This is a genomic window from Cupriavidus sp. 05N38, assembly GCF_056397345.1.
Map to the genome: position 1 here is coordinate 112,727 of NZ_JBFTNF010000004.1, position 44,509 is coordinate 157,235.

Annotated in this window: 45 protein-coding genes and 1 pseudogene; 26 read left to right on the plus strand and 20 right to left on the minus strand. The window is 67.7% G+C overall.

The window, feature by feature from the left end:
* Window positions 1–193: 193 nt before the first annotated feature.
* Window positions 194–436: a hypothetical protein gene (locus AC1DK4_RS05305; protein ID WP_441612674.1), complete on the plus strand. Its 243-nt coding sequence runs from the start codon at window positions 194–196 to the stop codon at window positions 434–436.
* A gap of 48 nt (window positions 437–484) precedes the next feature.
* Here the strand turns inward: AC1DK4_RS05305 and AC1DK4_RS05310 are convergent, their stop codons facing one another.
* From AC1DK4_RS05310 to AC1DK4_RS05330, 5 genes are all read right to left on the minus strand, one after another.
* On the minus strand, window positions 485–862 hold the full coding sequence (locus AC1DK4_RS05310; protein ID WP_441612675.1) for a hypothetical protein: 378 nt from the start codon (window positions 860–862) through the stop codon (window positions 485–487).
* A gap of 137 nt (window positions 863–999) precedes the next feature.
* Entirely contained in the window at window positions 1,000–1,284 is a 285-nt protein-coding gene (locus AC1DK4_RS05315; RefSeq protein WP_441612676.1) for a hypothetical protein, read from the minus strand.
* Between the two features lie 139 nt (window positions 1,285–1,423).
* Window positions 1,424–1,627: a cold-shock protein gene (locus AC1DK4_RS05320; RefSeq protein WP_020202065.1), complete on the minus strand. Its 204-nt coding sequence runs from the start codon at window positions 1,625–1,627 to the stop codon at window positions 1,424–1,426.
* Window positions 1,628–1,871: 244 nt separating this feature from the next.
* Complete coding sequence (locus AC1DK4_RS05325) at window positions 1,872–2,066, minus strand: hypothetical protein (protein WP_441612677.1); 195 nt, start codon at window positions 2,064–2,066, stop codon at window positions 1,872–1,874.
* A gap of 171 nt (window positions 2,067–2,237) precedes the next feature.
* A complete protein-coding gene (locus AC1DK4_RS05330; protein WP_441612678.1) occupies window positions 2,238–2,612 on the minus strand; it encodes a hypothetical protein in 375 nt (124 codons plus the stop codon).
* 325 nt (window positions 2,613–2,937) lie between these two features.
* Between AC1DK4_RS05330 and ligD the strand changes: the two genes are divergently transcribed.
* A complete protein-coding gene (ligD, locus tag AC1DK4_RS05335; RefSeq protein ID WP_441612679.1) occupies window positions 2,938–5,637 on the plus strand; it encodes a DNA ligase D in 2,700 nt (899 codons plus the stop codon).
* Between the two features lie 73 nt (window positions 5,638–5,710).
* On the opposite strand, the gene AC1DK4_RS05340 is transcribed toward ligD, so the two are convergent.
* The 4 genes from AC1DK4_RS05340 to AC1DK4_RS05355 form a co-directional block, all read right to left on the minus strand.
* Window positions 5,711–6,742, minus strand: a complete 1,032-nt coding sequence (locus tag AC1DK4_RS05340; protein ID WP_441612680.1) for an alpha/beta fold hydrolase — start codon at window positions 6,740–6,742, stop codon at window positions 5,711–5,713.
* A gap of 115 nt (window positions 6,743–6,857) precedes the next feature.
* Window positions 6,858–6,989, minus strand: coding sequence for a hypothetical protein (locus AC1DK4_RS05345; protein WP_441612681.1), 132 nt, complete (start codon window positions 6,987–6,989; stop codon window positions 6,858–6,860).
* 97 nt (window positions 6,990–7,086) lie between these two features.
* Window positions 7,087–8,058 (minus strand): glutathione S-transferase family protein, encoded by a 972-nt coding sequence (locus AC1DK4_RS05350; protein WP_441612682.1) that lies wholly within the window; start codon window positions 8,056–8,058, stop codon window positions 7,087–7,089.
* Between the two features lie 59 nt (window positions 8,059–8,117).
* Window positions 8,118–9,110: an alpha/beta fold hydrolase gene (locus AC1DK4_RS05355; RefSeq protein ID WP_477131430.1), complete on the minus strand. Its 993-nt coding sequence runs from the start codon at window positions 9,108–9,110 to the stop codon at window positions 8,118–8,120.
* Window positions 9,111–9,279: 169 nt separating this feature from the next.
* On the opposite strand from AC1DK4_RS05355, the gene AC1DK4_RS05360 reads away from it, so the two are divergent.
* Both AC1DK4_RS05360 and AC1DK4_RS05365 read left to right on the plus strand, forming a co-directional pair.
* Window positions 9,280–10,197 (plus strand): LysR family transcriptional regulator, encoded by a 918-nt coding sequence (locus tag AC1DK4_RS05360; RefSeq protein ID WP_441612685.1) that lies wholly within the window; start codon window positions 9,280–9,282, stop codon window positions 10,195–10,197.
* 107 nt (window positions 10,198–10,304) lie between these two features.
* The gene (locus AC1DK4_RS05365) at window positions 10,305–10,835 is read left to right on the plus strand and encodes an isochorismatase family protein (RefSeq protein ID WP_441612686.1); all 531 of its coding nucleotides are present in this window, start codon (window positions 10,305–10,307) and stop codon (window positions 10,833–10,835) included.
* A gap of 140 nt (window positions 10,836–10,975) precedes the next feature.
* Here AC1DK4_RS05365 and AC1DK4_RS05370 read toward each other — a convergent pair whose 3' ends face one another.
* Window positions 10,976–11,899: a LysR family transcriptional regulator gene (locus AC1DK4_RS05370; protein WP_441612687.1), complete on the minus strand. Its 924-nt coding sequence runs from the start codon at window positions 11,897–11,899 to the stop codon at window positions 10,976–10,978.
* Window positions 11,900–12,041: 142 nt separating this feature from the next.
* Here AC1DK4_RS05370 and AC1DK4_RS05375 point away from each other — a divergent pair, with 142 nt between their 5' ends.
* The 6 genes from AC1DK4_RS05375 (at window position 12,042) to eno (ending at window position 19,872) form a co-directional block, all read left to right on the plus strand.
* On the plus strand, window positions 12,042–13,118 hold the full coding sequence (locus AC1DK4_RS05375; protein ID WP_441612688.1) for a tartrate dehydrogenase: 1,077 nt from the start codon (window positions 12,042–12,044) through the stop codon (window positions 13,116–13,118).
* 134 nt (window positions 13,119–13,252) lie between these two features.
* Window positions 13,253–14,221, plus strand: a complete 969-nt coding sequence (locus tag AC1DK4_RS05380) for a tripartite tricarboxylate transporter substrate binding protein (RefSeq protein WP_441612689.1) — start codon at window positions 13,253–13,255, stop codon at window positions 14,219–14,221.
* A gap of 94 nt (window positions 14,222–14,315) precedes the next feature.
* Window positions 14,316–15,674: a dicarboxylate/amino acid:cation symporter gene (locus tag AC1DK4_RS05385; RefSeq protein WP_441612690.1), complete on the plus strand. Its 1,359-nt coding sequence runs from the start codon at window positions 14,316–14,318 to the stop codon at window positions 15,672–15,674.
* A gap of 87 nt (window positions 15,675–15,761) precedes the next feature.
* Window positions 15,762–17,057 carry a glycerate kinase type-2 family protein gene (locus AC1DK4_RS05390; RefSeq protein WP_441612691.1) on the plus strand — a complete coding sequence of 432 codons (1,296 nt, stop codon included), beginning with the start codon at window positions 15,762–15,764 and terminating at the stop codon, window positions 17,055–17,057.
* Window positions 17,058–17,060: 3 nt separating this feature from the next.
* Window positions 17,061–18,491: a pyruvate kinase gene (pyk, locus tag AC1DK4_RS05395; RefSeq protein WP_477131431.1), complete on the plus strand. Its 1,431-nt coding sequence runs from the start codon at window positions 17,061–17,063 to the stop codon at window positions 18,489–18,491.
* A gap of 40 nt (window positions 18,492–18,531) precedes the next feature.
* The gene (gene eno / locus AC1DK4_RS05400; RefSeq protein WP_441612693.1) at window positions 18,532–19,872 is read left to right on the plus strand and encodes a phosphopyruvate hydratase; all 1,341 of its coding nucleotides are present in this window, start codon (window positions 18,532–18,534) and stop codon (window positions 19,870–19,872) included.
* Between the two features lie 174 nt (window positions 19,873–20,046).
* On the opposite strand, the gene sodB is transcribed toward eno, so the two are convergent.
* Together sodB and xseA are read right to left on the minus strand one after the other, a co-directional pair.
* Window positions 20,047–20,628 carry a superoxide dismutase [Fe] gene (gene sodB / locus AC1DK4_RS05405; RefSeq protein ID WP_441612694.1) on the minus strand — a complete coding sequence of 194 codons (582 nt, stop codon included), beginning with the start codon at window positions 20,626–20,628 and terminating at the stop codon, window positions 20,047–20,049.
* 161 nt (window positions 20,629–20,789) lie between these two features.
* Window positions 20,790–22,175, minus strand: a complete 1,386-nt coding sequence (gene xseA, locus AC1DK4_RS05410) for an exodeoxyribonuclease VII large subunit (protein WP_441612695.1) — start codon at window positions 22,173–22,175, stop codon at window positions 20,790–20,792.
* Window positions 22,176–23,221: 1,046 nt separating this feature from the next.
* On the opposite strand from xseA, the gene AC1DK4_RS05415 reads away from it, so the two are divergent.
* The 7 genes from AC1DK4_RS05415 (at window position 23,222) to AC1DK4_RS05445 (ending at window position 28,622) form a co-directional block, all read left to right on the plus strand.
* Window positions 23,222–23,842 (plus strand): MotA/TolQ/ExbB proton channel family protein, encoded by a 621-nt coding sequence (locus tag AC1DK4_RS05415; protein WP_441612696.1) that lies wholly within the window; start codon window positions 23,222–23,224, stop codon window positions 23,840–23,842.
* Window positions 23,843–23,858: 16 nt separating this feature from the next.
* Window positions 23,859–24,287, plus strand: coding sequence for an ExbD/TolR family protein (locus tag AC1DK4_RS05420; RefSeq protein ID WP_441643356.1), 429 nt, complete (start codon window positions 23,859–23,861; stop codon window positions 24,285–24,287).
* A gap of 195 nt (window positions 24,288–24,482) precedes the next feature.
* Complete coding sequence (gene lpxK, locus AC1DK4_RS05425) at window positions 24,483–25,592, plus strand: tetraacyldisaccharide 4'-kinase (protein ID WP_441612698.1); 1,110 nt, start codon at window positions 24,483–24,485, stop codon at window positions 25,590–25,592.
* Window positions 25,573–25,761, plus strand: coding sequence for a Trm112 family protein (locus AC1DK4_RS05430; protein WP_441612699.1), 189 nt, complete (start codon window positions 25,573–25,575; stop codon window positions 25,759–25,761). The genes lpxK and AC1DK4_RS05430 overlap by 20 nt, the downstream gene beginning before the upstream one ends.
* Window positions 25,762–25,808: 47 nt before the next feature.
* A complete protein-coding gene (kdsB, locus tag AC1DK4_RS05435; protein ID WP_441612700.1) occupies window positions 25,809–26,618 on the plus strand; it encodes a 3-deoxy-manno-octulosonate cytidylyltransferase in 810 nt (269 codons plus the stop codon).
* 366 nt (window positions 26,619–26,984) lie between these two features.
* Window positions 26,985–27,650, plus strand: coding sequence for an adenylate kinase (gene adk / locus AC1DK4_RS05440; RefSeq protein ID WP_441612701.1), 666 nt, complete (start codon window positions 26,985–26,987; stop codon window positions 27,648–27,650).
* Between the two features lie 213 nt (window positions 27,651–27,863).
* Window positions 27,864–28,622 (plus strand): 3-hydroxyacyl-CoA dehydrogenase, encoded by a 759-nt coding sequence (locus tag AC1DK4_RS05445; protein WP_441612702.1) that lies wholly within the window; start codon window positions 27,864–27,866, stop codon window positions 28,620–28,622.
* A 2-nt stretch (window positions 28,623–28,624) separates the two neighbouring features.
* Here the strand turns inward: AC1DK4_RS05445 and AC1DK4_RS05450 are convergent, their stop codons facing one another.
* Window positions 28,625–29,467, minus strand: coding sequence for a helix-turn-helix transcriptional regulator (locus tag AC1DK4_RS05450; protein ID WP_441612703.1), 843 nt, complete (start codon window positions 29,465–29,467; stop codon window positions 28,625–28,627).
* Between the two features lie 203 nt (window positions 29,468–29,670).
* Between AC1DK4_RS05450 and AC1DK4_RS05455 the strand changes: the two genes are divergently transcribed.
* A complete protein-coding gene (locus AC1DK4_RS05455) occupies window positions 29,671–30,429 on the plus strand; it encodes a class I SAM-dependent methyltransferase (protein ID WP_441612704.1) in 759 nt (252 codons plus the stop codon).
* 22 nt (window positions 30,430–30,451) lie between these two features.
* Here the strand turns inward: AC1DK4_RS05455 and AC1DK4_RS05460 are convergent, their stop codons facing one another.
* A complete protein-coding gene (locus tag AC1DK4_RS05460; RefSeq protein ID WP_441612705.1) occupies window positions 30,452–31,357 on the minus strand; it encodes a LysR family transcriptional regulator in 906 nt (301 codons plus the stop codon).
* 95 nt (window positions 31,358–31,452) lie between these two features.
* Here AC1DK4_RS05460 and AC1DK4_RS05465 point away from each other — a divergent pair, with 95 nt between their 5' ends.
* Entirely contained in the window at window positions 31,453–32,475 is a 1,023-nt protein-coding gene (locus AC1DK4_RS05465; protein WP_441612706.1) for a bile acid:sodium symporter family protein, read from the plus strand.
* A gap of 141 nt (window positions 32,476–32,616) precedes the next feature.
* Here AC1DK4_RS05465 and AC1DK4_RS05470 read toward each other — a convergent pair whose 3' ends face one another.
* Both AC1DK4_RS05470 and tsaE read right to left on the minus strand, forming a co-directional pair.
* Entirely contained in the window at window positions 32,617–34,131 is a 1,515-nt protein-coding gene (locus AC1DK4_RS05470; RefSeq protein WP_441612707.1) for an N-acetylmuramoyl-L-alanine amidase, read from the minus strand.
* The gene (tsaE, locus tag AC1DK4_RS05475) at window positions 34,125–34,637 is read right to left on the minus strand and encodes a tRNA (adenosine(37)-N6)-threonylcarbamoyltransferase complex ATPase subunit type 1 TsaE (RefSeq protein WP_441612733.1); all 513 of its coding nucleotides are present in this window, start codon (window positions 34,635–34,637) and stop codon (window positions 34,125–34,127) included. Before tsaE ends, AC1DK4_RS05470 begins: the two co-directional genes overlap by 7 nt.
* Before the next feature lie 16 nt (window positions 34,638–34,653).
* On the opposite strand from tsaE, the gene queG reads away from it, so the two are divergent.
* Window positions 34,654–35,847: a tRNA epoxyqueuosine(34) reductase QueG gene (gene queG, locus AC1DK4_RS05480; RefSeq protein ID WP_441612708.1), complete on the plus strand. Its 1,194-nt coding sequence runs from the start codon at window positions 34,654–34,656 to the stop codon at window positions 35,845–35,847.
* Between the two features lie 5 nt (window positions 35,848–35,852).
* Here the strand turns inward: queG and AC1DK4_RS05485 are convergent, their stop codons facing one another.
* Entirely contained in the window at window positions 35,853–36,746 is an 894-nt protein-coding gene (locus AC1DK4_RS05485; RefSeq protein ID WP_441612709.1) for an AEC family transporter, read from the minus strand.
* A 168-nt stretch (window positions 36,747–36,914) separates the two neighbouring features.
* Between AC1DK4_RS05485 and AC1DK4_RS05490 the strand changes: the two genes are divergently transcribed.
* From AC1DK4_RS05490 to plsY, 6 genes are all read left to right on the plus strand, one after another.
* Complete coding sequence (locus AC1DK4_RS05490; protein WP_441612710.1) at window positions 36,915–37,541, plus strand: chalcone isomerase family protein; 627 nt, start codon at window positions 36,915–36,917, stop codon at window positions 37,539–37,541.
* 144 nt (window positions 37,542–37,685) lie between these two features.
* The gene (locus AC1DK4_RS05495) at window positions 37,686–38,654 is read left to right on the plus strand and encodes a tripartite tricarboxylate transporter substrate binding protein BugE (protein WP_441612711.1); all 969 of its coding nucleotides are present in this window, start codon (window positions 37,686–37,688) and stop codon (window positions 38,652–38,654) included.
* Between the two features lie 214 nt (window positions 38,655–38,868).
* Complete coding sequence (locus tag AC1DK4_RS05500) at window positions 38,869–39,348, plus strand: methylated-DNA--[protein]-cysteine S-methyltransferase (RefSeq protein WP_441612712.1); 480 nt, start codon at window positions 38,869–38,871, stop codon at window positions 39,346–39,348.
* The gene (gene xerD, locus AC1DK4_RS05505) at window positions 39,345–40,349 is read left to right on the plus strand and encodes a site-specific tyrosine recombinase XerD (RefSeq protein ID WP_441612713.1); all 1,005 of its coding nucleotides are present in this window, start codon (window positions 39,345–39,347) and stop codon (window positions 40,347–40,349) included. The genes AC1DK4_RS05500 and xerD overlap by 4 nt, the downstream gene beginning before the upstream one ends.
* Window positions 40,350–40,376: 27 nt before the next feature.
* Window positions 40,377–40,868: an aminoacyl-tRNA deacylase gene (locus tag AC1DK4_RS05510; protein ID WP_441612714.1), complete on the plus strand. Its 492-nt coding sequence runs from the start codon at window positions 40,377–40,379 to the stop codon at window positions 40,866–40,868.
* A 115-nt stretch (window positions 40,869–40,983) separates the two neighbouring features.
* On the plus strand, window positions 40,984–41,595 hold the full coding sequence (plsY, locus tag AC1DK4_RS05515; protein WP_441612715.1) for a glycerol-3-phosphate 1-O-acyltransferase PlsY: 612 nt from the start codon (window positions 40,984–40,986) through the stop codon (window positions 41,593–41,595).
* Window positions 41,596–41,682: 87 nt separating this feature from the next.
* Here plsY and AC1DK4_RS05520 read toward each other — a convergent pair.
* The 3 genes and pseudogenes from AC1DK4_RS05520 to AC1DK4_RS05530 form a co-directional block, all read right to left on the minus strand.
* A pseudogene (locus AC1DK4_RS05520) lies at window positions 41,683–41,847 on the minus strand (GYD domain-containing protein); the annotation flags it as partial.
* A gap of 204 nt (window positions 41,848–42,051) precedes the next feature.
* Window positions 42,052–43,329, minus strand: coding sequence for an ATP-binding protein (locus AC1DK4_RS05525; RefSeq protein ID WP_441612717.1), 1,278 nt, complete (start codon window positions 43,327–43,329; stop codon window positions 42,052–42,054).
* Complete coding sequence (locus AC1DK4_RS05530; protein ID WP_441612719.1) at window positions 43,326–44,057, minus strand: response regulator; 732 nt, start codon at window positions 44,055–44,057, stop codon at window positions 43,326–43,328. Before AC1DK4_RS05530 ends, AC1DK4_RS05525 begins: the two co-directional genes overlap by 4 nt.
* Between the last annotated feature and the right edge of the window lie 452 nt (window positions 44,058–44,509).

The following is a 44,509-nucleotide window of genomic DNA, read 5'->3' on the forward strand; positions in this document are numbered from 1 at the left end:
CGTCCCCCCGCAGTATCGCAGCGCAGCGCCGGTGCGCCGGCACTTTCCCCCTGCTGCCAGCATAGGCGCTAACGCGCACCCATAGTGATATTTCGCGCGGCGCGCCATGGGTGTGCCGTCGCGCAAAACAAATCGCACATTCGAGAACAAACGGCGTATGCTGCCCAGGAAAACGCCGGCACGGGAGACGACGATGTCCAGACAGATCAAGCACAAGGCGGAACTGCGCGCGATGATTCGCGCGGAGCAACTGAAGTACCCGGAATGCGCCGGCACCTGTTTCGGCGACGTGGCATGGCACGCTCCCGACACGAACGGCTGCAACTGGACCGTGTCCACCATGGAAGGCGCGAACAGCAAGGCCTGCCTGGAGAAGATCCAGGCCTTCACGAATTCCCTGCAGCAGAACTACAACGTGCCGGACGAAGGCAAGTAGCGCGGCAATGCACCGCGGGGCGACCGCCCCGCGGCCAGTCCGTACCAGCTATCCGGGGAAGCGCATGCGCGGCACGCCGGCGGCGACACGGGAGCCTACCGGGCGCAACTCGCCTTCCCATGGCTGCGCCTGCAGGTCCAGCACGTAGTCGCCTTCGCCGGCCTTGTCGTAGAGGTTGTCGCGGATTACCTGCCCGATCGCCAGGCGGCAGAGGGCTTCGGAGTTGTCGGCAACAGTGCCGGCCAGCGCGGTCTCCTCGCTGGCCTGTACGCCGAACGAGCGCCTGCCCTCGCCGACGAAACTGGTGAAGCGCACGCCGTTCGGACGGCTGGCGTCGACGAAGCTCACGGCAACGTGGTAGGCGATTCCCTTGCCCTGGCCAGGCAGAGTGCACAGGAAGTTGGACGGTAAGGCAACCTTGTTCATGGTGTATGCGCTTGCGAGGCCGCGGCACACGCGGCCGGATTGACAGGCAGACAGACCAGCGGCACGAACCACATCACCTACCGGTCCACCATGTTACCGGGGATGGCTGCGGCCCATGCGGCAGCCCTGGCCAGGTGTCAGAGCGATACCACGGATTGCCCGGGAACCGCGCCGTTGATGATGTCTTCGGCGTAGCGCAGTACCCCGCGCCGCGCCGCGCCCACGTTGTCCCACTGCGTGCTGTCGAGGCGGAACGTGAGCGCATGCCCGCCGCTGGGCTCGCCGCCCTCGCGGCAGATCACCACGGCGGCGTCAAAAGTCCGGTCTGGCCTGCGTTCTGGCCAGTTGCGCACCACCGCATGCTTATATACGAGCGGGTACAGGTCGTATCCCTTATAGCTGGCAATCGGGTTGGTATCCATGATCCGCTCCGCATTTTGATGTTTCTCACTGTACTCCTATCACCCGGGCCGCTCGCCATTTATTTGCTGCCGCGCGAGCGGCCTGCAGACGTAAAAAAACCCCGCAATGCGGGGTTTTTTCACGAAGCGACTCGGGCGATCAGATCGGCTCGATCTTGGTCGCTGCCGGGCCCTTTTGGCCAACGCCGGCTACGTAACGGACCTTCTGGCCTTCTTGCAGGGACTTGAAGCCGCTGCCTTGAATTTCCGAGAAGTGAGCGAACAGGTCGTTGCCGCCTGCGTCCGGGGTGATGAAGCCGAAGCCCTTGGAATCATTGAACCACTTGACGGTACCGGTTTCCATGCTGGATATCCTTTAAACCTTAAAAGTTCTGAATGAGCCTGATGCTCACCAGGCACGACGATCAAGGAAGGAACATGGAGCAATTGAATCGCCGCTTGGAGGGGACGATCCATAACATCGGAGTAACCGCTTGAAAGACCTGCATCAGCGTTTATACAGGGACGCACCCACGATGTCAACGATGCGATAGAAAAAGTATGCCGGGGACCGCGCTCTGGTCACCCCGGCCGCGGTCCGGATGCGCTCAGTCGTCGTAGCCGTCCAGCCCGACGCGGTATAGGGTGGCCCCGACTTTCTCGAGCAATGCGCGCGCGGCATCGGAAAACGGTTCGCTGGCCAGCAGCGCGGCCAGCCCTGCCACGGCGTCGTCGACCGACAACTCGACCGTTTCATCAGTGGCAATGCGTTCGAAAGTGCTGATTACTACGGTCGGGTCCATCCGGATTCTCCTGCAAGAAATGCGTTTCGCCGCCCCGGCGGCATGCCGGGGCCAGCAATCAGCGCGAATGGTAGCACCACCACGGCGCGCCCCGGCAGGCACGCAAGCGGATTGCGCGCGGCTGCCTGCCCCGCCCCACATGCTCCCCGCGGCAGCGGGCCTCACCGGGCCTCACCGGGTCTCGCCACGCTCCTGCTTCGGCGGCAGCGCGCGCAGGCGCCGGTTGACCTCCAGCAACGTGTCGCAATCGTCACCGCCGTCTGCGGCGCGCTTGCGGATATAGGCGGTGATGCCCAGCAGCGGACGCTTGCGCTCGCCGCAGGCGGCCCTGGCGTGCGCACAAGCCACTTCGGTTTCCTTGTCGAGACTGTCTCGCACGATGCTCAGCAGGTCGCCGCAGTTCGCCGGCTGGACCGGCTGGACCGGCTGGACCGGCTGGACCGGCTGAGCCGGCAGGGCCGCGGGAGGCGCCGGGGCTGCGCCAGGCTGGCTTGCGTCTTCGGCGTCCGCCGCACGCACGCCGGTGGCAAGTACGGCAACCGCCACGCACAGCAGGTGACCGACATATCGGCCCCGCCTCGACAAGGCATCTGGCGCGAATCGTTTGAAATTTCTACAAAACTTATCCGGCATGGGGCTGGAAAAAAATACAAGGAAAACGAGACCGGCGTGCGGTGCCAGCGCCGCGGCGGGACGCCGGCGTGCCATACACGGCGGCCGGCGGCGGCGTACGATGCCAATGCAGGAATCGTTCCCTGCGCCTGTCGTTCCCTCCGCCTCGCCCGCCGGCGGCGGGCACGCTTCCTGCCGGCGCATACCGATAGCCGCTCCTATCCCTGGTCCGTCCTCCTTTTGCAGCGGGGTGCGCAAGATGCCGAGCCAACTGGACAAGTACCGCCAGAAGCGCGATTTCACCGTCACCAGCGAGCCCAGGGGGCGCGCCTCGCGCAAGCACGCCGCCGGGCTGTCCTTCGTGATCCAGAAGCACGCCGCCAGGCGCCTGCACTACGACTTGCGCCTGGAACTGGACGGCACCCTCAAGAGCTGGGCGGTGCCGAAGGGGCCGAGYCTCGATCCCGCCGACAAGCGCATGGCGGTACAGGTGGAGGACCACCCGCTCGACTACGGTTCGTTCGAGGGCGTCATCGCGCCGGGGCAATATGGCGCAGGTACCGTCATCGTGTGGGACCGCGGCACCTGGGAGCCGGTTGGCGATCCGCTGGCGGGATATCGCGATGGCAAGCTCAAGTTCGCGCTGCAGGGCGAGAAGCTGCACGGGCACTGGACCCTGGTACGCATGCACGGCCGGGACCAGGACACCGCCAGGCCGGCCTGGCTGCTTATTAAGGAGCGCGACGAAGAAGCACGCGCGGCGTCGGCCTTCGACGTCGTGGCGGCGATGCCCGACAGCGTCTTGTCCGGCAAGAAGGCGGCGGCGAAGCCCGCGGCAAGAGCCGCGGCGAAAGGCACGCGGAAAACCGCTCAGGCGCCCGCCGCCGACGATATGCCTGCCGGCGCGAAGGCCGCCGGCCTGCCGCTCATGCTGGCGCCGCAGCTTGCCTCGCTGGTCGAACAGGCGCCGCCGGCGCACCAGGACTGGCTGTACGAGGTCAAGTTCGACGGCTACCGCCTGCTTGCGCGCGTCGACGGCAAGGACGTGCGCCTGTTCACGCGCAATGGCAACGACTGGACCTCGCGCCTGCGCAGCCTGGCCCGCGCCGTGGCCGCGCTCGGCCTGCACTCGGGCTGGCTCGACGGCGAGATCGTGATCGCCGACAAGCAAGGCAGGACGGATTTCCAGGCCTTGCAGAACGCCTTCGAAAGCGCGCAGGTGGAAGATGTCCAGTACTACGTCTTCGACCTGCCGTACTGCAACGGCTTCGACCTGCGCAAGGTGCCGCTGGCCGCTCGCCGCGACATGCTGCGGCACGCGCTCGCGGCAGGCACGTCGAGCCGCCTGCGCTTCAGCGAAAGCTTCGACGCCGGGCCCGCCGAGCTGCTGCGTGCGGTCTGCAAGCTCCGCTTCGAGGGCGTGATCGGCAAGCGCGCAGACGCGCCCTACGTATCCGCGCGCTCGCCCACGTGGATCAAGCTCAAATGCACCCGCCGCCAGGAGTTCGTGGTGGTCGGCTATACCGACCCTGCCGGCTCGCGCCAGGGTATCGGCGCCCTGCTGCTTGGCGTGCATGACGAGCGCGGCCGCCTGCGCTACGCCGGCAAGGTCGGCACCGGCTTCGACACACAGACGCTGGCTTCGCTGCAGCGCAAGCTCGAACCACTGCGCCAGGATGCCTCGCCGATGGACAGCATGCAGGACACGCCGCCGGGCAGGATGCAGGCGCACTGGGTCAAGCCCAGGCTGGTGGCCGAGATCGCGTTCGGCAACTGGACCCGGGAGGGGCGCGTGCGGCATGCGGTTTTCCACGGCCTGCGCTCCGACAAGCCGGCCTCGGCCATCTCGGTGGAACGTGCAACGGACACCAGAGAGGACCACGCGATGGCTGCCACGCCGGCGCGCAAGCCCGGAACGACGCGCAGCAGCAAGGACGCCGGCAAGGCCAGGAACATGGAGATGGAGACAGATTCGAAGACGGACTCGGAGACGGACTCGGAGACGCACGCCGGGAGGACCCCGAAGAAAAGCGCGACGAAGGCTGCAGCCAGGACCGCCAGCGCTGCCACCGCAGGCGCCGGTGCCGGCGTGCGGGTGAGCCATGCCGATCGCGTCATCGACCCCGCCACCGGCCTGACCAAGGGCCACCTCGTGGCGTACTACGAAGCCATCGCGCCGCTTCTGCTGCCGCACCTGCGCGGCCGGCCGGTGGCGCTGGTGCGCGGGCCCGCGGGCATCGGCGGCGAGCTCTTTTTCCAGAAGCACGGCGACAGCTTGCGCATGCCGGGCATCAACACGCTCGATCCCGCGCTCTGGCCCACCCACCCGCCGCTGCTCGAGATCGCGTCAGAAGCCGGCATCGTGGCCGCGGCGCAGTTCAACGTGATCGAGCTCCATACGTGGAACGCGAACAAGCGCGCGATCGGCAAGCCGGACCGCGTGATCTTCGACCTGGACCCCGGCGAAGGCGTGCCGTTCGGCCATGTACGCGAGGGCGCCGCCATGATGAAAGCGGTGCTCGACGAACTGGGCCTGTCCGCGTTTCTCAAGACCAGCGGCGGCAAGGGCCTGCACGTGGTGCTGCCGATCGCCGCGCGGCTCGACTGGGAGACCGTGAAGGACTTCTCGCATCAGCTCGTGCTGCACATGACGGCGACCGTGCCGCAGCGCTTCGTCGCCAGGAGCGGGCCGCGCAACCGCGTCGGCAAGATCTTCATCGATTACCTGCGCAACGGCTTCGGCGCCACCACGGTCGCAGCCTACTCGGCGCGGGCGCGGCCGGGACTCGGCGTTTCGGTTCCGTTGGCGTGGGACGAGCTCGACGAAATCACCTCGGGCGCGCAATGGAATATCGCCAGTCTCCACGAGCGGATCGGCGCGCAGCGCGCCGACCCGTGGGCCGCCTATGCCAGATCACGGCAGACGCTGACCAGGGCCATCAGGCTGCTGGCGGCGTGAGCGGCCCGCGCGCTCACTGTCAGGCAGCAGCATCGCGCAGCGCGGCAAGGCACCGAGGCACCAAAGACGGCGATCAGCGGCTCGCCGGCAGCGCCGCCAGCCCGTCTAGCAGCGCCTTGTGGAAGGCTTGCGGGTCCTGCATCTGCGGCGCATGCCCCAGCTCGGGGAACTCCACCAGCCTGGCGTTGGGCAGCGTGGCGGCAGTCAGCTTGCCCAGCTCGGCATAGTTGCCCACCTTGGCGCGGACCTCGGGCGCCGCCGCATCCTTGGCGATCGCAGTGGTGTCCTTGTCGCCGATCAGCAGCAGGGTCGGCGTCTTCAGCGCGCCCAGCTCATAGACCACCGGCTGCGTGAAGATCATGTCGTAGATCAGCGCGGAATTCCATGCCACCTGCTGCTTGCCCGGGCCGCGGTTCATGCCGGCCAGCATCTGCACCCAGGGCTCGTAGTCCTGGCGCCAGGTGCCCACGTAGTAGGTCGCCTGCTCATAGCTGCGGATCTTGTCGGCATTGGTGGCCAGTTCGCGCGCATACCACTGGTCGACCGACAGCGAAGGCACGCCCTTGGCCTTCCAGTCTTCCAGGCCGATCGGATTGACCAGCGCGAGTTGCGTGGTCTGCTGCGGATACATCAGCGCGTAGCGCATCGCCAGCATGCCGCCGGTGGAATGGCCGATCACCACCGCCTGGTCGACCCCGATCGACTCGAGCAAGGCGTGCGTGTTGCGCGCCAGTTGCTGGAACGTGTACTGGTAGCGCGCCGGCTTGCTGGACTTGCAGAAGCCGATCTGGTCCGGCGCCACCACGCGGTATCCCGCCGCGCTCAGCGCCTTGATGCTGCCCTCCCAGGTCGCGGCGCAGAAGTTCTTGCCGTGCAGCAGCACCGCGGTGCGTCCGTTGGGCCGGGCCGGCTTGATGTCCATGTAGGCCATGTGCATGGCCTCCCCCTGCGAGGTGAAGCTGAACTGCTGGACCGGGGCGGGATAGTCGAAGCCCTGCAGCTCGGGGCCGTAGGCCGGGCCGTCGTCGGCGGCCAGCACGGCCGCCGGAGCGGCAACGCACGCAGCGGCGAGCAGGGTAAGGCGGAAGTGGCGGTGCAAACGCATGACAGGGGATCCCGACGAAAGAAGATGAATCGAACAAGCGCGGACGCCCACGCGGGCGGGCCAGTTCCGGACCCGGGCATCGTAGCGGAAAGCCGCGGCATCTGCCGCGCGCCGCTCAGCCCTTCGTCGCGCCCGGGCCGAAGATATGGACGAGGTTGCCCTCGGGATCGCGCAGCATGGTCGAGCGCAACTGCGCCGAGATCTGCTGGTCCGCCCAGACGAACTCCACGTCGTAGAACTTGAGCATGATGTTTTCCTGGAGGATGGGCGAGACGATCCACGGCCAAGGCGGAATTGCCTGGCCGGCTCGCGTCCGGGCCGGGCGGACGCGGGTTTTCCTGCGGTCAGGCGCGTGCTGGCGGCGAAGTGAAGTCCAGCACCGGGCCGGCGGGCACCACGCCGCTCGGATTGATCGAGAGATGACTCTCGTAGTAGTGCCGCTTGATGTGCTCGATATTCACGGTCGGCGCGACGCCGGGCAGCTGGTAGATATCGCGCGTGTAGGCCGACAGGTTCGGGTAGTCCGCGATACGGCGCAGGTTGCACTTGAAGTGCCCCACATAGACCGCGTCGAAGCGCACCAGCGTGGTGAACAGGCGGATGTCGGCCTCGGTGAGCTGGTCGCCCATGAGGAAGCGGCGGTCCGCGAGGCGGGCTTCGAGCCAGTCGAGCGTGTCGAACAACGGCGCCACGGCCTCTTCGTATGCTTGCTGCGTGGTGGCGAAGCCGGACTTGTAGACGCCGTTGTTGACGGTGTCGTAGACCCGGGCGTTGACTTCGTCGATGCCGGCGCGCAGCGCCGCCGGGTAGTAGTCGCCGGCACGTGCGCCGATGCCGTCGAACGCCGTGTTGAACATGCGGATGATCTCGGAGGACTCATTGCTGACAATGGTTCCCTGCCGCTTGTCCCACAGCACCGGCACGGTGACGCGGCCCGTGTGGCCCGGGTCGGCGGCGGTATAGACCTCATGCAGCAGGCGCGCGTCGTTGACGCTGTCCGGCACCACGCCCGGGCCCGGCGCGAAGGTCCAGCCCTCGTTGCGCATCAGCCAGTGCACCGTGGAGACGCTGACCATGTCTTCCAGCCCCTTGAGCGCACGCAGGATCAGCGTGCGGTGCGCCCACGGGCAGGCCAGGCTCACGTACAGATGATAGCGGCCGGCTTCCGCCTTGAAGCCGCCGCGGCCGCTGGGGCCCGCGGCGCCGTCGGCCGTCACCCAGTTGCGGAAGGCGGCGTCCTTGCGGACGAAGCGGCCGCCCGTGGATTTGGTGTCGTACCAGCGGTCTTCCCACTTGCCGTTGACGAGCAGTCCCATGTCTTACTCCTTCGGTGCGGCGCCGCGCACAGGCATCGCCGCGTTGTTGCCTTGTTGCATTATTGCGCTGACGAGGCTTGATTCCCTGCCTGTGCGTTGATGAAGTCGACGATGGCCGGAATGGTCTGGCCGGGCGCCTCTTCCATCAGCCAGTGGCCAGAGCCCTTGACGATCACGCCCTGCACATTGGTGGCCACCAGCCGCGCCTGGTCGATCAGGAAATTGCCCGAGGCCTTCTCGCCGGCCAGCACCAGCATGGGCATTGGCAGCGGTCGCCGGGCGAGTTCGGCGAAGTCCTTCGCATCCTGCGGGAAGGCACGGAAGAACTCGAAGCCGGCGYGCATCCGGCCAGGACGCGCGAAGGCGGCGGCATAGCGCTGGCGGTCGGCTTCCGACATCGCACGCGCCGGATCGGCCGCGAAATCGTTCCAGAAATGTTCGAAGTAGATACGCTCGCGGCCTTGCACCAGCTTCTCGGGCGTGTCGCCGTAGAAGTTGAAGTGCCATTTGTCGCGCAGCAGCCAGACCTTCTGCCAGTCGCCCACGCCGGGCAGGAAGGCATCCATCAGCGTCACGCTCTCGACTTCGCCGGGGTATTGCGCAGCATAGGCGTAGGCCACCATCAGGCCGATATCGTGGCCGATGACATTGACCTTGCGGTAGCCGAGCGCCTGCACCAGGGCATGGATATCCTGCGCCAGCGCCTTCTTCTCATAGCCCGCCGGCGTGATGCCGGACGCGCCCGCGCCGCGCAGGTCGGGCGCGATGACGACGCGCTTGCCGGCCAGCCGCGACATCAGCGGCAGCCACATATGACTGGTCTCCGCGTAGCCGTGCAGCAGTATCACCGGCGTGCCGTCGCCGCTGCCGGCCTGCATGTAGTGCAGCGAAACGCCGTTGGCGGTGACGTCATGCTGCCGGATGGCGGCGGAGGCGGCGGAGGTGTCGCCGGCGCCCTGGGCGGCGTGCGCCTGGGTGGCGAGCGGCGCCAGCGTGGCGAGGGCAAACGCGGCGGCGCCGGCATATCGCGCCAGGCGGTGGAACAGGGCCATGATTTTTCTCCGCGGTACGGTGCCTTGGCCGGAACTCGTTTCCTGGCCGACGGCGCACTAGACAAAGGGTTTCAGGGAAAGACAGTGCATCAATGTGAGGGSAATATTGCACCCCCGCCGCGCTTTTGCCGTACGATTTCCCCGATGAACTCGTTCGACGGAGTTGAACATGTTGTCGGAAGATGAACTGGCCCTGCTCGAGGCCATCCGCGCCAGCGGCAGCCTCTCGCGCGCGGCCGCGCGCCTGGGCAAGGCACCCTCCACGGTCTCGCATGCCGCGCGGCAGCTGGAGGGCCGCTTCGACGCGCTGCTGTTCGACCGCCGGCGCTACCGCCTGCAGCTGACCCCCGCTGGACATTTGCTGGCCGACGAGGCGGCGCGGCTGATGCAGGATGTGTCGCGCATGACGCAGCGCGTGCGGCAGGTCGCCAGCGGCTGGGAAGACCGCCTGTGGATCGTCACCGACGAGGTCATGGAGTTCGAATCGCTGATGCCGGTGATCCGCGGCTTCGACGCCCTCAAGTCGGGCGTGGCGATCCGCCTGACGCACGAAGTGCTGAGCGGCACCTGGGAAGCCCTGCGCGATGGCCGCGCCGATGTGATCGTGGGCGCAACCAACGAGCCGCCCGCCATTCCCGGCCTGCGCTGGTTCGAGCTGGGCGTGGTGGAATGGGTGTTCGCCGTCGCGCCGCGCCACCCGCTGGCCAGCGTGGCAGGCCCGCTCACGCGCGATCTGGTTTCCGCGCACCGCGCGGTGGTGGTGGCGGATTCATCGCGCGCCTCGGCCGGGCGCGCCTACGGGCTGGTTGGCGGACAGGCTTCGCTGGCCGTGCCGAGCATGCGCGCCAAGATCCTGGCGCAGCGCGAGGGGCTTGGCGTGGGCTGGCTGCCGCGCCACCGGGTGGCGTCGCTGCTCAAGCGCGGTGAACTGGTCGAGAAGCGCACCGCCGATCCGCGCGAGCCGAATACGCTCTATGTGGCCTGGCGCGGCGACCACGAAGGCCGCGCGCTGCAATGGTGGCTCGACCAGTTCCGCCAGCCGCGGCTGGCCAGGCGCCTGGTGCAAGGCATCGACATGTTCGCCTGATGGCCGCGCGGCTGCCGTCGCCTGCTTGAAACTGGCCTGGACAGCGCTTAAATTGGGAGGCGGGCGTGCCACCCGCGCCCCCGGGAGGCTTACCGATGGAGACCGATGTGCTATTGAATGCGGAAGGTTCCGTACTGGTCCTGGTGGACCTGCAGGCGCGGCTGATGCCGGCGATCCACCAGGCCGAGCGCGTGGTCAGGGAAAGCGTGCGGCTCGCCAGCATCGCGCGCATCCTTGGCGTGCCCGTGATCGGCACCGAGCAAAGTCCGGCGAGCCTCGGCGAGAATCTCCCCGAGATCCGGCAGCTATGCGACCGGACCATCGCCAAGGACCATTTCGATGCCTGCGAAGGCGGCCTGGTCGAGGCCCTGCCCGCCGGGCGCAAGACGCTGGTAGTGGCAGGCTGCGAAGCCCATGTGTGCGTGCTGCAGACTGCCATGGGCCTGCTGCGGCACGGCTACGACGTCAACCTTGTGATCGACGCAAGCGGCTCGCGCCAGCAAGCCAGCCACCGTGCCGCCGTCGAACGCCTGCGCGAGGCAGGCGCGAGTGCCGTGACGGTGGAGATGGTGGGCTTCGAATGGTTGCGCACCAGCCGGCATCCGCGCTTCCGCGACGTGCTGGCGCTGATCAAGTAGGGCCCGATCGTCACCCGGGCGGCCCGGCTGGCTGCACAACCCTGGCGGCCCCGCCGGCACCGCTGAGCGGCCGCGGTCGCGGGTGTGCGGCCGCGCCGGCTCAAGGCGATATTCTTCTGTCCCATGCCCCTGGTCTTCCCTTACCAGGGCGACCCCGCCCCGCGCGCCTTCAGCAGTTTTCCCTCGAAGTGGGCGACCAGGAAATCCAGGAACGCCCGCACCTTGGCGGACAGGTTCAGCCGCTCGGGAAAGACCGCGAAGATATCCGCCGGCGGCAGTGCGTAGTCTTCGAGCAGCAAGACCAGGCGTCCGCTGCGCAGGTATTTGGCAAGGTCCCATTCGGCGCGCTGCAGGATGCCCTGGCCGTCCAGGCCCCAGGTGAGCGTCACTTCGCCGTCATTGCTGCTCAGCGCGCCTCGCACCTTGACGCTTTCGGTCTTCTTGCCCCTGGTGAAGCGCCAGATGCCATAGGCCGATTCGTTCTGCCGCAGCACGATGCACTGGTGCTGCGACAGATCCTGCGGCGTGGCAGGAATGCCGTGCGCCTTCAGGTACGAGGGCGCGGCACAGACGAGCCGGCGGTTGTCGGCAATCTTGCGCGCCATCAGGCGGGTATCCGGGATCTCGCCGAAGCGGATCCCCACGTCGAAACCTTCGTCCCCCAGGTTCATGGGCCTGTCCGTGAGATGAAGCTGGACTTCCATCTGCCGGTGCTGCTTGACGAAGGCCGAGATGGCGGGAGCGATATAGGTCCGTCCGAAGCCCAGCGGTGCATTGACGCGCAATGTCCCGCGCGGCGATACATGGCTGCTGGAGATCAGCTGGTCGAGGTCTTCGATCTCGGCCAGCAGCCGGCGCGCGTGCTCGAGATAAACCTCGCCTTCCGCCGTCAGGCCGATGCGCCTCGTCGTGCGGTTCAAGAGGCGCACGCCAAGCCGGCTCTCCAGCTGGGCCAGCCGTTTGCTGACCGCCGCCGGCGTGACATCCTGCTCGCGAGCCGCCGCCGAGAGGCTCCCGGCCTTGACCAGGCCGGCGAAGAAGGCAAGTTCGGAAGGCTGGCCCATTTTCAACCTCAAGTTAATATTAGTTTGAATTCCAGTTCATTTTACTCCTCCAGTTTTCACCGATAGTTAGGTCACGCAAGGCAACGACACCATGCCGGTTGAAAGGCCTTCGCAGTGTGAAACCAACGAGAGGAGCATCGCCATGCGCGAATACAAGATTGCAGCCATCCCCGGTGATGGCATCGGCCCGGAAGTCATCTCTGCCGGCCTGCAGGTGCTGGATGCCCTGGCGGCCCAGGACGGCGGCTTCAAGCTGAGCGTAGAGCATTTCCCCTGGAGCTCGGACTACTACCTGGAGCAGGGCCACTACATCCCCGAGGGCGGGCTGGAGCGCCTGAAACAGTTCGACGCGATTTTCTTCGGCGCCGTCGGTGCGCTCAACGTGCCCGACCACGTATCGCTGTGGGGCCTGCGGCTACCGATCGCGCAGGGCTTCGACCAGTACGCCAACGTGCGCCCGGCGCGCGTGCTGCCGGGCGTCAAGAGCCCGCTGGCCAACGGCAAGGACATTGACTGGGTCATCATCCGCGAGAACTCGGAGGGCGAGTACGCGGGCAACGGCGGCCGTACCCACCGCGGCCTGCCGATCGAAACCGGCACGGAAACGGCCGTGTTCACCCGCGCCGGCGTCGAGCGCATCCACCGCTTTGCCTTCGAGCTGGCGCGCAAGCGTCCTCGCAAGCACCTGACCCTGGTGACCAAGTCGAACGCGCAGCGCTTCGGCATGGTGATGTGGGACGAGATCTTCTACGAAGTCGCCAAGGACTATCCGGACGTCAAGACCGACCGCGAACTGGTCGACGCCGTCACCACGCGCATGGTGCTCAAGCCCCATACGCTCGACGTGGTGGTTGCCACCAACCTGCACGCCGACATTCTCTCCGACCTGGCCGCCGCCTTGTCCGGCAGCCTGGGTATCGCCCCGACCGCCAACCTGAATCCGGAGCGCGTGTTCCCGTCGATGTTCGAACCCATCCACGGTTCGGCCTTCGACATCACCGGCAAGGGGGTGGCCAATCCCATCGCCACCTTCTGGACCGCCGCCATGATGCTGGAGCACCTCGGCGAGAAGGCCGCGGCCGACCGGCTGATGGCCGCCATCGAGCAGATCACGGCGGATGGCGTGTTCACGCCCGACCTGGGCGGCAATGCCACCACTGCGTCGGTCACCGATGCGGTCTGCAAGGTGCTGGCAAGCCAGGTCAGGCAAGCAGCCTGAGCCATACGGCAGGACGAAGGCAAGGCGCGGTTCGCCGCGCAGCCCCCGAGGCAGGCGGGACAGCACCGGTACAGGTGCCCCGCACCGGGCCGGCCCGCGATGGGCCGGCAAAGATACCAAGACAGGAGACAAGCATGCAATCCGCCATCCGGACTGCGGTGACCGCGTTCGCACTCGCGCTCGCCGCCGGCACCGCGCTCGCGCAGACCTATCCCACCAAGCCGATCCGCCTCGTGGTGCCGTTCCCGCCGGGCGGCACCACCGACGTGCTTGCCCGCGCCGTGGGCCAGCGGCTTACCCAGGCACTCGGCCAGCCCGTGGTCATCGAGAACCGCCCGGGCGCCGGCGCCACCATCGGCGCGGACGCCGTCGCCAAGTCGCCGGCGGATGGCTACACGCTGCTGATGGGCGCGGTACACCACACCATCGCGCCCAACGTCTACAAAAAGCTCTCCTACGATTTCCAGAAAGACCTGACCCCGATCTCGGTGGTGGCCATCGTGCCCAACGTGCTGGTGGTCAGCCCGGGGTTTCCCGCCAGGAACGTGCAGGAACTGGTGGCCTATGCCAAGGCAAACCCGGGCAAGCTCACCTATGCCTCGAATGGCAACGGCACGGCCCACCACCTGATCGGCGAGCAATTCAAGGCGCAGACCGGCACCAGCATCGTCCACGTTCCGTACAAGGGCAGCGCGCCGGCCATCACCGACCTGATGGGCGGGCAGGTTTCGATGATGTTCGACACGATGTCTTCGGCCTTGCCCTACATCAAGGCGGGCAAGCTCAAGCCGCTGGCCGTTGCCACGGCCAGGCGCTCATCGGCGCTGCCGGATGTGCCCACGCTGGCCGAAGCCGGCCTGCCCGGCTTCGACATCGCCTCCTGGTTCGGCATCCTGGCGCCCGCCGGCACGCCGCCCGAGATCGTCAACCGCCTCAGCGCGGAGATCATCAAGGCGCTGGCCCGTCCCGATGTCAGGCAGCAGCTCGCAGCCATCGGCGCCGAGCCGGTGGGCAACACCCCGCCCCAGATGACGGCGCAGATCAGGGAAGAAGTCACCCGCTTCGGCAAGCTCGTCAAGGACGCGCAGGTAAGCATGGATTGAGCGGCAATCACGGCCACCGCCGAGACGGTGGCCGCATCCGGTTGACAAAGGCAAAACTGGCGTCTGCAGCAAGTGCGTCGCCGCAGGAGACATCATGAAAAGGCGACTCATTGGCTCACTGTATGTCCAGGTGCTGATCGCGGTGGCGACAGGCATCCTGCTCGGCGTCTTCCTGCCGCAGGTCGGCAGCGAGCTCAAGCCGCTCGGCGACATCTTCATCCGTCTGATCAAGATGGTGTTCGCGCCGATCATCTTTGCCACCGTCGTGCTTGGCATCGCCAAGATGGAAAGCATGAAGGACCTCGGCCGCGTGGGCTGGCGTGCCATGCTGTACTTCGAGGTGCTGTCCACGTTTGCGCTGCTGCTCGGCGTCATTGTCGTCAACGTGGTGCAGCCGGGGCACGGCATGAATGTCGATCCCGCGACGCTCGATACCAAGAGCATTGCCGCCTATACCGCGCAGGTGAAGCACGAAGGCGTGATGGACTTCCTGCTCAACCTGGTGCCCCTGAGCATCGCCGACGCGCTGGCCAAGAACGACATTCTGCAGATCCTGGTGTTCTCGGTCTTCATGGGCGTGGCACTGGCGCACCTGGGCGAGCGCGGCAAGCCGTTCGTGGCAGCGCTGGATTCGTTCGCCAATGCCATGTTCGCAGTGGTTGGCATGATCATGCGCTTCGCGCCGGTTGCCGCGTTCGGCGCCATGTCGTTCACGGTGGGCAAATACGGCTTCGGCTCCATCGCGTCGCTCGGCAAGCTGGTGGCCACCATGTATGGCACCTGCGCGCTGTTCGTGCTGGTGGTGCTGGGCACCATCTGCCGCGCCTGCGGCTTCAGCCTGCTCAAGTTCCTGAAGTACATCAAGGACGAGATCCTCACCGTGCTGGGCACCAGTTCGTCGGAGTCGGTGATTCCCCAGTTGATGCGCAAGCTCGAGAACGCAGGCGTCTCGAAGCCGGTCGTCGGCCTGGTGGTGCCTGCCGGCCTTACCTTCAATCCCGACGGCCAATGCATCTACTACACCATGGCTGCCATCTTCATCGCCCAGGCAACCAATACACCGCTGACCCTGACAGACCAGTTCGTGGTGCTGGGCGTGCTGCTGCTGACCTCGAAGGGCTCTGCCGGCATCACCGGCTCGGGCTTCATCACCCTGGCGGCAACGCTCGCTTCGCTGGGCAAGATCCCGGTGGCCGGCATGGTGCTGCTGCTTGGCGTGGACCGCTTCATGTCCGAGGCACGGGCCATCACCAACACCATCGGCAACGCCGTCGCCACCATGGCAATCGCCAAGTGGGTGGGGGCGCTCGACGAGGATCGCGTCAGGCGCGTGCTCGACGGCGAGGTCGACCCCGAGAACCTCGAACAGCTCTATGAGGACGAGGTCGCGCAAGTGCTGCCCGAGCGGCCCTTGCAGCCGGGCTTTGCCGCCGGCGCACGCAAGAGCGCCTAGTCTTCGCCCTCTGCGCAACGGCAGCACAACGGCAGCACAACGGCAGCGCAAGAGCAGCACAACTACATGAGAAACAGGTAGCTCATCGTGACCTCTCCCACCATCGAAAATCCCCGCGCATTTCTCGAGTCGCTGTTTCGGGCAGCCGTGTCCGCGGCGGATCCGCGCGACTGCCTGGCGCGCGCGCTGCCCGAGCCACCGGCCGGCCGCACCCTGGTGGTCGGTGCCGGCAAGGCTGCCGCGAGCATGGCGCATGCGCTGGAGCAGGCCTGGCCGGGCCCGCTGAGCGGGCTGGTCGTGACACGCTACGGCCATGCCGTGCCCACCTCGCGCATCGAGGTCGTGGAGGCGGCGCATCCCGTGCCCGATGCCGCCGGCGAGCGCGCGGCGGCACGCATGCTGGAACTGGTCGCGGGACTGTGCGCCGACGACCTGGTCATCTGCCTGATCTCGGGCGGCGGCTCATCGCTGCTCAGCCTGCCGCCGCCCGGCATGAGCCTGGCGGACAAGCGCGCGGTCAGCCAGGCGCTGCTGGCCAGCGGCGCCACCATCTCCGAGATGAATTGCGTGCGCCGGCACCTCTCCGCCATCAAGGGCGGCCGGCTGGCGGCGGCGTGCCATCCGGCGCGCGTGGTCACGTTGCTGATCTCGGACGTGCCTGGCGACGATCCCGTGAATATCGCCTCCGGCCCCACCGTTGGCGACGCCACCACCTGCCAGGATGCGCTGGAGATCGTGCAGCGCTACCGCATTGCGTTGCCGGCGGGTGCGCAACGGCTGCTGGTGTCCGGTGCCGGAGAATCCATCAAGCCGGGCGATGCGCGCCTGGCACGCAGCGCGGTGCGCACCATCGCCACGCCCGCGAGATCCCTGGCGGCCGCCGCGCGGGCCGCGCAGGCAGCCGGCATCCAGCCCTATGTGCTGGGCGACCGCATCGAAGGCGAGGCGGCCGATGTCGGCAAGGTGATGGCCGGCATCGCCTTCCAGGCCGCGCACGGCACGCCCCCGTTCGAGCTTCCCTGCGTGCTGCTGTCTGGCGGCGAGACCACCGTCACGGTCAAGGGCAGTGGCCGCGGCGGGCGCAATGTGGAGTTCCTGCTGTCCCTGGCGATTGCGCTCGACGGTCACGCCGGCGTGCATGCGCTGGCCGCCGATACCGACGGCGTGGATGGCATCGAGGAAATCGCCGGGGCCTACGCCGATCCCACCACGCTCGCGCGGGCCTGGGCCAGCGGCATGGCGCCGCGCGCCTATCTTGCCAACAACGACGGACACACCCTCTTCGGGTCCCTGGGCGACGCCATCGTCACGGGCCCCACGCTTACCAACGTCAACGACTTCCGTGCCCTGCTGATCTGCGCAGCGGCCGGGAAAGGATGCTAGATCATGCGCCGYACYCGMAAYGCCAAGATTGTCGCCACCRTCGGCCCSGCSAGCRGCGATGCCGCMACGCTGCGCCGCCTGTTCCAGGCCGGTGCCGATGTGTTCCGGCTGAACTTCAGCCACGGCACGCACGCCGACCACAAGGCGAGGCTCGCGCTGATCCGCGACCTTGAGACGGAGCTGGGCCGGCCGATCGGCGTGCTGCTCGACCTGCAGGGCCCGAAGCTGCGCGTGGGGCAATTCGGCGATGGCCCGGTGACGCTGGTGGCGGGTCAGTCGTTCCGGCTCGACATGGACCGGGACCGTCCCGGCGACGCCACCCGCGTGGCCCTGCCGCATCCCGAGATCTTCGCCGCGCTGCAGGCCGACACCGACCTCCTGCTCGACGACGGCAAGCTGCGCCTGCGCGTCAAGGCCTTTGGCCCCGATTTCGCGCAGACCGAGGTGATCGACGGCGGCCTGCTATCCGATCGCAAGGGCGTCAACGTGCCCGGCGTGGTGCTGCCGCTGTCGGCGCTGACGGCCAAGGACAGGGAAGACCTGGACTACGGGCTGTCGCTGGGCGTGGACTGGATCGCCTTGTCCTTCGTCCAGCGCGCGGAGGATATCCGCGAGATCAAGCAGATCGTCGGGGGACGCGCCGGCATCGTCGCCAAGCTGGAGAAGCCCGCTGCCATCGCCGAGCTGCAGGCGATCGTGGCCGAGACCGATGCGGTGATGGTGGCGCGCGGCGATCTCGGCGTGGAACTGCCCGCCGAGCAGGTGCCGGCGATCCAGAAGCGCATCGTGCAGGCTTGCCGCCGCGCCGGCAAGCCCGTCATCGTGGCCACGCAGATGCTGGAGTCGATGGTGAGCTCGCCGGTGCCCACCCGCGCCGAGGCCTCCGATGTGGCAACCGCCATCTACGACGGCGCCGACGCGGTGATGCTGTCCGCCGAATCGGCCTCAGGCAGGTATCCGGTGGAAGCCGTGCAGATGATGAACAGCATCATCGTGCAGACCGAGGCCGACCCCTACTACCGGGAGTTCATGGAGGCCTCGCAGACGCCGCCGACGCCGGATATCGCCAATGCCATCGGCAGCGCCATGCGGCGCGTGGCGGGGCTCCTGCACGTGGCCACCACCGTGGCGTACACCAGTTCGGGATACTCCGCGATGCGCATGTCGCGCGAGCGGCCCGAAGCGCCCATCATCGGCATGACGCCGAGCCTGCATGCCGCGCGCGCCATGGCGCTGGTGTGGGGCGTGCATGCGGTGGTGATCCACGAGGTGGAGAGCGTCACGGAGATGACCACCTATGCGTGCGACACCGCGGAGCAGGAGGGCTTTGCAAAGCCCGGTCAGGTGATCGTGATCTCGGCCGGCATGCCGTTCGGCACGCCCGGCACCACCAACCTGCTGCGCATCGCCACGGTCGGCCAGCCCGCCGCCTGACTGGCACCGTCAACGACTTCACTGAAACAAGGGCGACACCATGACTGCTATTCGTTCGATCCGCGGCTTCGAGGTTCTCGACTCCCGCGGCAACCCCACCGTGGCCGCAGAGGTCACGCTGTCCGACGGCGCTTGCGGCTACGCCGCCTCCCCTTCCGGCGCATCCACCGGCAGCCGCGAAGCGCTGGAGCTGCGCGACAATGACCCGGCCCGCTACGGCGGCAAGGGCGTGCTGCGCGCCGTGGCGCACGTCAACCACGAACTGAGCGCCATGCTGGTCGGGTGCGACGCCGCCGACCAGTCCGCGGTGGACGGCCTGCTGCTGCAGGCCGACGACACGCCGGCCAAATCGCGGCTGGGCGCCAACGCGCTGCTCGCCGTGTCGCTGGCCACCGCGCGCGCCGCGGCGGCGTCCGAGGGCGTGCCGCAGTACCGGCGCTTCGGCAACCCGGCACGCTTTGTCCTGCCGGTGCCGATGATGAACGTCATCAACGGCGGCGCCCATGCCGACAACAACGTCGACATCCAGGAGTTCATGATCCTGCCGGTAGGTGCCGTCTCGTTCGCACAGGCCGTGCAGTGGGGGGCCGAAGTATTCCACGCGCTCAAAAGCGTGCTGCGCAAGCGCGGGCTTGCCACGGCAGTGGGCGACGAAGGCGGATTCGCGCCGGACCTGCCATCGAACGAAGCCGCGCTCGAGGCCATCCTCGCCGCCATCGATCTCGCCGGCTATCGCGCGGGAACGGATATCGTGCTCGGCCTGGATGTGGCCAGTTCGGAGCTGTACGAGAATGGCGTCTACAGCCTGGCATCCGAAGGCAAGCATTTCGACGCGGCGGGCTTTTGCGACTACCTGGGCTCGCTGGCGAAGGCCTATCCCATCGTCACCATCGAAGACGGTATGGCCGAGGACGATTGGGCCGGCTGGAAGCTGCTGACGCAGGCGCTGGGCCAGCGCCTGCAACTGGTGGGCGACGACCTGTTCGTCACCAGCACCGCTACCCTGGAGCGCGGGATCCGCGAGGGCATTGCCAACTCCATCCTGATCAAGCCCAATCAGATTGGCACGCTGACCGAAACGCTCGCGGCGATCTCGATGGCGACGGCAGCCGGATACACGGCGGTGGTATCCCACCGCTCGGGGGAAACGGAAGACACCACCATTGCCGACATTGCCGTGGGAACGTCGGCAACGCAGATCAAGACCGGCTCGCTCTGCCGGTCGGACCGGGTGGCGAAGTACAACCGGATTCTGCGCATCGAGGCGGAGCTCGGCGAGCTGGCGAGCTACGCGGGACGGAACGCATTCAGCACAGTCAGCGCGGCCTGCGCGAGCGCTGCCGCCGCCAGGCCGCAGCAGCGGGCCGCCGGGAGGCCGTAGCCGGCCATCGTCGACGGCGGGCAAAAAGAAGGCCCTCGCAATGGAGGGCCCTCTTCCTTGTACTACCTGCGCCAGGCTTCAGACTGCGGCGCGCCGTCTAGTCCGGCTTCTGGCAAACGGTCTCGCCGCTTGCCGGATTGCCTTGTCGCACCGCAGTCACGCGCAAACGCGCGCTCAGCCAGCGAAATTCTGGCCGGCGAAGTCCCAGTTCACGACGTTCCAGAATGCCTCGACGTACTTCGGACGGGCATTGCGGTAGTCGATGTAGTAAGCGTGTTCCCACACGTCGCAGGTCAGCAGCGGCTTGGCGTCGGTGGTCAGCGGCGTGGCAGCGTTGGAGGTCGAGACCAGGTCCAGCGAACCGTCGGCCTTCTTCACCAGCCAGGCCCAGCCCGAACCGAAGGTGCCGACTGCGGTCTTGGTGAACTCTTCCTTGAACTTGTCGAACGAGCCGAACTTGGCGTTGATGGCATCGGCCAGTGCGCCGGTCGGCTGGCCGCCGCCGTTGGGCTTGAGCGAGTCCCAGTAGAAGGTGTGGTTCCACACCTGCGCGGCGTTGTTGAAGATGCCGCCGGAGGACTTCTTGACGATTTCCTCGAGGGACGAGTTCTCGAACTCGGTGCCCTTGATCAGGTTGTTCAGGTTGGTGACGTAGGTCTGGTGGTGCTTGTCATGGTGGAACTCCAGGGTCTCCTTGGAGATGTGCGGAGCGAGCGCATCATGCGCGTAGGGCAGCGGGGGGAGAGTATGTTCCATTGTTCTGTCTCTGTGGGGTTGAAGATCAGTAATTCTCAGGAATTGTCGATTGTAGGGGACTTGCCAGACCCGCGCAAACGCGGAAAACAAAGCCCCCTCGATCATATTAGGTTCATCGATATGCGCTTGCTGTCGGTGCCTCGCCGACGCCCGCGGCGCGCCTACAGATCTGCCAGCCGCGGCTGCACGCTGGCGATGGCGGCGTCGGCCACGCCCTCGGCCAGGTGGACTTCGATGGTGCTGCCGGCGCGCAGCTCGGACGGTGAGCGCAGCGCGCGCCCGCGCTGGTCGATGAGCACGGCGTAGCCGCGTTCCAGCGTGCGTTGCGGCGCCAGCAGCTCCAGCGCGCCGGCGGCGCGCTGCCAGCGTTGGCCGGCGCGCTCGTGCTGGCGCTGGGTGGCGTCGCGCATGCGCAGCGCGGCACGGCGCAGCTCCGCCTGGGCCAGCGCCAGATCGGGGCGACCGGCGGCCCAGCGCATGGCCAGCACCTGCTGCCGGTGACGCTGGGCAGCCACGGTATCGCGCAGCGCACTGCGCAGGTGCCGCATGAGGTTGTCGACCTGCGAGCGGCGCTCCTGCAGTTGCGCCTGGGGGCTGCGCAGGCGGCGCGCCAGCCAGTCCAGGTTCTGGGCGCGGCGGTCGAGCTGGCGCTGCATGCACTGGGCCAGTGCGTGGCGTGCGCGCATGGCCTGCATCAGCATGTGGGCCCGGTCCGGGCTGACCAGCTCGGCGGCACCGGTGGGGGTGGGGGCGCGCACATCGGCCACGAAATCGGCAATGGTGAAATCGGTCTCATGGCCGACACCCGACACCAGCGGCACGGCGCAGCGCGCGATGGCCTGCGCCACGCTTTCCTCGTTGAACGACCACAGGTCTTCGATGCTGCCGCCGCCACGGCACAGGATCAGCACATCGCACTCATTGCGCGCGCTGGCCAGATCGATCATCGAGGCGATCTTGTCGGCGGCGCCCGCGCCTTGCACCGGCACCGGATAGACCACCACCGGCACGTGCGGCGCGCGCCGGCGCAACGTGCTGAGCACGTCGCGCAGTGCCGCCGCCTGCAGCGAAGTGACCACGCCGATGGTGCGCGGGTGGGCGGGCACGGCACGCTTGCGTTCCGGCGCGAACAGCCCGGCCTGCGAGAGCTTTTCCTTCAGGCGCAGGAACGCTTCGTACAGATTGCCGATGCCGGCGCGGCGCATGGCCTCCACGCCGAGCTGGAGTTCGCCGCGTGCCTCGTACATCGACACCAGCGCGCGCACTTCCACCGCCTCGCCTTCGCGCGGCGCAAAGTCCACATGCTGATTGCGCCCCCGGAACATCACGCAGCGGATCTGGGCGCGCGCGTCCTTGAGCGAAAAGTACCAGTGCCCGCTCGCAGCACGCGTGAAATTGGAGATTTCGCCCCTTACCCAGGTCAGCGGAAAGTTGCGCTCGAGCACCTGCGCGATGGCATGGTTGAGCTCGCCGACGGGAATGGCTTCGCGCCCRCCACCGGGTGCCATGGGCTGTGATTCACGCGAAAAGTTCAGCGGTTCGGGCATGCGGCGCGGCCGCGCAAGCGGCGTGGAATTGACATGTCCACAGCATAACCGGTCTGTCAAGCCTCTTGGTGCAAGGAGGCCCTGCGACCCGCAAAGCCGCATGACTTGACACAAGCCTTTGATTCTTATGTGGTTTCTTCCGTCTTATTTTTTAGGCAATGTAAGCAAACCCCTTATGCGTCAACGACTTACCGGCTGCACCCCCGGCTTGTTCACAAAGTTATCCACAGGAACTCTGGACAACCTGAATGTGTGGCTCCTGCCTGTGGATTACTTTGCCGCCGGGGGCCACGCGCCTGTGGGCAATCCGGAAAAGCAGTCGCGTCGCCGTGGAAAAGGCTCCCGGCATCACAAACGTCGCCCGACACGAATCTGTCACGAAACCGCAGGCTTTTCGCCCCCTGCCCAATTTTTAATCAGGAAAGTTAGTTTTATTTGTAATCAATGACTTATCCTGTTTTCCAGCCAGTTTTCCACAACCCGTCCACAAGCCTGTCCCGGCCGAATGTGGAAAATGAGAGACATGGGTGATTTTTTTGCGATTCGTGCCCGCGACGACCCTTATCCGCCCTGTCTGGCCCCCACTGCACATTATTTGAGCAGCACATAAAATAGGTTTTCCATTCAATGACTTAGGGTCGTTTCCAGGCAGCTGTCCACAACCGGTCCACAATCCTGTCCTGCTTTTATGTGGACATCCGTAAACCCCACCGCCGCCGGTTTCCATCTCGTGGAAGGAGGTCCGCATCACAACCTGGCTGCCTGTTTTTTAGGCTGCCAGGGATTTTTCCTTTTGAATCAATAACCTGACAGGCTTGTCAGGCAGCTGTCCACAATCCATCCACAGCACTGTCCCGCCTGGATGTGGACATCCCGCCGGGCGACGCCAGGCTGCGGCGATGCGCCGCCGATACACCACGGTCCAGCGTCTTGCCGCGCCACGCCGCCGCGGGTTAGAGTGGCGCCTGATTTTTTCCAACAGAGCCAGCGCGCGTACGGCTGCAGCGGCTGGCCTGCAAACAAGCCGTCGAATTTCGGGGTTCCACGTGTTTTCCATCATTCAAGCGGCCGGCTGGCCGATCTGGCCCTTGTTGATCGCCTCGGTCATCGCCCTGGCGCTGGTCGTCGAACGGTTCCTCAGCCTCAAGCGCAGCAAGGTGCTGCCGCCCAGGCTGTATGAGGAGGCGCTGACGGTGGCGCACCAGCGCCGCGCCACGCCCGAGGTGGTAAGCACGCTCGAACAGAATTCGCCACTGGGCCGCGTGCTGGCGGCGGGCCTGCGCCACGTCGTGCTGCAGCCCCATACCTCGCGCGACGCTGCCAAGGAAGTGGTGGAAGAAGCCGGCCGCGCGGTAGCGCACGAGCTGGAGCGCTACCTGAATGCGCTCGGCACCATCGCCTCGGTGGCGCCGCTGATGGGCCTGCTGGGCACCGTGATCGGCATGATCGAGATCTTTGGCAGCCAGGGCGGCTCCGGCGCCAGCCCAGAACAGCTCGCGCACGGCATCTCGGTGGCGCTCTACAACACCGCCTTCGGCCTGATCATCGCGATTCCCGCGCTGATCTTCTGGCGCTATTTCCGCCGCCGCGTGGACGACTACGTGGCCGAGCTGGAATTCCGCGCCACGGCGTTCCTGGATGCCATCCTGCCGCAGCGCCGGGCCTAATGCGCTACTGACCGCCATGCACTTCCGTTCCCGCCAGAGGCGCGAAGAACCCGAGATCAACCTGATCCCGCTGATCGACGTCCTGCTCGTGATCCTGATCTTCCTGATGATCACGACCACCTATTCGCGCTACACCGAACTCCAGGTCCAGTTGCCCACCGCGGATGCCGAGAAGGCCCAGCAGCGCCCGGGCGAGATCGTGGTGACGGTATCGGCCAAGGGCGTCTACGCCATCAACAAGCAGGTCATGGACCAGCAGGACGTGACCAGCCTCGCCGCGCGCCTGCGCGAGGTGGCAGGTACCGGCAGCGGCCAGCCGCCCGTGCTGATCGTCAATGCCGACGCGCAGGCCAGCCACCAGTCGGTGATCAATGTCATGGAAGCCGCGCGCCTGGCCGGCCTGTCGCGCCTGACCTTCGCCACGCAGAGTTCGCAGGCGCGCTGAGCCGGCGCCGGGCCGGCGCTGCGCGAAGGCCGGCAAACCCCGGCCTTGCCGTGGGCGCCTCAAGGTGCCCATAATGGTTGGATAAGCCGGGCGCGACACGCTGCGCGCCGCGGCCCGCCCGGAGTGCCGCGTTATGCCGCGCTCTCTTTCGCGCCCCCCCTTTCACCGTTACCGCCCGTCCTTTCCCGACGCCACATGCCCGCTCCCCGCCACGCCCTAGCCGACTTCGTGACCGCCCAGTGGCAGCGCCGTGGCTGGTTCGCCTGGCTGATGCTGCCCCTGTCGTGGGTGTTCGGCCTGGTCAGCGGCTGGCGCCGCCTGGCCTACCGGCGCGGCTGGTACCGCTCCACGCGACTGCCCATGCCGGTGGTGGTGGTCGGCAATGTCACGGTGGGCGGCACCGGCAAGACCCCCGCCGTGATCGCCCTGGCCCATGCGCTGGCTGAGGCCGGCCTGCGCCCGGGCGTGGTCTCGCGCGGCTACGGCGTCAAGCTCAGGCATCCGCGCCGGGTCAAGCCGACCTCGCAGGCCAAGGACGTCGGCGACGAGCCGCTGCTGATCGCGCGCGCCGCCGATGTGCCGGTATGGGTCTTCCCGGACCGCGCGCTATGCGCCCAGACCATGCTGGTGTCCCATCCCGGCGTCAATGTGCTGCTGCTCGACGACGGCCTGCAGCACTACCGGCTGCAGCGCGACTTCGAGATCGTGATGTTCGACGCGCGCATGGGCGGCAACGGCTTCCTGTTGCCGGCGGGCCCGCTGCGCGAGCCGCTGTCGCGCCGTCGCGACGCCACCCTGATCAATGACCCGGAATTCCGTGCCAGCCCGGCCCGGCCAGAGGTCTACGGCATGCGCCTGGAGCTGGACGAAGCCTGGCAGCTGGCCGACCCGACCATGGCGCGTCCGCTGTCCGCGTTCGCCGGGCAGCGCGTGCTGGCCGCGGCCGGCATCGGCAACCCGGAGCGCTTCTTCGCCAGCCTGCGCGCGGCCGGCCTGCAGCCGGACACCATGCCGCTGCCGGACCATTACGACTTCGCCGAGGACCCTTTCGCCGACGATCCCGTCGCGCGCGCGGCTGACGCCATCCTGATCACGGAGAAGGATGCCGTAAAATGCGAGCGCCTCAGCGACCCGCTCGATCCGCGGATCTGGGTCGTTCCCACCACGCCCGTGATCGACGCGGGCCTGATCGACAAAATTCGCCGCGCTGTCGCCGCGCATGCCCAGTCCGCCTCCGGCGCGGCAGGTGCAGCGGCCGCCGCAGGCCACACCAAGGAAACACGAGATGGACAACCGGCTGCTTGAAATCCTGGTCTGCCCGCTCTGCAAGAGCAAGCTGGAACACGACCGCGCCGCCCAGGAGCTGATCTGCCAGGTCGACAAGCTGGCCTACCCGATCCGCGACGGCATTCCCGTGATGCTGGCCGACGAGGCCCGCCAGACCGTGCCGGGCCGGCTGGTCTCGCCCGAATAAGCATCGAACGCCCATCGAACGCCATCCAAGCACGCCAAGCACGCGCCATGTCCCTGCCCGCCTTCACTGTCGTCATTCCGGCCCGCCTGGCCTCGACCCGGCTGCCCAACAAGCCGCTGGCCGATATCGGCGGCAGGCCCATGATCGTACGCGTGGCCGAACGCGCCCACGCGAGCTCCGCCGCGCGTACGGTGGTGGCCACCGATGCGCCTGAAGTGGCGGCCGCCTGCGCCGCGCATGGCATCGAGGCCTTGCTGACACGCTCCGACCATCCGTCCGGCACCGACCGCCTGGCCGAAGTGGCCACGCTGCTGGGCCTGGCCGATGACGCCATCGTGGTCAACGTGCAAGGCGACGAGCCGCTGATCGAGCCGGGCCTGATCGACGAAGTGGCGCTGCACCTGGCGCACCATGCCGATTGCGCCATCGCCACCGCCGCCCATCCGATCGGCGAGATTGCCGAAGTCTTCAATCCCAATGTGGTGAAGGTGGTGTGCGACGCCGCCGGACGCGCGCTGTATTTCTCGCGGGCGCCGATTCCCTGGGCGCGCGATGCCTGGGCCGGTGTCCCCGCGCAGGCCGCCGCCACGGCCCAGGTGGCGCTGCCGGGCATGCCGGTGCTGCGTCACATCGGCCTGTACGCCTACCGCGCCGGCTTCCTGCGGCGCTTCCCCACGCTGGCGGCGGCGCCGCTGGAACAGGCCGAGGCGCTCGAGCAGCTGCGCGCGATGTGGCATGGCGAGCGCATCGGCGTGCTGCAGACCGCCGCCGCGCCCGCGCCGGGTGTCGATACGCAGGCCGACCTGGAGCGCGTGCGCGCGCTGTGGGCACAGTCGATGGCGCAGGAAGGTCCCTGAAGTCACATCCGAGCGGGCCGGACCGCCCGCCGCCGATACCGGCACGGCATCACCGGCACAAGTGTCATGACAGTTCTCACCACGGCTGCAGGCCGTTTTCGCGCCGCCTCATGGCATAATGCTCGACGATACAGAGCCGTCGGGCGCCAGGCGCCCGGCCAAGGCTCGGTGGGAGATGAAAGAGCGAGCCCGTCCGGTACCCGTCCGCCGCCATCGGTAGCGGCCAACAGCGTACCGGCCGTCAACAGACCAGACTCCGATCCGAGGCGTGCCGCACTTGCGGCGCGGTAAGCCTCGCGTCAAGTTTCGGCGTTACCCTCCTTCTATCCCCCGCCTTACCAGATTCAAAACTCTGAGGACCCGTAAATGCGTTTGATCCTGTTGGGCGCGCCCGGCGCCGGCAAAGGCACGCAAGCCCAGTTCATCTGCGAGAAGTTCGGCATCCCGCAAATCTCCACCGGCGACATGCTGCGCGCGGCGGTGAAGGCAGGCACGCCGCTCGGCGTGGCAGCCAAGAAGGTGATGGACGCAGGTGGCCTGGTGTCTGACGACATCATCATCGGCCTGGTCAGGGATCGCCTGCAGGCGGCCGACTGCAAGGGTGGCTACCTGTTCGACGGTTTCCCGCGCACCATTCCCCAGGCCGAAGCCATGAAGGAAGCGGGCGTGGCGATCGACTACGTGCTGGAGATCGACGTGCCGTTCGACGCCATCATCGAGCGCATGAGCGGCCGCCGGGCACACGTAGCCTCGGGCCGTACCTATCACGTCAAGTACAACCCGCCCAAGGCCGAAGGCCTCGACGATGTCACCGGCGAGCCGCTGATCCAGCGCGACGACGACAAGGAAGAGACCGTCAAGAAACGCCTGGACGTCTACTCGCAGCAGACCCGTCCGCTGGTGGACTACTACTCCAAGTGGGCCGCCGAGGGCGATGGCACCGCCAAGGTCGCGCCGCCGCAGTATCGCAAGATCGCGGGCGTGGGCAGCGTGGACGACATCACCGCGCGCGTGTTCGACGCACTGAAGTAAGCGGCAGCAGCGGCGCCCGCGCCGCGCCACCGGGAAAAGGCAGCCTTCGGGCTGCCTTTTTCATTTGCGGCGCCGGCGTGCGGGCGATGCCGGCGATGCCGGCGGGACGACCATCGCTGACTCTCGATTGACGTTTACGTAAACGTTATGCCAACATGCCGATCCAACGGCATTGCAAATTCCGAACCCCGAGATCGAAGGAGAGAGACAGGCATGGAAATCCGCGACAACGTATTCATCGTCACCGGCGGCGCGTCGGGCCTGGGCGAAGGCAGCGCCCGCATGCTGGCCGCGGCCGGCGGCAAGGTCGTGATCGCCGACCTCAACGAAGCCGCCGGCGCGGCGCTGGCCACCGAGCTTGGCGGGCGCTTCGTGCGCTGCGACGTCACCAGCGAGGCCGATGGACAGGCCGTGGTGGCCGCCGCCACCGCGCTCGGCCGCCTGGCCGGGCTGGTCAACTGCGCCGGCATCGCCACCGCCAACAAGACGGTCGGCAAGAACGGCCCCCACCCGCTCGACGCCTTCGACAAGACCATCCGCGTCAACCTGATCGGCACCTTCAACATGATCCGGCTGGCTGCCGCGGCCATGGTGCAGAACACGCCCGACGCCGAAGGCGAGCGCGGCGTGATCGTCAATACCGCCTCGGTGGCGGCCTTCGACGGCCAGATCGGCCAGGCCGCCTACGCCGCCTCCAAGGGCGGCGTGGTGGCCATGACCCTGGCCATCGCGCGCGACCTGTCGCGCGACGGCGTGCGCTGCATGACCATCGCGCCCGGCCTCTTCGAGACGCCGATGCTGCTGGGCATGCCGCAGGAAGTGCAGGACGCGCTCGGCAAGATGGTACCGTTCCCGCCGCGCCTGGGCCGCCCGGCCGAGTACGCCAAGATGGTCGGCGCCATCCTCGGCAACACCATGCTCAACGGCGAGGTGATCCGGCTCGACGGCGCCATCCGCATGCAGCCGAAGTAAGTTCAGCCGGCGCTGTGCGCCGGCATCAGCATCACTAGCGTCAATCCCGGCGCGGCGGCCGGCACCAGCGTGAGCTGCTCGAAATGCAGCAAGCCGCGCCGCGGATGGAGGAAACCGCGGCGGCCGCCCTGCCGCTCCTCCACATCCTGCGAGACCCAGTCCGCGCGAAAGGCCGGGCTTTCGGCCAGCAGGCCCTCGACCAGCGCCCGCGTGGGTGGATCTTCGGCATGGCGGATGCTGTGGGCGCGGAATTCCGCCACCAGCCGGGCCGCCCGGTGCGGCCAGTCTTCCACCAGCGCCTGCAGCCCCGGCGACAGGAACATGCTGCGCAACAGGTTGCGCTCACTGCTGGCGTCGTCCAGCCATCCCACGAACAGGTCCGCCGCCGCGGCATTCCACACCAGTGCGTTCCACTGCCGGTCCAGCAGGTAGGCCGGGCCGCTGATCGCTTCCACGCTCGCCATCACGGTCGCCGGCACGTGCGTGTCCTGTGCCTGCATCGGGTCGCGGCGGCCGGCCAGCTCGAACAGATAGGCACGTTCGGCACGCGACAGCCGCAGCGCGCCCGCCAGGCCGTCCAGCGCACGCGCGGACAGCGCTACCGGGCGCCCCTGCTCCAGCCATGTCACCCAGGTGGCGCTCAGCCCCGCCAGTTGCGCCAGCTCTTCCCTGCGCAAGCCCGGCGTGCGCCGCCGCCGGCCCGGGGCCAGGCCGACTTCGGACGGTGCCAGCCGCTCGCGGTGCGCACGCAGGAAACGCCCGAGCACGGCTTCGCGGGTTAGCTCGCGCTCACTGGCGGCGTCATTCGGGGCAGCGGCTTCTGCAAGTGGCGTGGTGTCGTTCATCAGGTCGTCGGGGCAGGCCCTGGTCGGTATCCAGTAGAAGCTGGTGCGTTTTATACCAGGATAAATCGGTGACTTGTACCGGGAAAACAGCCTGCTACAGTACGTCGAAGCCACCTGAAGGGCAAGTCCCGCCGGGTGGCCTCCAGATTCCCGGTCCCCGGTCACCAGAACCCACCAGCGGCCAGCGCCGCCAGGAGAACCCCATGCAACAACAAGACCTTGTCGCCGCCCAGTTCGGCGCGACCGCCAGCGCCTACCTCACCAGCGCGGTCCACGCCCAGGGCGCGGACCTGCAGCAGCTGGCGCGGGCGCTGGCGGACATCCCCGCGGCGCGCGTGCTCGACCTGGGTTGTGGCGCCGGCCACGCCAGCTTTGCCGCGGCGGGCGCCGCCGCCGAAGTGACGGCTTACGATCTCTCGGCCGAGATGCTGGCGGTGGTGGAAGCCGCCGCGCGCGACAAGGGCCTGGGCAATATCGTCACGCGCCAGGGTGCGGCGGAATCGCTGCCGTTCGAGGATGCCAGCTTCGACGCCGTGATCTCGCGCATGAGCGCCCACCACTGGCGCGACGTGCCGGCGGCGCTGGCCGAGATGCACCGGGTGCTCAAGCCCGGCGGCAGGGTCGTGCTGATCGATATCGCCGGCGCCGAGGATCCCTTGCTCGACACCTGGCTGCAGTCGGTGGAACTGTTGCGCGATCCTTCCCATATCCGCGACTACACCGGCCGCGCCTGGCTGGCGATGCTGGCGACCGCCGGCTTCGCGGCCAGCGTGTCGCCGGTGTGGCGGATCGAACTGGAATTCGCCAGCTGGGTGCAGCGCATGCGCACGCCCGAGGTGGCGGTGGCGGCCATCCGGCACCTGTGGCAGCTGGCGCCGGCGGAAGTCCGCGACCACTATCTTGTGCAGGCTGACGGCAGTTTTGCGCTGGAGGCCGTGATGGTGACGGCGACGCGCGCCTGAACGCCGGCCGGGCCCAACCAGCCTACGGCATGGCGGGCTCGGCCGGCAGCGGCAGGCTCTGCACCATCTGCCAGACCGCCGCCGCGGAGGGCGACAGCGAGCGGTCCTCGCGGCACACCATGACGATGCGCCGCTCCTCGCGCGGCGTGAGCGGGCGCCACACCAGCGGCGACGCCGCCGGCAGCGGCAGCGAGAACGACGGCAGCACCGAGGCGCCGATGCCGGCCTCGACCATGCCGAACACGCTGGCCGAATGCCCCAGCTCCTGCACCACGCTCGGCGCCACGCCGTGGCTGGCGAAGATGCGGTCGATCAGCGGCCGGCTGCCCGAGGCGAAATCCAGCAGGACCAGCGGCATGCCGTCCAGCGCGCTCCAGGGCACCGACTCCGCGCTGGCCAGCGGATGGTCGCGCCGGCAGACGAAGCAGAACGGGTCGGTGGCCAGCGGCGCGATGGTCAGCCCCTCGCGCGCCAGCGGGTCGATCAGCACGCCGAAATCCACCGCGCCGGCACGGATCTGCTCGAGCCCGTCGGCCTGCACGTTATCGCGCACGCTCAGGCGGATGTCCGGGTACTGGCGCGCGCAGGCGGAGACGTAAAGCGGCATCAGGCGCGCCGAGATCGTGGGTGCGCTGGCAATCACGACCCGCCCGCGATAGCGCTCCCCCAGCTGGCGTGTTTCTTCCAGTGTGTCGTCGAGCTGGCCTAGCAGGCGCTCGATGGCCGGCGCCAGCGCCTGGCCCGCCTCGGTCACCACCACTTCGCGCGTGGTCCGGTCGAGCAAGCGCACGCCAAGTGCTTCTTCCAGCTCAGCCACGCCCCGGCTGACGGCGGGCTGGGTCAGCCCCACGGCATCAGCGGCACGGCTGAAGCTGCCGTGCCCGACCACGGCGAGGAACACCCGCAACTGGCGCAATGTGTAATTCATGCGTTTATGAGATCAATGAATGCGATAAATGAATTTGCATTCTAGGCTGCGGTGGCGTCCAATACTAGGCGAAACCCTTATCCAACACTGCTGTCATGTCCGCCATCCTCTCACCCTTCAAGAAAATCTACGACCTGATCGACGGTTTCGTCCTGATCATGCTCACCGCCATCGGCATCGCGCTGCTGGCGCCCCAGCTCGGCACCGGCGACGGTCCGCTGCACCTGGGCCTTGTCACCAATCTGGGCGTGGCGCTGGTGTTCTTCCTGCACGGCGCGGCGCTGTCGCGCGACAAGCTGGTGGCCGGCGCGCGTCACTGGCGCCTGCATGCGTTCGTGCAGACCTTCACCTATATCGTCTTCCCGGTGGTCGGGCTGGCGCTGATGTTCGGCCTGCGCCATATGCTGCCCGCCGAGCTGCTGCTGGGCGTGTTCTACCTGTGCGCGCTGCCGTCGACGGTATCGTCCTCGGTGGCGATGACATCGATGGCGCGCGGCAACGTGCCCGGCGCCATTTTCAACGCCACCATCTCCGGCCTGATCGGCATGGCCGCCACCCCGCTGCTGATGGGCCTGGTGATCAGCGCCAGCGGCGCCTCCATGCCGCTGGGCAAGGCGCTGATGGGCGTGGCGCTGCAACTGCTGCTGCCGTTCGCACTGGGCCAGGCGGCCCGCCCGCTGATCGCCAGCTGGCTGGCCAAGAAGAAGCAGGTCACCAACAAGATCGACCGCGGCGTGATCGTGCTGATCGTCTATTCCTCGTTCTGCGACGCCACCGCCGCCGGCCTGTGGCGCAAGTACAACTGGGAAACCATCGGCGCGGTGATGGTCCTGGCCGCCGTGCTGCTGCTGGTGATCCTGGCCACCACCACCTTCACCGCGCGCCGCCTGGGCTTCTCGGTGGAAGACGAGATCACCGCGGTGTTCTGCGGCTCCAAGAAGAGCCTGGCCAACGGCATCCCGATGGCCAAGATCCTGTTCGCCGGCCATCCGGCGCTGGGCCTGCTGGTGCTGCCGCTGATGGTCTACCACCAGTTGCAGCTGATCGTCTGCTCGGTGATCGCCTCGCGCTACGCCAACCGCGACGCGCTCCCCGATGGCGCCACCGCACGCGCGTAAGTCTTCGCGCACAAGAGTCTTCGCGCACAAGAGTCTTCGCGCACAAGAGTCTTCGCGCACAAGAGTCTTCGCGCACAAGGCAAAATGGCCGGCGGATGCCGGCCATTTTGCTTTCTGGCTGCCTTCCGGCGGCTCCCCGCCCTACACCGACGGATTCTTCGACAGAGGCGGATTGCGCGCGAAGTAATTGCGGATGCCGCGCAGGATGGCGTTGGCCAGCTGCTCCTGGTGGTTCTCGTCGTTGAGCTTGCGCTCCTCTTCGGGGTTGCTGATGAAGGCGGTCTCGACCAGGATCGAGGGAATGTCCGGTGCCTTCAGCACGGCAAAGCCCGCCTGCTCCACGCTGCCCTTGTGCAGCCTGTTGATGCCGCCGATTTCCGCGAGCACCGCCTTGCCCACCTGCAGGCTGTCGTTGATCTGCGCGGTGGTGGACAGGTCCAGCAGCACGCGCGCGACCTGGGCATCCTTGTTGCCCATGTTGGCGCCGCCGATCAGATCGGAGGCGTTCTCCTTGTTGGCCATCCAGCGTGCCGCGCTGCTCGACGCGCCGCGCTCGGACAGCGCGAACACGGAGGCCCCCTTGGCTTCCGGCGACAGGAAGGCATCGGCGTGGATCGACACGAACAGGTCGGCCTGCACGCGGCGCGCCTTCTGCACGCGCACGTTCAGCGGCACGAAGAAATCGGCGTCGCGCGTCATCATGGCCCGCATATTGGGCTGCGCGTCGATCTTGGCGCGCAGGCGGTGCGCGATCTGCAGCACCACGTCCTTCTCGCGCGAACCGGACGCGCCGGTGGCGCCGGGGTCTTCGCCGCCGTGGCCCGGGTCGATCGCCACCGTCAGCAGGCGGCGCATCTTGAAGGGCCGGTCGGCCGGCGCATTGTTGGCCGGCAGCGCGGGCGGCGCATTGTTCTGCGCCAGCGGCGGCACGGGCGGCGCGCCTGCCGTGGGCGGTGTGGCGGGCGCCTGCGGCCTGGGCCGGTTCGCCGCCATCGGCGGCAGGGCCGGCACCGGATTGGCGCCCTTGTCGTCGAACTTGCGCACCAGCGCGCCGATGGCATCTTCCTCGCCCGTGGCGGGCGCGCCGGACACACCATCGGCGCCCGCCGGCGGCGGCGTCGCGGCAAAGCGGCGCTGCTTGTCCTCGGTGTCGCGCACCAGCTTCCACAGCGGATCGGGCGGGTTGACCGGGTAGAGATCGAACACCAGGCGGTTGCGGTAGCTGCCGATCGGCGCCAGCGTAAACACCTGCGGCGAGACGTCTTCCTTCAGGTCGAACACCAGCCGCACCACGCGCGGGCGGTTCTGCCCGACGCGCACGGTCTGGATATAGGGGTCATTGGAGGTGACCTTGGCCACCAGTTCGCGCAGCGTAGGCGACAGGTCCAGGCCATCGATGTCCACCACCAGGCGGTCGGGGCCGTGGACCATCTGGTGCACGGCGGCCAGCGGCGCATCGGACTCGATGGTGACGCGGGTGTATTCCTCGGCGGGCCAGACGCGCACGGCCACGATGCCGGCGCCGAAGGCGATCTGAGGCCCCGCCAGCGTCAGCACCACGCTGCCGGCGCCGGCCTTGAGACACTGCGCCAGCCATTTACGGCGGGCCAGCAACAATTCATCGGGACGGTCGGTAGCGAGTCGCTTGATCAGCATGCGCAAAGCAGGGTAAGTCCAGTCTGAGTATAGGCACGAAGCGTAACCATCCGACGCTCCGCAGCATCGTCGGCGTCGCTTGTGTCCGATTGGAGCAACAAGTGAAGGTCGGGTTCCCCGAGCAGCCGGCCGGCTTTCTCCGGCCACTCGACCAGGTTGACGGCGGGTTCGGCGAAACAGTCGCGGAACCCGGCATCGGCCCATTCCTCCGGATCGGCGAAACGGTACAGGTCGAAGTGGTAGACGGTCAGCGGCGAGCCATCCGCGCGCGTGACCGCGTACGGCTCGCACAGCGTGTAGGTGGGGCTGCGGACCTTGCCCTGATGGCCGAGCGCGCGCAGGATCGCGCGCGACAGCGTGGTCTTGCCCGCGCCAAGATCGCCCGACAGCTGCAGGTGCACGGTCTGCGGCGGCAACGCGCGCGCCGCGCCGGCCAGTGCCGCGCCCAGCCGCGCGGTGGCGGCTTCGTCTGGCAGGATCAAGGTGCGTTCTTCGAGCAAGGGCATTGCGTACAATTCGGGAATGATCGACCGTGCAACCCAGGCGCCAGCCGCCACCCAACCTCCTCCCGCCAGCGGCGGCGCCCGTGCGGACGCCGCGCGGCTGGATGCGCTGGCGCGCTCGATCCGGACGTGGGGCGCGGAACTGGGCTTCGACGCGGTCAGCATCGCCGAAGTCGACCTGAGCCGGGCGGAAGCGGGGTTGATGGCGTGGCTGGCACAGGGCTACCACGGCGACATGGATTATATGGCCAACCACGGCCTGCGGCGCGCCCGCCCAGCCGAACTCGTGCCCGGCACGGTACGCGCCATCGTGGCGCGCATGCCTTACCTGCCGGCTTCCGGCGAAGCCGACTGGCGCGGCCACGAACTGGCCCGGCTGGACGATCCCGCCACCGCGGTGATCTCGCTCTATGCGCGCGGCCGGGACTACCACAAGGTGCTGCGCAACCGCCTGCAGCAGCTCGCCAGCCGCATCGAAGCCGCCATCGGCCCGTTCGGCTACCGGGTCTTTACCGACTCCGCGCCGGTCATGGAGGTGGCGCTGGCCACGCAGGGCGGACTGGGCTGGCGCGGCAAGCATACGCTGCTGCTGGACCGGGACGGCGGCTCGATGTTCTTCCTCGGCGAGATCCTGGTCGACGTGCCCTTTCCCGCCGACCAGCCGCTGGAGCCCCATTGCGGCAGTTGCCGCCGCTGCATCGACATCTGCCCGACCCAGGCCATCCTCGAACCGTACCGGCTCGACGCGCGCCGCTGCATTTCCTACCTGACGATCGAGCACAAGGGCGCCATCCCCGAGCCGCTGCGCGCCCCCATGGGCAACCGCGTGTACGGGTGCGACGATTGCCAGCTGGCCTGTCCCTGGAACAAGTTTGCCCACCGCGCGACGCTGCCTGACTTCGACGTGCGCAATGGCTTCGGGGCGCCCGACATGGTCACGCTGTTCGGCTGGACGGAAACGGAGTTCAACCAGCGACTCGAAGGCAGCCCGATCCGCCGCATCGGCCACGAGCGCTGGCTGCGCAACCTGGCGGTGGGCCTGGGCAACAGCCTTCGCGCAGCCTGCGAGACCGGCGACGCCGCCCTCGCCGCGCGCATCCGCGCCGCGCTCGGCGCGCGCCAGGCCGACGCCAGCCCGCTGGTGCGCGAGCATATCGGCTGGGCGCTGGCGCAGGATGTGGGCGCCGACGCGCCGGCCTGCATCGCGGATTGAGCCGGCTAACTGACCAGCGACAGCCAGAACGGCGTCGTGACGATGGCGGCGATGGTCATCACGGAGATGGTGGCCGCCACCATCGGCCCGTTGCCGCCCATGCGCACGGCCAGGATATAGGCGCTCGACGCCGTCGGCAGCGAAGCGAACAGCACCACGATCTGCGACTGCAGCTCCGTCAGCGGGAGCATCCGCCCCACCGCCCACGCAAAGCACGGCATTGCCAGCAGCTTGACCCCGCTCCACCACGCCATCGGCCCGACCGCGCCGGAGGCGCCGCGCATCTGCAGCCCGGCGCCCACCGTGATCAGCCCCAGCGCGGTCGATGCCGAGCCCAGCCGCGTCAGCGTCGTCGCCAGTACCTCCGGCGGATGCAGGCCCAGCAGGTTGGTCAGCAAGCCGCCCGCGGTGGCCAGGATCAGCGGGTTGCGCGCGATTTCGCGCCACACGCGCGCCTCGCCGTGACGGGCCAGGGCCCAGACCGCCACCACATTGCACAGCGGCACCGTGCAGCCGACGATCACCGCCATCATGGCCAGGCCCTCGCTGCCGCCCAGGCGCGCGGCCAGCGCCAGCCCGATATAGGAATTGAAGCGGAAGGCGGTCTGCAGGCCGGAGGCGAAGTCGACCGGCGCGGGCCGCAGCGCCCACTTGGCCGCGTATCCGCCAGCCATGCCGAAGGCAGTGGTCATCACGGCCAGCCCGAGCATGGCCGAAGTCGACGAAAAGTCGAACTTGGCGCTGTTGGTGGACTGCAGCAGCAGCGCCGGGAAGAGGACGAAGTACACAAGGCGTTCGACGCCGGACCAGAACGCGCGGTCGAACGACGTGTAGCGCACCAGCAGCCAGCCAATCAGGATGAGGCTGAAATCCGGCACCAGCAGCAAGGCAAAAGACATTGTCTCGTTTTATTTTTCGTGATGGCCGCCGCGCCGGTGGCGGCCAGGTTCCGGCCATGGGAAGGGACGGAAGGATGGCATCGTCATGTGCCGACTAGGGCAGATACCAATTGGTATTGTTCCAGAATTCGCCCAATATGGCACGTTCCGTCGTACCGTCCACGCCTCATGTTGCCCCGTCGTACCCCGTCCGCGCGCGCCCTGCTGCGCCATCGCGCAAGCCAGCTGGCGCTCGTCCTGTGCGCAGGCGCGGCGCTGGCCCTGCCGGCGCCGCACGCGCGCGCCGGCGAGATCGAGGGCATGCGCATCGACGACGCAACCCGCGTGGGCGGCAAGGAATTGCAGCTCAACGGCACCGGCCTGCGCTCTGGCTTTGTCATCAAGGGCTACGTGGCCGCGCTCTACCTGCCGGAGAAAGCCCGCAACGCCACCGTGGTGCTGGGTGTGCCCGGCCCCAAGCGGCTGCAGATCCGGCCGCTGCGCGAGGTAAGGTCGGAGGCATTCTTCAAGGCGCTCAACCAGGGCATCCGCGAAAATCACAGCGAGATGCAGGTGCTGCGCCTGTCGGACCGCATGCTCCAGCTACGCCAGACCATGGAGCAGATGGGCACCGCCCGCAAAGGCGACGTGATCGACTTCGACTTCTCGCCCGACGGCGGCACCGTGGTCGCCATCAACGGCACGCCACGCGGCAGGGCAATTCCGGGCGAGGACTTCTACCAGGCCGTGCTGCGCATCTTCCTGGGCGACCATCCGGTCGACCGGGATCTCAAGCGCGGGCTCCTGGGCGGCTGAACGCCGGCGGACCGGCAACGCCGCACGGCCCGCCGCCACAACTCACGCCGCCGGCCACACCGCCCCGCCACCGCGGGTGCCTGGCCGGCGTTCTTCACCTTGGGCGGATATCCCCGCCCGGTCTTTGATGGGAAACACGATCTCATGCACACAAGCAAGATTGCACTGGCCCTGAGTCTGGCAGTCGCCGCGTCGGTCGCGCAGGCACAGAGCTTTCCGACCAAGCCGATCCGCCTGATCATCCCGTTCGCCCCGGGCGGCACCACCGATATCGTGGGCCGCGGCGCGGCCGACCAGATGAGCCGCATCCTGGGCCAGCCGGTGGTGGTGGAGAACCGCGCCGGCGGGGGCGGCTCGATCGGCGCGGACGCCATCGCCAAGTCGCCGCCGGACGGCTACACCATCGGCATCTCCACCGTATCGACGATGGCGGTCAACCCGGCCTGCAATCCCAAGCTGTCCTACGACCCCATCAAGGACTTCAAGCCCATCACCAACCTGGCCAACGTGGCCAATGTGATCGCGGTCAACCCGAACTTCCCTGCCAAGGACTACAAGGAGTTCCTGGCCGCGCTCAAGGCGCACCCGGGCAAATACTCGTTCGCCACTTCGGGCACCTGCGCCTTCGGCCACATGCTGGGCGAGCAGTTCAAGGTCTCGACCAAGACCTTCATGGTCCATATCCCCTACCGCGGCGCGGGTCCCGCGCTGAACGACGTGCTGGCCGGCCAGGTGCCGATCATGGTGGACAACCTGCCCTCGTCGATGCCCTATATCAAGGCCGGCAAGCTGCGCCCGATCGTAGTGGCGTGGAACAAGCGCCTGGACTCGCTGCCCGATGTGCCTACCTTCGGCGAAATGGGACTGAAGGAGCCGAACGACCCCGCCTGGTACGGCCTGGTGGCCCCGGCCGGCACGCCTGACGACGTCATCAAGAAGCTCAACGACGCCGCCGTCAAGGCCTTGCAGGACAAGGACTTCCAGCAGCGCCTGCGCGCCGCCGGCGCCGAGCCGTCGGGCAACACGCCGGCGCAGCACGCGGCCGAGATCAAGAAGGAGTTCGACAAGATGAAGAACCTGGTGAAGGTGCAGAACATCAAGCTCGAACAGTAAGCGCAAGGCAAGCCAGGCAAGCCTGCGCCGTGGAAGGTCTTGCGCCCATTTCCGACGAAATGGGAAGGAGAGACAACACGCGACAGGCTATCCCTGCCGGCAACGCAAGGGCTTCCCGAGGGAAGCCCTTTTTCATTGCGGCGGCGCCATGCACTAGAATCCGGAATGGCCCGCAAGGCCATCCGTTCCGTCCCTGCATCCCGCCCGGCCAACCATGCATTCCATTTTCGACGCCATCCTCGCCGCGCCTTTCGGCAAGGTCGGCGTGCGCACCGAGGGTGACTTGATCCGCGAGATCGTCTACCTGCCGGACAGCATGCCCCTCATCGCGCCCGCCAGCGCCGTCGCAGAACGCCTGGCGCGGCAGCTCGAGGCCTACTACGCCGATCCCGACGCCCCTCTCGATGTGCCGCTGGCGCCGGCGGGCACCGGGTTCCAGCGCCGCGTGTGGCAGGCCATCGCCGCGGTCCCGCGCGGCAAGACCACCACCTACGGCGCGATGGCGCGGGACATCGCCAGCGTACCGCGCGCGGTCGGGCAAGCGTGCGGCTCCAATGTGTTCCCGCTGGTGATCCCGTGCCACCGCGTGGTCGGCGCCGGCGGCCTCGGCGGCTTCGCCCACCACAGCGAAGATGGCTACCTGCTCGAGACCAAGCGCTGGCTGTTGCGCCACGAAGGCGTGCTGCTGATATGAGCGGACTCCCCACCGACGACACGGACGTCGCCCGCGGCGGCGCCGCCCACGCGGGCGACGAAGCCAGCGATGACGCCATCGACGAAACCATTGACGAAGCCGCGCTGCTGGCCGACCTCGACCTGGTCGGCCGTTTCTGCGATGCGCTCTGGCTCGAGGACGGCCTCTCGCAGAACACCATCGACGCCTACCGGCGCGATCTCGCGCTGCTCTCGCGCTGGCTGCATGCCAATGCGGTGTGCGCGCTGCTCGAGGTGAACGACGAAGCCCTCAGTGGTTACATCGCCTCGCGCCACCTGGAGACGCGCGCATCGTCGGCCAACCGGCGGCTCACGGTGTTCAAGCGCTTCTTCCAGTGGGCGCTGCGCGAGCACATGATCACCGCAGACCCCTGCCTGCTGCTGCGCCCGGCCAAGCAGCCGCCGCGCTTTCCCAAGACGCTGAGCGAAGCGCAGGTGGAAGCCCTGCTCGAGGCGCCCGACACCGGCACCCCGCTCGGCCTGCGCGACCGCACCATGCTCGAGCTGATGTACGCCAGCGGCCTGCGCGTGTCCGAGCTCACGCAGATGAAGACCGTGGAGGTCGGCCTCAACGAAGGCGTGGCACGCGTGGTCGGCGGCAAGGGCAACAAGGAGCGGCTCGTGCCGTTCGGCGCGGAAGCCGGCGACTGGCTGCGCCGCTACCTCGCGCAGGGCCGCCCCGCCCTGCTCGGCGAGCGCGCCTGCGACGCGCTGTTCGTCACCCAGCGTGGCGACGGCATGACGCGCCAGACCTTCTGGCACCTGATCAAGCGCCATGCGCGCGAAGCCGGCATCCACGCCCCGCTGTCACCGCATACGCTGCGGCATGCCTTCGCCACGCACCTGCTCAATCACGGCGCCGACCTGCGCGTGGTGCAGCTGCTGCTAGGGCACGCCGACATCTCCACCACGCAGATCTACACCCATGTCGCGCGCGAGCGCCTGCGCGAGCTGCACCAGCATCACCACCCGCGCGGCTGAGCGACGAAACCGCCAGTTCACCGAATCATGAGCAAGTCCAAACACGTATCCGAAACCCCTGCCACCCAGTTCCTCAGGCAACATGGCGTGGCCTTCGGCGAGCATGCCTACGACTACGTGGAGCACGGCGGCACCGGCGAATCGGCGCGCCAGCTCGGCGTGCCGGAACACGCCGTGGTCAAGACGCTGGTCATGGAGGACGAGAAGGCGCAGCCGCTGATCGTGCTGATGCATGGCGACTGCTCGGTCTCCACCAAGAACCTGGCGCGCCAGACCGGCCGCAAGAGCGTGCAGCCATGCAAGCCGGAAGTCGCGCAGCGCCACAGCGGCTACATGGTGGGCGGGACATCGCCCTTCGGCACCCGCAAGCGCATGCCGGTGTATGTGGAAGCCGGCGTGCTGGCGCTGGAGAAGATCTATATCAACGGCGGCAGGCGCGGCTATCTGGTCAGCATCGCGCCCGGCGTGCTGACCGAGCTGGCGGGTGCGGTGGCGGTGGAATGCGCGCTGCCCGACTGAAAGCACCCGGGCGGGCCGTGCCGCAAAGACGGTGCTCCGGTATTGGGGAAGTCACGGAACTGAACCGGCGCCGACCGCGCTACAATCCGCCCAGCCTCAAATTCCCGTTTCCCACATGGCCAACCTGATTCTCGCTATTTCCGCCTACCTGATCGGCTCCATCTCCTTCGCCGTCGTGGTCAGCAAGGCCATGGGCCTGCCTGATCCGCATACCTATGGCTCCGGCAATCCCGGCGCCACCAACGTCCTGCGCAGCGGCAACAAGAAAGCCGCGGTGCTGACGCTGATCGGCGACGGGCTGAAGGGCTGGCTGGCGGTCTGGCTCGCGCAGCATTTCGGGCCGGCCTACGGCATCGGCGACACCGGCGTCGCGCTGGCGGCGGTGGCGGTCTTCCTGGGCCACCTGTTCCCGGTGTTCTTCGGCTTCGCCGGCGGCAAGGGCGTGGCGACCGCGGCCGGCATCCTGTTCGCCATCGACCCGCTGCTGGGACTGGGCACGCTGGCCACCTGGCTGATCATCGCCTTCTTCTTCCGCTATTCATCGCTGGCCGCGCTGGTGTCGGCGGTGTTCGCGCCATTCTTCTACGTGTTGATGTCGGGCATCGACGTGATCGCCGGCGCGGTCTTCGCGATCGGCGTGCTGCTGGTGGTGCGCCATCGCCAGAACATCGGCAACCTCCTGGCCGGCAAGGAAAGCCGGATCGGCGACAAGAAAAAAGCAAGCTGACGCGCCGCCTCGCCAGCCCCCATGAAAAAGCCCGCTTCGCGCGGGCTTTTTCATGGGGGCCGCGGGTCGGAGCGACCCGTTCACGGAAAAGGTCGCCACGAGGTCATATTTGCCGAGCGTCCAATAGATGTCTTTCATCTCGATACCGCAGGTCTTCGCCATTTCGCGAACGGCGGCGGCACGCCGGGTTGTTTCCTTTACGGTACGGATCCCCTGATCGGTGAAGTTCAGTAGGGTGACAAAAGTTGCCATGATGCGTCTCCTGATCGACTGGAACGGCACGATGCGCCGCCTGGGCGGGCAGCGCGGGCAAAGCCGTCAGGAGCAGCAATCTCTGTACCATGCGAGCCGGCGCGCGCCCCGCACGGCACCGGCGCGGCCGGACCGGCACGCAGGCCCGCCGATCCGGCCGGAAGTGTTCCAGGTCTGGTACGCCGTGCCGCGCGGCGGGGGCGCTCAGGCCGCCTGCGCCAGCGCCGCGAACGGGAAGATCATCTCGACCCGCAGGCCGCCTTCGGGCCGGTTTTCCAGCACCAGCCGGCCACCGGCCTGGCGTACCAGCCGGTCGACGATAGCCAGCCCCAGGCCCGAATGCGCGTTGCCGCCGCGCGCCGGGTCCAGCCGCACGAAGGGCAGCGTGACCTTCTCCATGGCGTCCGGCGGGATGCCGTCGCCCTCGTCCTCCACCACCATGTGCCAGCCGTCGGCCTGGCGCGAGGTGGCCAGGCGCACCGGCGGCGCGCCGTAGGAATAGGCGTTGTCGACCAGGTTGCCGACAATGCGGTCGAGCTGGGTGGCGATCATCCGGAAGCCCTCGCCCGCCGTCAGCGACAGCTCCACTGTCTTGTCCTGCTCTGCCAGCGAAGCGGCCAGTTCGCCGAGCCGGCGGTCAACCTGGACCGGACGCGCGGCCGGCTCGCCGCTCTGCGCGAAGGTGAGGAACTGCTCGACGATGGCAGACATCGATTCCACATCGCGCGTCACGCCGGCCGCCGCCTTGGGRTCGGCSAGCATCTCSGCGCGCAGSCGCAGCCGCGCCAGCGGKGTCTTCAGRTCRTGSGCGATRCCGGCCAGCATGGTGTTGCGCTCCTGGTCGATGCGCGTCAGGTCGGCCATCATCCGGTTGAAGCGCACGATCAGCTGGCGCAGCTCGTGCGGGCCGCGCTCGCGCAGCGGCTCAACGCTGTGCTGGCGCGACAGCTGCTCGGCCGCCGCCGCCATGTCGCGCACCGGGCGCTGGATCTGCCAGGCGATCAGCAGTGCCACCGCCATGGCCACGCCGACCACCAGGATCACGCCCGGCACCAGGCGGTTGTCCGGGGGCGGGTTGAGCACCCACAGCACCGGCATGGCTATCCAGTCCTGGCGCTGCGGCAGCTTGACCCAGATGCGCGAGGTTTCCTCCTCCTCCAGCCGCACCTTGCTGCCGGCCGGGAGGCGCAGCGCGAACTGCTCGACCAGGCGCCGCGCGCGGCCCTTGGCCGCCACGGTGTGCTCCGCCGCGCTGGCTTCGCTGGCCACCTCGACCAGGCTGGGCAGCGGCGCGGGCGGCTTAGCGGCGAGCGCGCGCTGGATACTGTCGAACTGGAACAGCATCTGCTCGACCGAATAGTCCACTTGCTGCTGTCGGCGGTCCATGCGCAGGATTGCCAGCCAGGAGAAGTGGCTCAGCACCAGCACGGCGGCGATCAGCAGTGCGATGCGGCCGAACAGGGTATCGATGCGCAGTTTCATCGTGGTATGTCGTCGGCTTCGTCGGGCACGAAGGTATAGCCCCGGCCACGCACGGTCTGGATATAGCGCGGCCGCTGCGCGTCTTCGTCGAGCAGGCGGCGCAGGCGCCAGATCTGCACGTCGATGCCGCGGTCGCTGATGCCGCTCGCCGAGCCGTACATCAGCTCCACGACGCGCTCGCGCGAGAGCACTTCCAGCGGGTGCGTCAGCAGCAGCTTGAGCAGCGCGAATTCAGTGTCGCTGATCGGTACGGCCTCGCCCCCGCGCACCAGCGAGCGCTGGCGGAAATTCACGCGGAACGGCCCGAAGGTCAGTCCCTCGCGGTCCTCCGGCGCGGATGCCGGGCGCGCCAGCTTGCGGCGCAGCACGGCATTGATGCGCGCCAGCAATTCGCGCGGCGAGAACGGCTTGCCGAGGTAGTCGTCGGCGCCGATCTCGAGGCCCACGATGCGGTCGATCTCGTCGCTGCGGGCGGTCAGCAGGATCACCGGGATATCGTCGTTCTTGGCGCGCAGGTTGCGTAGCGCGGTGAGGCCGTCGACCTTGGGCATCATCAGGTCCAGCACGATCAGGGCCGGACGCTCGCGCTCCAGGCGCGCCTGCAAACCTTCGCCATCGTGCAGGACCGACACGGCAAAACCTTGCTGGCTGAGGTATTCGCGCAGCAGGTCGCGGAGTTCTGGATCGTCGTCGACGACCAGGATCTGGGTAGGCTGATTGGCTCGCATAAGCAGATGATAGCTAGGCTGGGCGCGGCAATCCGGGCGAATTGTTTCAGGGCATTACACCCGGGCCACTGGTAATGATCTGTAAGAAAGGCCGTCGGCAATGAAACATCGACGGAATCAAGGCGCATTATGCTTCGCTTATGTTTGCTGCCACCGGCGCCGCCGGAGCGCGCGGCACCGACCTGAAGCAGCCGGCACGACGTGCCGCCACGTGCCCTTAGCGGCATATGCCGATGGCATTGCGGCATACTTCTGCCTCTTCCACCCCGAATATCGAACAACGCGTTTCGTCGCGTCGCATCCCAGGAACCGGTCATGGCCAACCCCGAAGAAAATCAACAGGCTAAGCTGCCACCGTCCGGCAAGCCGGTCTCGCACCGCCGCAAACTGATCGCCGCCGCGCTGATCGTGCTGCTGGCCGGCGGCGGCTGGTACTGGTATCACCATCGCAC

Excerpts from the sequence above, each read along its gene's own strand:
- AC1DK4_RS05495 (WP_441612711.1), top strand. The coding sequence starts at position 37,686 with ATGCACACAAGCAAGATTGCACTGGCCCTGAGTCTGGCAGTCGCCGCG.
- AC1DK4_RS05385 (WP_441612690.1), top strand. The coding sequence starts at position 14,316 with ATGAAAAGGCGACTCATTGGCTCACTGTATGTCCAGGTGCTGATCGCG.
- AC1DK4_RS05375 (WP_441612688.1), top strand. The coding sequence starts at position 12,042 with ATGCGCGAATACAAGATTGCAGCCATCCCCGGTGATGGCATCGGCCCG.
- AC1DK4_RS05345 (WP_441612681.1), bottom strand. The coding sequence starts at position 6,989 with ATGCTCAAGTTCTACGACGTGGAGTTCGTCTGGGCGGACCAGCAGATC.
- AC1DK4_RS05340 (WP_441612680.1), bottom strand. The coding sequence starts at position 6,742 with ATGCGTTTGCACCGCCACTTCCGCCTTACCCTGCTCGCCGCTGCGTGC.
- AC1DK4_RS05530 (WP_441612719.1), bottom strand. The coding sequence starts at position 44,057 with ATGCGAGCCAATCAGCCTACCCAGATCCTGGTCGTCGACGACGATCCA.
- AC1DK4_RS05350 (WP_441612682.1), bottom strand. The coding sequence starts at position 8,058 with ATGGGACTGCTCGTCAACGGCAAGTGGGAAGACCGCTGGTACGACACC.
- adk (WP_441612701.1), top strand. The coding sequence starts at position 26,985 with ATGCGTTTGATCCTGTTGGGCGCGCCCGGCGCCGGCAAAGGCACGCAA.
- AC1DK4_RS05315 (WP_441612676.1), bottom strand. The coding sequence starts at position 1,284 with ATGGATACCAACCCGATTGCCAGCTATAAGGGATACGACCTGTACCCG.
- AC1DK4_RS05465 (WP_441612706.1), top strand. The coding sequence starts at position 31,453 with ATGTCCGCCATCCTCTCACCCTTCAAGAAAATCTACGACCTGATCGAC.
- xerD (WP_441612713.1), top strand. The coding sequence starts at position 39,345 with ATGAGCGGACTCCCCACCGACGACACGGACGTCGCCCGCGGCGGCGCC.
- AC1DK4_RS05310 (WP_441612675.1), bottom strand. The coding sequence starts at position 862 with ATGAACAAGGTTGCCTTACCGTCCAACTTCCTGTGCACTCTGCCTGGC.
- AC1DK4_RS05320 (WP_020202065.1), bottom strand. The coding sequence starts at position 1,627 with ATGGAAACCGGTACCGTCAAGTGGTTCAATGATTCCAAGGGCTTCGGC.
- sodB (WP_441612694.1), bottom strand. The coding sequence starts at position 20,628 with ATGGAACATACTCTCCCCCCGCTGCCCTACGCGCATGATGCGCTCGCT.
- kdsB (WP_441612700.1), top strand. The coding sequence starts at position 25,809 with ATGTCCCTGCCCGCCTTCACTGTCGTCATTCCGGCCCGCCTGGCCTCG.
- AC1DK4_RS05380 (WP_441612689.1), top strand. The coding sequence starts at position 13,253 with ATGCAATCCGCCATCCGGACTGCGGTGACCGCGTTCGCACTCGCGCTC.
- AC1DK4_RS05470 (WP_441612707.1), bottom strand. The coding sequence starts at position 34,131 with ATGCTGATCAAGCGACTCGCTACCGACCGTCCCGATGAATTGTTGCTG.
- AC1DK4_RS05500 (WP_441612712.1), top strand. The coding sequence starts at position 38,869 with ATGCATTCCATTTTCGACGCCATCCTCGCCGCGCCTTTCGGCAAGGTC.
- lpxK (WP_441612698.1), top strand. The coding sequence starts at position 24,483 with ATGCCCGCTCCCCGCCACGCCCTAGCCGACTTCGTGACCGCCCAGTGG.
- AC1DK4_RS05305 (WP_441612674.1), top strand. The coding sequence starts at position 194 with ATGTCCAGACAGATCAAGCACAAGGCGGAACTGCGCGCGATGATTCGC.
- AC1DK4_RS05510 (WP_441612714.1), top strand. The coding sequence starts at position 40,377 with ATGAGCAAGTCCAAACACGTATCCGAAACCCCTGCCACCCAGTTCCTC.
- AC1DK4_RS05370 (WP_441612687.1), bottom strand. The coding sequence starts at position 11,899 with ATGGGCCAGCCTTCCGAACTTGCCTTCTTCGCCGGCCTGGTCAAGGCC.
- eno (WP_441612693.1), top strand. The coding sequence starts at position 18,532 with ATGACTGCTATTCGTTCGATCCGCGGCTTCGAGGTTCTCGACTCCCGC.
- AC1DK4_RS05450 (WP_441612703.1), bottom strand. The coding sequence starts at position 29,467 with ATGAACGACACCACGCCACTTGCAGAAGCCGCTGCCCCGAATGACGCC.
- AC1DK4_RS05420 (WP_441643356.1), top strand. The coding sequence starts at position 23,859 with ATGCACTTCCGTTCCCGCCAGAGGCGCGAAGAACCCGAGATCAACCTG.
- AC1DK4_RS05325 (WP_441612677.1), bottom strand. The coding sequence starts at position 2,066 with ATGGACCCGACCGTAGTAATCAGCACTTTCGAACGCATTGCCACTGAT.
- queG (WP_441612708.1), top strand. The coding sequence starts at position 34,654 with ATGATCGACCGTGCAACCCAGGCGCCAGCCGCCACCCAACCTCCTCCC.
- AC1DK4_RS05430 (WP_441612699.1), top strand. The coding sequence starts at position 25,573 with ATGGACAACCGGCTGCTTGAAATCCTGGTCTGCCCGCTCTGCAAGAGC.
- AC1DK4_RS05485 (WP_441612709.1), bottom strand. The coding sequence starts at position 36,746 with ATGTCTTTTGCCTTGCTGCTGGTGCCGGATTTCAGCCTCATCCTGATT.
- AC1DK4_RS05360 (WP_441612685.1), top strand. The coding sequence starts at position 9,280 with ATGTTGTCGGAAGATGAACTGGCCCTGCTCGAGGCCATCCGCGCCAGC.
- AC1DK4_RS05455 (WP_441612704.1), top strand. The coding sequence starts at position 29,671 with ATGCAACAACAAGACCTTGTCGCCGCCCAGTTCGGCGCGACCGCCAGC.
- AC1DK4_RS05445 (WP_441612702.1), top strand. The coding sequence starts at position 27,864 with ATGGAAATCCGCGACAACGTATTCATCGTCACCGGCGGCGCGTCGGGC.
- AC1DK4_RS05460 (WP_441612705.1), bottom strand. The coding sequence starts at position 31,357 with ATGAATTACACATTGCGCCAGTTGCGGGTGTTCCTCGCCGTGGTCGGG.
- plsY (WP_441612715.1), top strand. The coding sequence starts at position 40,984 with ATGGCCAACCTGATTCTCGCTATTTCCGCCTACCTGATCGGCTCCATC.
- tsaE (WP_441612733.1), bottom strand. The coding sequence starts at position 34,637 with ATGCCCTTGCTCGAAGAACGCACCTTGATCCTGCCAGACGAAGCCGCC.
- AC1DK4_RS05490 (WP_441612710.1), top strand. The coding sequence starts at position 36,915 with ATGTTGCCCCGTCGTACCCCGTCCGCGCGCGCCCTGCTGCGCCATCGC.